The sequence below is a fragment of the Marinobacter sp. V34 genome (assembly GCF_055524115.1).
The window spans coordinates 54862-112532 of the sequence record NZ_JBUPZY010000012.1; the positions used below are offsets into that span (position 1 = coordinate 54862).

Annotated in this window: 41 protein-coding genes and 1 pseudogene (1 of these 42 running past the window's edge); 26 read left to right on the forward strand and 16 right to left on the reverse strand. The window is 58.7% G+C overall.

Annotated features, from left to right (window positions below; genetic code table 11):
* The 5 genes in view from AC0B60_RS17705 to AC0B60_RS17725 are tightly spaced (at most 34 nt apart) and all read left to right on the forward strand, a layout consistent with a single transcriptional unit that may run on beyond the window.
* A protein-coding gene (locus AC0B60_RS17705) for a GGDEF domain-containing protein (protein ID WP_465087229.1) crosses the window boundary here: on the forward strand, positions 1-599 show its 3' portion. 595 nt of this gene lie to the left of the window's left edge; the window shows 599 of its 1194 coding nt (coding positions 596-1194); the start codon falls outside the window, past its left edge; the stop codon is at positions 597-599.
* A gap of 34 nt (positions 600-633) precedes the next feature.
* On the forward strand, positions 634-1440 hold the full coding sequence (locus AC0B60_RS17710) for a crotonase/enoyl-CoA hydratase family protein (protein ID WP_465087230.1): 807 nt from the start codon (positions 634-636) through the stop codon (positions 1438-1440).
* On the forward strand, positions 1437-2057 hold the full coding sequence (locus AC0B60_RS17715; protein ID WP_465087231.1) for a metallophosphatase domain-containing protein: 621 nt from the start codon (positions 1437-1439) through the stop codon (positions 2055-2057). The genes AC0B60_RS17710 and AC0B60_RS17715 overlap by 4 nt, the downstream gene beginning before the upstream one ends.
* A gap of 9 nt (positions 2058-2066) precedes the next feature.
* Complete coding sequence (locus AC0B60_RS17720) at positions 2067-3773, forward strand: VRR-NUC domain-containing protein (RefSeq protein WP_465087232.1); 1707 nt, start codon at positions 2067-2069, stop codon at positions 3771-3773.
* Complete coding sequence (locus AC0B60_RS17725; protein ID WP_465087233.1) at positions 3770-6022, forward strand: ATP-dependent DNA helicase; 2253 nt, start codon at positions 3770-3772, stop codon at positions 6020-6022. Before AC0B60_RS17720 ends, AC0B60_RS17725 begins: the two co-directional genes overlap by 4 nt.
* Here the strand turns inward: AC0B60_RS17725 and AC0B60_RS17730 are convergent.
* Positions 6019-7215, reverse strand: coding sequence for an MFS transporter (locus tag AC0B60_RS17730; protein ID WP_465087234.1), 1197 nt, complete (start codon positions 7213-7215; stop codon positions 6019-6021). The two genes, AC0B60_RS17725 and AC0B60_RS17730, sit on opposite strands and share 4 nt — an antisense overlap.
* Before the next feature lie 188 nt (positions 7216-7403).
* Here AC0B60_RS17730 and AC0B60_RS17735 point away from each other — a divergent pair, with 188 nt between their 5' ends.
* The 4 genes from AC0B60_RS17735 to AC0B60_RS17750 all read left to right on the forward strand — a co-directional run bounded on the left by AC0B60_RS17735 (position 7404) and on the right by AC0B60_RS17750 (position 13474).
* Positions 7404-9878 (forward strand): ExeM/NucH family extracellular endonuclease, encoded by a 2475-nt coding sequence (locus tag AC0B60_RS17735; protein ID WP_465087235.1) that lies wholly within the window; start codon positions 7404-7406, stop codon positions 9876-9878.
* Between the two features lie 127 nt (positions 9879-10005).
* Positions 10006-11841 (forward strand): NAD nucleotidase, encoded by a 1836-nt coding sequence (gene nadN, locus AC0B60_RS17740; RefSeq protein WP_465087236.1) that lies wholly within the window; start codon positions 10006-10008, stop codon positions 11839-11841.
* 78 nt (positions 11842-11919) lie between these two features.
* Positions 11920-12924, forward strand: coding sequence for an LLM class flavin-dependent oxidoreductase (locus tag AC0B60_RS17745; RefSeq protein ID WP_465087237.1), 1005 nt, complete (start codon positions 11920-11922; stop codon positions 12922-12924).
* 19 nt (positions 12925-12943) lie between these two features.
* Positions 12944-13474, forward strand: coding sequence for an alpha/beta fold hydrolase (locus AC0B60_RS17750; protein WP_465087238.1), 531 nt, complete (start codon positions 12944-12946; stop codon positions 13472-13474).
* An 11-nt stretch (positions 13475-13485) separates the two neighbouring features.
* On the opposite strand, the gene AC0B60_RS17755 is transcribed toward AC0B60_RS17750, so the two are convergent.
* From AC0B60_RS17755 to recC, 4 genes are read right to left on the reverse strand one after another with little or no spacing between them, the layout of a single operon-like run.
* On the reverse strand, positions 13486-13944 hold the full coding sequence (locus tag AC0B60_RS17755; RefSeq protein ID WP_465087239.1) for an META domain-containing protein: 459 nt from the start codon (positions 13942-13944) through the stop codon (positions 13486-13488).
* Between the two features lie 35 nt (positions 13945-13979).
* Positions 13980-16151: an exodeoxyribonuclease V subunit alpha gene (gene recD, locus AC0B60_RS17760; protein ID WP_465087240.1), complete on the reverse strand. Its 2172-nt coding sequence runs from the start codon at positions 16149-16151 to the stop codon at positions 13980-13982.
* Complete coding sequence (gene recB, locus AC0B60_RS17765; protein WP_465087241.1) at positions 16148-19855, reverse strand: exodeoxyribonuclease V subunit beta; 3708 nt, start codon at positions 19853-19855, stop codon at positions 16148-16150. The genes recD and recB overlap by 4 nt, the downstream gene beginning before the upstream one ends.
* Positions 19852-23451, reverse strand: coding sequence for an exodeoxyribonuclease V subunit gamma (gene recC / locus AC0B60_RS17770; protein WP_465087242.1), 3600 nt, complete (start codon positions 23449-23451; stop codon positions 19852-19854). Before recC ends, recB begins: the two co-directional genes overlap by 4 nt.
* A 182-nt stretch (positions 23452-23633) precedes the next feature.
* On the opposite strand from recC, the gene AC0B60_RS17775 reads away from it, so the two are divergent.
* The 5 genes from AC0B60_RS17775 (at position 23634) to AC0B60_RS17795 (ending at position 28591) form a co-directional block, all read left to right on the forward strand.
* Complete coding sequence (locus AC0B60_RS17775) at positions 23634-24662, forward strand: TRAP transporter substrate-binding protein (protein ID WP_465087243.1); 1029 nt, start codon at positions 23634-23636, stop codon at positions 24660-24662.
* 108 nt (positions 24663-24770) lie between these two features.
* A complete protein-coding gene (locus AC0B60_RS17780) occupies positions 24771-25364 on the forward strand; it encodes a TRAP transporter small permease (RefSeq protein ID WP_036202413.1) in 594 nt (197 codons plus the stop codon).
* A 33-nt stretch (positions 25365-25397) separates the two neighbouring features.
* Positions 25398-26681 carry a TRAP transporter large permease gene (locus AC0B60_RS17785; RefSeq protein WP_036202410.1) on the forward strand — a complete coding sequence of 428 codons (1284 nt, stop codon included), beginning with the start codon at positions 25398-25400 and terminating at the stop codon, positions 26679-26681.
* 33 nt (positions 26682-26714) lie between these two features.
* The gene (locus AC0B60_RS17790; RefSeq protein WP_041333611.1) at positions 26715-27155 is read left to right on the forward strand and encodes a universal stress protein; all 441 of its coding nucleotides are present in this window, start codon (positions 26715-26717) and stop codon (positions 27153-27155) included.
* A gap of 23 nt (positions 27156-27178) precedes the next feature.
* The gene (locus AC0B60_RS17795; protein ID WP_465087244.1) at positions 27179-28591 is read left to right on the forward strand and encodes an alanine/glycine:cation symporter family protein; all 1413 of its coding nucleotides are present in this window, start codon (positions 27179-27181) and stop codon (positions 28589-28591) included.
* Between the two features lie 15 nt (positions 28592-28606).
* Here AC0B60_RS17795 and AC0B60_RS17800 read toward each other — a convergent pair whose 3' ends face one another.
* Positions 28607-30880, reverse strand: a complete 2274-nt coding sequence (locus AC0B60_RS17800) for a sensor domain-containing diguanylate cyclase (RefSeq protein ID WP_465087245.1) — start codon at positions 30878-30880, stop codon at positions 28607-28609.
* Positions 30881-31088: 208 nt separating this feature from the next.
* Between AC0B60_RS17800 and AC0B60_RS17805 the strand changes: the two genes are divergently transcribed.
* Entirely contained in the window at positions 31089-32045 is a 957-nt protein-coding gene (locus tag AC0B60_RS17805) for an HAD-IIA family hydrolase (RefSeq protein WP_465087246.1), read from the forward strand.
* A 30-nt stretch (positions 32046-32075) separates the two neighbouring features.
* Here AC0B60_RS17805 and AC0B60_RS17810 read toward each other — a convergent pair whose 3' ends face one another.
* From AC0B60_RS17810 to AC0B60_RS17835, 6 genes are all read right to left on the reverse strand, one after another.
* Entirely contained in the window at positions 32076-33119 is a 1044-nt protein-coding gene (locus AC0B60_RS17810; protein WP_465087247.1) for an extracellular solute-binding protein, read from the reverse strand.
* Complete coding sequence (gene potC, locus AC0B60_RS17815) at positions 33116-33886, reverse strand: spermidine/putrescine ABC transporter permease PotC (protein WP_465087248.1); 771 nt, start codon at positions 33884-33886, stop codon at positions 33116-33118. Before potC ends, AC0B60_RS17810 begins: the two co-directional genes overlap by 4 nt.
* The gene (gene potB / locus AC0B60_RS17820; protein WP_465087249.1) at positions 33883-34743 is read right to left on the reverse strand and encodes a spermidine/putrescine ABC transporter permease PotB; all 861 of its coding nucleotides are present in this window, start codon (positions 34741-34743) and stop codon (positions 33883-33885) included. Before potB ends, potC begins: the two co-directional genes overlap by 4 nt.
* Positions 34736-35866 (reverse strand): spermidine/putrescine ABC transporter ATP-binding protein PotA, encoded by a 1131-nt coding sequence (gene potA, locus AC0B60_RS17825; protein WP_465087250.1) that lies wholly within the window; start codon positions 35864-35866, stop codon positions 34736-34738. The genes potB and potA overlap by 8 nt, the downstream gene beginning before the upstream one ends.
* Complete coding sequence (locus tag AC0B60_RS17830) at positions 35863-36933, reverse strand: TRAP transporter substrate-binding protein (protein WP_465087251.1); 1071 nt, start codon at positions 36931-36933, stop codon at positions 35863-35865. Before AC0B60_RS17830 ends, potA begins: the two co-directional genes overlap by 4 nt.
* Before the next feature lie 102 nt (positions 36934-37035).
* Positions 37036-38712: a methyl-accepting chemotaxis protein gene (locus AC0B60_RS17835; RefSeq protein WP_465087252.1), complete on the reverse strand. Its 1677-nt coding sequence runs from the start codon at positions 38710-38712 to the stop codon at positions 37036-37038.
* Positions 38713-38980: 268 nt separating this feature from the next.
* Here AC0B60_RS17835 and AC0B60_RS17840 point away from each other — a divergent pair, with 268 nt between their 5' ends.
* Entirely contained in the window at positions 38981-40342 is a 1362-nt protein-coding gene (locus AC0B60_RS17840; RefSeq protein WP_465087253.1) for a CHAD domain-containing protein, read from the forward strand.
* A 7-nt stretch (positions 40343-40349) separates the two neighbouring features.
* Here the strand turns inward: AC0B60_RS17840 and rarD are convergent.
* Both rarD and AC0B60_RS17850 read right to left on the reverse strand, forming a co-directional pair.
* Positions 40350-41146: pseudogene (rarD, locus tag AC0B60_RS17845) on the reverse strand (EamA family transporter RarD).
* Positions 41143-41631, reverse strand: a complete 489-nt coding sequence (locus AC0B60_RS17850; RefSeq protein ID WP_465087254.1) for a YchJ family protein — start codon at positions 41629-41631, stop codon at positions 41143-41145. The pseudogene rarD and the gene AC0B60_RS17850 overlap by 4 nt, the downstream one beginning before the upstream one ends.
* Positions 41632-41740: 109 nt before the next feature.
* On the opposite strand from AC0B60_RS17850, the gene AC0B60_RS17855 reads away from it, so the two are divergent.
* A complete protein-coding gene (locus tag AC0B60_RS17855) occupies positions 41741-42472 on the forward strand; it encodes a sulfite exporter TauE/SafE family protein (protein WP_465087255.1) in 732 nt (243 codons plus the stop codon).
* 9 nt (positions 42473-42481) lie between these two features.
* Here the strand turns inward: AC0B60_RS17855 and AC0B60_RS17860 are convergent, their stop codons facing one another.
* Entirely contained in the window at positions 42482-43162 is a 681-nt protein-coding gene (locus AC0B60_RS17860; protein WP_465087256.1) for a Frag1/DRAM/Sfk1 family protein, read from the reverse strand.
* Between the two features lie 141 nt (positions 43163-43303).
* Here AC0B60_RS17860 and AC0B60_RS17865 point away from each other — a divergent pair, with 141 nt between their 5' ends.
* The 8 genes from AC0B60_RS17865 (at position 43304) to AC0B60_RS17900 (ending at position 56833) form a co-directional block, all read left to right on the forward strand.
* The gene (locus tag AC0B60_RS17865) at positions 43304-46069 is read left to right on the forward strand and encodes an endo alpha-1,4 polygalactosaminidase (RefSeq protein WP_465087257.1); all 2766 of its coding nucleotides are present in this window, start codon (positions 43304-43306) and stop codon (positions 46067-46069) included.
* 4 nt (positions 46070-46073) lie between these two features.
* Positions 46074-49541, forward strand: a complete 3468-nt coding sequence (locus AC0B60_RS17870) for a tetratricopeptide repeat protein (protein ID WP_465087258.1) — start codon at positions 46074-46076, stop codon at positions 49539-49541.
* Between the two features lie 11 nt (positions 49542-49552).
* Positions 49553-50077 (forward strand): hypothetical protein, encoded by a 525-nt coding sequence (locus AC0B60_RS17875; RefSeq protein WP_465087259.1) that lies wholly within the window; start codon positions 49553-49555, stop codon positions 50075-50077.
* A 25-nt stretch (positions 50078-50102) separates the two neighbouring features.
* On the forward strand, positions 50103-51452 hold the full coding sequence (locus tag AC0B60_RS17880) for a PelD GGDEF domain-containing protein (RefSeq protein WP_465087260.1): 1350 nt from the start codon (positions 50103-50105) through the stop codon (positions 51450-51452).
* The gene (locus AC0B60_RS17885) at positions 51442-52428 is read left to right on the forward strand and encodes a HEAT repeat domain-containing protein (RefSeq protein ID WP_465087261.1); all 987 of its coding nucleotides are present in this window, start codon (positions 51442-51444) and stop codon (positions 52426-52428) included. The genes AC0B60_RS17880 and AC0B60_RS17885 overlap by 11 nt, the downstream gene beginning before the upstream one ends.
* Entirely contained in the window at positions 52425-53945 is a 1521-nt protein-coding gene (gene pelF, locus AC0B60_RS17890) for a GT4 family glycosyltransferase PelF (RefSeq protein ID WP_465087262.1), read from the forward strand. The genes AC0B60_RS17885 and pelF overlap by 4 nt, the downstream gene beginning before the upstream one ends.
* Positions 53945-55321, forward strand: coding sequence for an exopolysaccharide Pel transporter PelG (gene pelG, locus AC0B60_RS17895; RefSeq protein WP_421911877.1), 1377 nt, complete (start codon positions 53945-53947; stop codon positions 55319-55321). The genes pelF and pelG overlap by 1 nt, the downstream gene beginning before the upstream one ends.
* A gap of 171 nt (positions 55322-55492) precedes the next feature.
* Positions 55493-56833 (forward strand): HD-GYP domain-containing protein, encoded by a 1341-nt coding sequence (locus tag AC0B60_RS17900; protein WP_465087263.1) that lies wholly within the window; start codon positions 55493-55495, stop codon positions 56831-56833.
* Here AC0B60_RS17900 and AC0B60_RS17905 read toward each other — a convergent pair.
* Positions 56798-57226 (reverse strand): hotdog fold thioesterase, encoded by a 429-nt coding sequence (locus AC0B60_RS17905; protein WP_465087264.1) that lies wholly within the window; start codon positions 57224-57226, stop codon positions 56798-56800. The genes AC0B60_RS17900 and AC0B60_RS17905 overlap by 36 nt on opposite strands.
* Positions 57227-57444: 218 nt before the next feature.
* On the opposite strand from AC0B60_RS17905, the gene AC0B60_RS17910 reads away from it, so the two are divergent.
* Positions 57445-57603: a hypothetical protein gene (locus tag AC0B60_RS17910; RefSeq protein WP_465087265.1), complete on the forward strand. Its 159-nt coding sequence runs from the start codon at positions 57445-57447 to the stop codon at positions 57601-57603.
* Positions 57604-57671: the final 68 nt, after the last annotated feature.

A 57671-nucleotide genomic window follows, 5' to 3' on the forward strand; every position in this document is an offset into this window, starting at 1 on the left:
ACCACATTCTGCTGGCTGCAGCCACAACCCTGGCACTGCCACTGCTGGCCTTTACGCAGTCTGAACAGCGCCTGCGAATCATGGCTGAGCAGGACGGCCTTACCGGGCTCAACAACCGCCGCTCTCTATTTCGGGAAGGCATCCGGGCTTTTGATAAGGCGGTACAGTCCCAGGGCCACCTGGCCGTACTGATGATGGACCTGGATCACTTCAAGCAAGTCAACGACCGCTGGGGACACGCGGCCGGGGATGATGCACTCCGCCTGGTAGCCCGCACACTGAGAAACGAATTAAGGGATGACGACATCGTTGGCCGGGTCGGAGGAGAAGAATTCGCGGTGGTTCTTCGTATCACCGGTGATGATGACGTAAATATCATCACCCACCGCCTGCTGGACGCCATTGCCAACAATGGCCAGGAAGTACAGGGTTTACCACTGTATATTTCGGCCAGCATTGGGGGTGTCGAGAAAGCAGACCGCCACAAAACCTTCGCAGATATGATGCTGGAAGCCGACTCGGCACTATACAATGCCAAGGACAAGGGACGGAACCGGGTGGAATTTGGACAGTTAACCCCGGAGACAACGAGTCCCTGAGACCGGCCAACAACAATAAACCTCAGGAGGCTATGTGACGCAACCACCGGTGTACACCGAGACCAGTGGAGCGGTACTGACCATCATTCTGGCCCGCCCCGAAAAGCGAAACGCCGTTGACCGCGAAACCGCCAACGCCCTGCGAGAAGCATTCACTGATTTCGAAGCCGATGACACCCTCAAGGCAGCCGTGCTCTGGGGCGAAGGAGGCAACTTCTGCGCGGGCGCCGATCTGGAAGCCGTCGGCGACCCGGAGCGTCGCAACGAGATAGAGGCCACCGGAACAGCTCCCGGTCCCATGGGCCCGTCCCGTATGGCCCTCTCCAAGCCTGTGATTGCCGCCGTATCCGGTTATGCGGTAGCGGGTGGCCTGGAGCTGGCCCTGATGTGTGACATGAGAGTGGTCGAAGCATCCGCCCTCTTCGGAGTCTTCTGCCGCCGGTGGGGGGTGCCGCTGATCGATGGCGGAACCGTGCGCCTGCCGCGCATTGTCGGCCATGGCAACGCGATGGATATGATTCTGACCGGTCGGCCGGTTAACGCCGAAGAAGCCAAGATCATGGGGCTTGCAAACCGGATTGTGCCCGACGGACAGGCACGGTCTGCTGCAGAAGCCCTCGCCGCCGACATCGCAGGGTTCCCACAGAAATGTCTTCGCGCCGACCGCCGCTCCGCTATTCACCAGTGGGATCTGGAACTGTCCGAAGCCTTGGCGGCGGAAGGCGCTGACGGCTATCCTGTGGTGTTCGCGGAAGCCATCAAGGGCGCCGATCAGTTTTCCTCTGGTGCCGGACGCCATGGTACTTTCCATAGTTCCGACGAACCCGGCGAGGCATTATGAGACTGGTCTGCATATCCGATACCCACAGCATGCACCGCCAGGTGGCGGTGCCCGATGGCGACGTGCTGATCCACGCCGGCGACTGCCTGGGAGTCGGCACCCTTGAGGAACTTGAGGACCTGGACAACTGGTTTTCCGAACAGCCCCACCGCCACAAGATCCTGATTGCTGGCAACCACGACTGGTGCCTGCAGGATGAGCCCGCCGACGCCGAAGCGCTAATCAGGAATGCCGTTTACCTCCGAGACAAAAGTATCGAAATCGAAGGACTGAAATTCTGGGGCAGCCCCTGGACACCGATCTTTTTCGACTGGGCATTCAACCTTGAGCGTGGCCCTGCCATTGCTGAACGCTGGGCACAGATTCCATCGGACACTGACGTACTTATCACCCATGGCCCGCCAGCCGGCATCCTGGACCAGGTGACCGACTCACTCGCTGTAGGCTGCAGTGATCTGGCCTGGGAGCTGGAACGATTGACACTCAAACTGCATGTTTTTGGACACATCCATGAAGATTATGGTCAGCAGACGTTGAATAACTGCCTGTATGTCAACGCCAGCACCTGCACAGGCCAGTACAAGCCTTTGAATTCACCGGTTGTTGTGGATATTTGACGCCCTGCCATGCTCCCCGCATCAGACCAGCACACCGACATTCCCGGCACTGCCGACCTGGACAATCCGCTGTACTATCTCGAAAACTTCGAGACCGTGGTTCGCTGGGTGCGGCACTACCACAGTGATTTACTGACCGCCGATGAAACCGCGCAGATAGATGGCCTGCTGAACCTGGATCAGCCGGCAAGGGCCCTATTGGTTCGAATGGTCATGCGAACGGGTGAACTGTTCCGGGTGGAAAAGTTCAACTACCCGGAGATCGGTGTGCCAATGAAAGACGCTGTAAGCACGCTATCCCACAACGGCTGGGCTGAAGACAATCCGTGCATCCCGCTTGCGGAGCTGTTTCGTCTTTTCACCCTCGCCGAGCTTCGTGCCGCCCTCGCGGACCGGATATCGGCTGCCGGCCTGCCAGTTGCAACCGCCAAGGGGCTCCTGAAAGACACTCTGATTCCACTGTACCCCGACCCCGCGCCGGTGGAACGCTGGCTACCGGAGACCCCCACACAGGTGGTCCGGCTGAGCCACATGGCCCTGTTCGACCGCCTGAGGCTGATGTTTTTCGGCAACCTGCGCCAGAGCTGGTCCGATTTCGTACTGGTGGAACTGGGTCACCAGCAGTATGAGAAGGTTCCGCTTTCCGCCGAGTCCCGGGCGTTCGACGAACGTGACGACGTGGATCGTTACCTGGTGATGCACCGCTGCCGTGAACGCCTGGACCAGGGCGAACCGCCAGAAACCGTATGGCAGGACATCCCCACGGCCAACGAGAATGCCTGGCTGGAAAGCCGGCGCGGCCGTTTGTTATTCGAGCTGGGCAAACTGGCGGAACGCGGCGGCAACACAGATCTGGCACTGGCAGCCTATCGTCAAAGCGGGCATCGCGAGGCTCGCCTGCGACAACTGCGACTGCTGGAGCGGCTTAAGCAGCACCGTGAGGCCTGGAACATTGCCCTGGCTGCCACCCGCAAACCCAGGTTCGGCGCCGAGGAACGGGGGCTTGAACGCCTTCTGAACCGGTTGGCGAAAAAATTGGGAGAGGATCTCCCCCGGCAAGGGGCCCGTCCGGAGCTGACGACGTTCACACTGAAACTGGACAATCCGGCCCCCCACTCCGTGGAGTGGGCTGCCATGCAACACCTGACCGAACCCGACACGCCCGCTGTCTATGTGGAAAACACCCTTATCAACGGCCTGTTCGGGCTGCTCTGCTGGCCCGCCCTGTTCGAACCTCTACCCGGCGCTTTCTTCCATCCGTTCCACACCGGGCCGGTCGACCTATACCGGGAGGATTTTGTGGAACGGCGGCAAGCGCTGTTTGACGACTGTTTCGATACGCTGGCTTCTGACGATTACAAAACCCGAATCCGCAATACCTGGCAGGAAAAACAGGGCATCGCCTCACCGTTCGTAATCTGGCCCGTACTCTCAGAGGAACTGCTTGAGCTGGCGTTGGCATGCATCCCGGCCCAACACCTGGAGCTGATGTTTCGGCGTCTATTAGGCAACGTGCGCGAACACCGAAGCGGCTTTCCTGACCTGATCCGCTTTCAACCCGGCCACACCAACCCAAACCGACGCTACGAAATGATCGAAGTCAAAGGCCCTGGCGACCGCCTGCAGGATCATCAGATCCGGTGGTTGGAGTTCTGCGTTGACCACGGCATTCCCGTGTCCGTCTGCTACGTGCGCTGGCAGAAGGTGGCCGAATGAGTGAATTCAACGTCGCGGTACGAACGCTGTGCGAATTCGCAGCCCGCCAAGGCGATCTGGACCTGCGCTACACCCCGGCGCCCACTTCGGAAGAAGGCATTGCCGGCCACGGCGCGGTGCAGGCCCGTCGCGGCCCAAGGTATCAAAGCGAAGTGGCCCTGGCCGGCCAATGCGGCAAACTGATGGTCAGCGGGCGGGCCGATGGCTACGACCCCATCGCGGGTCGACTGGAGGAAATCAAGACCCACCGGGGCGACCTGTCCCGCGTACGGGAAGCCCAGCGCAACCTCCACCGTGCACAGCTGCGGGCCTACGGAGCGTTACTGTGCCGACAGGAAAATCGAAGCGAGATCGATCTTTCCCTGATCTACTACGACGTCGGCAAGGACAAGGAAACCCCCATCACCGAAACCGCCCTCGCGGAGACACTTTGGCAGGAATTGGAAACCCTCTGTGAACGTTACAGCGACTGGGCAGAGCAGGAGGCCAATCACCGGCATGAGCGGGATCAGGCTCTGACAAACCTGGCCTTTCCCTTCCCGGATTTCCGTCCACAACAGCGCGCCCTGGCGGAAACCGTCTACAAGAACAGTCTCCGCCAACAAACGTTGTTGCTGGAAGCCCCCACAGGCCTCGGTAAAACGCTCGGCACCCTTTTCCCAGCCCTGATGGCGATGCCAACGGCCCGACAGGACCGCCTGTTCTACCTCACCAGCCGCAACACTGCCCGGCATCTGGCCGTCGATGCCATTCACCTGTTACGTGAGAAACAACCCGGCCCGTTACCACTGCGAACCCTGGAACTGGTTGCCAAGGATCATGCCTGCGAGCATCCGGACAAGGCATGCCACGGTGACGCCTGCCCGTTGGCCAAGGGTTTCTTCGATCGGCTGCCGGCCGCGCGCAAAGATGCCGCCAATCACACCGGCGCCCTGACCCAGACGGTACTGGCAGACATCGCCCACCAACACGGACTCTGCCCTTATTTTCTGGCCCAGGAAATGGCCCGCTGGTGCGATGTGGTGGTGGCCGATGTAAACCGGATGTTTGACCAGTCCGCCCTGCTCCATGCCCTGGTCCGGCAGAACGATTGGAAAGCCAGCCTGCTGATCGACGAGGCCCACAATCTGGTGGACCGAGCCCGAGGCATGTACTCGGTGGAACTGAGCCAGGCCCGCCTGCTGAGGGTCCGAAAGCAGGCGCCCAAGGCTCTGAAGTCAAAACTGGATGGTGTCTCTCGAGCCTGGCAATCGGTGATACGCGACCATTCCCCCGACATCAGCCGCGAACCGGTGATACTGGACAATCTTCCGGGCTCACTGACCGGCGCCCTGAACCGTCTGGTCTCTGCCATTACCGATTACCTGGCAGACCATCCGCCAGACCTTGCCCTGCAAGAGCTGATGTTCGAAAGCCTGGGTTTTACCAAGCTGGCGGAGGTGTTCGGCGACCATTCCCTGTGCGAGTTCGTCAGGCCGGCACGAGGCAAGGCCAGGCTTACCATCCAGAACCTGATCCCGGCGGATTTCCTGGCCCCGCGCTTCGAGGCCGCAGACAGCACGCTGCTGTTCTCCGCGACCCTGTCCCCCGGCATCTACTACCGGGACCTGCTCGGCATGCCGGAGGACACCTGTTTCCGCTCCCTGCCCGGCCCCTTTACCAGCGACCAGCTAGAGGTTCACTTCACCCCGGACATCAGCACCCGGCAGCCGGACCGGGAACGGTCGCTAACGCCCATTGCGGAACTGATCCACCGGCAATACCAGCAGCGGCCCGGCAACTACCTGGCGTTCTTCAGCAGCTTTTCCTACCTCAACCGGATACGGGAGACTCTCCAACAACAGGCGCCCGACCTGCCGCTTCGAGCCCAACGCCCTGGCATGTCTGCCGATGAGCGCACGGCATTTCTTGACGATTTCAACGAGGACAATGCCGGCGTCGCCCTGGCTGTACTTGGCGGCGTTTTCAGTGAAGGCATCGACCTGCCCGGCGACCGCCTCATCGGCGCTTTCGTGGCGACGCTCGGCCTGCCGCCCTTCGACCATTGGCATGAAATCCTGCGCCAGCGACTCGAGCAACGCTTCGGTGCCGGCCATGCCTACACCTACCTGATTCCTGGCCTGCAGAAAGTCGCTCAGGCCGCCGGCCGGGTGATCCGCACACCGGAGGACACCGGCGTGATCTGGCTGATCGACGACCGCTTCCTGCAACCGCAGATCCGCAACCTGCTGCCAGCCTGGTGGGCCTAGGTCGGCTCCACAGCAGTCTTCCTCTGGCACATCATCAAGCCAATGGCCAGCAGGCAAAAGGCGGCGCCGGCGTAAAACGTAAGCGCGGGGCCAGCCCAGGTCCATAACAGTCCAGCAACCGCACTGGCCAGAAACAGGGCAACACCGCCAACCAGATTGAAAAAGCCAAATGCTGTGCCGCGCAGCGCTTTCGGTGCCGTGTGAGCAACCATCGTCGCGAGCAGTCCCTGTGTCATCCCCATGTGCAGCCCCCAGATAACGGAGCCGACAAGCGTCCACAGCCAGTGGTTACCCAGCGCCAGCACCAGATCCGCTACGAGCAATACCACCAGCCCCATGATCAGTAGCTGGCGATGGTCCATACGGTCAGAAAGCTTGCCAAACGGGTAAGCCGACACAGAATAGGCAATGTTCATGACCACCAGAATGACGGGCAGCCAGGCGACACCCAATCCCATGTCTTCGGCACGCAACAACAGGAAAGCTTCGCTGAACCGCGCCAGGGTAAACACGGCACCAATTGCCACCACCGCCCAGTAGGCACGACTCAACTGCTTCAGGCTTGCACGGCTTATGGGATTGGCACGCCGTTCGGAGATGGGCTTTTCCGGTTCGCGAATACCAACCACCAACAACATCACTGCCAACGCCGCGGGTAACACTGCCACCCAGAACACTGCCTGATAGTCGTTTTGCCAAAGCAGCATCAGGCCGATCGCCAGCAGGGGGCCGAGAAACGACCCCACGGTGTCCAGGGATTGACGCAGGCCATAGGCCGCCCCACGTACTTCAGGGGGTGCGAGGTCGGCCACCAAGGCGTCTCGAGGCGCACCCCTGATTCCCTTTCCCACACGATCGGTAAGCCGGGCCGCCAGAATCCATCCCAGCCCTGGTGCGAGGGCAAATACTGGCTTGGTCAGTGCGCCCAGACCGTACCCTATAACAGCCAACCCCTTGCGCTTACCAAGGTAGTCACTCAGCACGCCCGAGAACACTTTGATGATAGGCGCTGTCGCTTCCGCCGCGCCTTCGATCAGCCCCACCATCAGAGCACTGGCGCCAAGAACGGAAACCAGATAGATCGGCAACAGGCTGTGAATGATCTCCGATGAAATATCCATCAGCAGGCTGACAAACCCGAGGATCCAGATACCCGTGGGTAGCTGGCGTTTGGCTAGCGCGGATGTGGTCACACGTGTTCCTTAATGATGCAGGAGGCCTTTTCGAAAGCGGATCATTGTTCCTCAAATGCAAATGGATATCGATATCATTAATGACTGATTCACAAAACCAACATCCCCTCGTCACAGTCCTTTCCCAGACTGGAACAGGCGGCGCCGATCGCCCCCGACAACTTCAATGACCAATCAGGGAAAGAACCATGACGATAAAACAGTGTGTGCTGGTGACTGCCATTGCCAGCGCCCTCACCGCCCCCGCCTATGCCGGGCTGGTGATCAGTGAATACGTGGAAGGCTCCAGCAACAACAAAGCCATTGAACTGCTCAACACCGGCACCAGCGATGTTGATCTCACCGCCTGGGAGCTCCAGGTGTTCTACAACGGCAGCAACGCCGCGGGCCTGACCGTCAACCTTGAAGGAACGGTTGCCCCCAGTGGCACCTTCGTTTTTGCCCACAGTCAGTCCGACCCCGCCATCCTCGCGGTTGCCGACCAGACAACGGGAGCCGGCCTCTTCAATGGTGACGACGCCGTGCTGTTGCTGAACGGGGGCGTGGTTGCCGATAGCATCGGGCAGGTCGGCGTTGATCCCGGCAGCTATTGGGGCGACACCGTCCGCACCCAGAACCAGACCCTGCGTCGCCGTGACGGCACCAGCGCGGACAACAACCCCGACGATGCATACGACCCAGCCGCCGTCTTCGACAGTTTTGCCGTGGACAGTTTCGATGATCTTGGAAACGGGTTTGACGATGGCGAAGAGCCAGGTGACCCCGAGTTGCCAGACATGGCCTGTGGTAATCCCGCAAGCCTGATCTCCGACATCCAGGGCACCGGTGACGTCAGCCCGCTTGCCGGTGAAAGCCTTGTTGTAGAGGCCGTCGTAACCGCTGCATTCAACGGCGATGACGGTCTGGGTGGCTTTTACGTTGAAGCTGCTGAGAACCAGCGCGATAGCAACCCCAGCACATCAGAAGGTCTGTTTGTCTATGCGCCGGGCGAGAGCGTCACGGTCGGCCGGCGTCTGCGGATCGCCGGCGAAGTCACCGAATTCGGCAACCTGACCGAACTCACCAATGTGACGAACCTTGCCGACTGTGGCACGGCAACACTTCCGGACCCCATCAACATCACACTGCCCTGGGCCGCCGCGGGTGCCCCGGAAGCCTTTGAGTCCATGCGCGTCCGCTTCGACGAGCCGCTGACCGTCAACGACAACTACGACCTCGGCCGCTTTGGCAGCCTGACCCTGGGCAGTGGCCGGCACTTTATTCCAACCAGTGTCGCAGAGCCCGGGGAGGACGCCGCGATCGTGGAAGAGCTCAATGCCCTGGACCGGCTGATCCTGGATGACGGCAGCAATCGCCAGAACCCGGCAGTGGTGCCCTATCCATCACCACAATTGAGCGCAACCGCCACCGTTCGCGCCGGTGATGCCGTGAACGACCTGATCGGGGTGCTCGACTACCGGTTCTCCGAGTGGCGCCTGCAGCCGCTGTCAGCTCCCAGCCTCGCCCAGAGCAACCCGCGCACATCCAGCCCCGAACTGGAAGACAGCGGCAACCTCGTGGTCGCCTCCTTCAATGTACTGAACTATTTCAATGGCGACGGCATGGGCGGTGGCTTCCCCACCGCACGTGGCGCCGATGATGCTGAAGAGCTGGGCCGCCAGACAGCCAAGCTGATCAGTGCCATCAACGCGTTGAACGCCGACATCGTGGGCGTGATGGAAATTGAAAACGACGGCTACGGCGAAAACAGCGCGATTGCTCAGCTGGCTGACAGCCTCGGCAGCAACTGGTCCCATGTTGACCCAGGCCTGCCACAACTGGGCGGCGACGCCATCGCGGTGGGCTTTCTCTACAACGCCGATCGGGTGAAAACCGTTGGTGACGCAGCGACACTCGCCACCACGCCGTTCGACGATCTGAACCGCCAGCCGCTGGCCCAGACCTTCCGCGCGATCGACAGCGACGATGCGGTGACCATTGCCGTTAACCACTTCAAGTCCAAGGGCTGTGGCAGCGCCGACGGTGCCAACGCTGATCAGGGTGACGGACAGGGGTGCTGGAACCCGGCTCGCACCCAAGCTGCGAACGCGCTGGCAACCTGGCTGGCCTCAGACTCCACCGGTACTGGCGAGAAAGACGTACTGATCATCGGTGACCTGAATGCCTACGCCAAGGAAGACCCGATCCGCGCACTGACCAACAACGGCTATACCGACCTGGTCGCCCAGGCGGATGGGGAAAGCGCGTATTCCTACGTGTTCTTCGGCCAGGCCGGTTACCTTGATCACAGCCTTGCCAACACCTCACTGGCACCGAAAGTGACCGACACCACTGTGTGGCACATCAACGCGGACGAGCCCCGCGCCCTCGACTACAACACCGACTTCAAGTCGCCGGAACAGCAGGCCAGCTTCTATGCGCCAGACAGCTACCGCGCCTCTGACCATGACCCGGTGATCATCGCCCTTGAGATGGACACCATGTCGTTGGGCGACCGGGCAGACCTGAACGGCGATGGTCGCATCAATGGCCGCGACGTTGCCCGGTTCATCCTGGCACACTTGTTCGGCAGGGCCTCCATTGAGCACTATGACGTCAATATGGACGGGCAGGTTAACTTTCAGGACTTGAAGGCCATTCTGGAAGCAGTTCGCATGCGCTGACAACAAGCGGCATCCGTTAACGCCCGCCTCCAAGCGGGCGTTTCTTATTTCGGCAACAAAAGCATCACATCACTGACATGCGGTAAGCGGAACATGCGGGGGATAAATCAAACACAGGAGCAAGGAAATGATCCGCAAGTCAGCCTGGGTATTACTCCCTCTCATCGCACTGGTCGGTTGTGACAGCGACGATGACGACAACAGCAGCAACGATAACACCGCCAGCCCGCTGAGCCTGAACGTTCTCCACATCAACGATCACCACTCACACCTTGAAAGCGGCTCGCAGTCCCTGACCATCGCCGGGCAGGAAACCGAGTTCTCCTCCGGGGGCTTCCCCCGTGTCGCCGCCAAGATTGCCGAGCGTGAGATGGCTCTGGACAATGTGCTGAAACTGCACGCCGGCGATGCCATCACCGGCACTTTGTATTTCACCTCCTACGAAGGTGAAGCCGATGCCGAGCTGATGAACCTGGTGTGTTTCGACGCCTTTGCGCTGGGCAACCACGAGTTCGACCGTGGCGATGAAGGCCTGAAAAAGTTCCTGGATTTCCTCGCCAGCGGCAGTTGCCAGACGCCGGTTCTGGCAGCCAACGTAGTGCCCCAGGTTGGCACTCCCCTGGCCCCGACCGCTGTTGACGATTACATCAAACCCTATGTGATGAAGGAGGTCGCCGGCCAGAAAGTGGGTATCGTCGGCATCGACATCGCCAACAAGACCCGGAACAGCTCCAGCCCGCTGGATACCACCCAGTTTCTGGACGAAACCGAGAGCGCCCAGGAAGCCATTAACGAATTGGAGGCCGATGGCGTCAACAAGATCATCCTGCTAACCCACTACCAGTACGAAAATGATCTGGTACTGGCCGGAGCCCTGTCCGGTGTGGACGTGATCATTGGCGGCGATTCCCACTCCCTGCTGGGTGACTTCGACGACTTCGGCCTGACGTCCTCCGGAGCCTATCCCACCGAGTTGACCAACGCCAACGGTGACAAGGTTTGTGTCGCGCAGGCCTGGCAGTATTCCCAGATGGTGGGTGAACTCAATGTTCAATGGAATGCAGACGGCGTGGTGGAATCCTGTGTCGGTGTGCCTCACCTGCTATTGGGCGACGACATTGTCCGTGAAGACGGCGGTGGTAACGAATACACACCCGAAGGTGCGGAATTACAGGCGATTATGGACGCCGTTGAAGCCGCCCCGCAGTTGAGCATCGTCACCGAAGACGCCACCGTGGCAAACGCCCTGGCCAACTACACCCAGCAACTGGACACCTTCCGCAATGAGGTGGTGGGTACCGCAACCGAAGACCTCTGCCTGGATCGCATTCCCGGCCAGGGCACCAGCAGCCTGCCCAGCTGCGCAGGCACGACAGGAGCGCGTGGAGGTGACATCCCCAATGTGGTGGCCCAGGCCTTCCTGTTCCAGAGCAAGAATGCCGATGTGTCGATCCAGAACGCTGGCGGCGTACGCACGGACATTGAGGCCGGCGACATCACCATCGGCGACGGCTATACCCTGTTGCCGTTTGCCAATACCCTGGTCGACCTGACCATGACAGGCGCCGAAATCCGCCAGGTGCTGAACGAAGCTGTCGCCTTTGCCCATGCGCCCGATGGCTCCACCGGTGCCTACCCTTACGCCGCCGGCCTGCGCTGGACCGTGGACATGAACCGCGCCGAGGGTGACCAACTGTACAACATCGAAGTAAAAGGCCGCGACGAGACCCAATGGCGCGCCCTCACCGATGGTGAAACCCTGAACGTGGTCACCAACAGTTTCACCGGTGGCGGACGGGACGGCTATGTGACCTTCGGCACCGTCACCGACGACGGCCGCTCGGAGGACACCTTCCTCGACTACGCCCAGTCCTTCGTGGACTACGTCAGCGAGCAGGGCACCATCAGCAAACCCGCGATGGATGACTACTCGACCCAGTCCTACACGCCACCGGCACCGTAACGGCAACCATCCCCCGGCCCGCTTCACAGCGGGCCGGTTTTTGTTATGCTGCCGGATAGTTCAAACCCGGAGCATTCAATGTCGCAGAATTCCAGCGCCCAATTCCCTGCCTATTCCCTTCTTGAGCTGGCCTCCGTTCGCGAAGGCGATTCCGTGGGGCAGACCCTGGCCAACAGCGTGGCCTACGCCCGCCATGCGGAAAGCCTGGGCTTTAACCGCTTCTGGCTGGCCGAGCATCACAACATGGAAGGCATCAGCAGTTCCGCAACGGCCGTACTGGTCGGGCACATTGCCGGTGCTACCAGCTCTCTCCGGGTAGGGTCCGGGGGTATCATGCTGCCCAACCATCCGCCGCTGGTGATCGCCGAGCAGTTCGGCACCCTGGAAAGCCTCTATCCCGGCCGGATTGACCTTGGCCTGGGCCGAGCTCCGGGCACCGACCCCATAACCAGCCGGGCGCTGCGCCGGGACGGCCTCGGGGCAGAACAGTTCCCCGAGGATGTCGCGCGTCTGCAGTCTTTACTGGGGCCACTCCAGCCGGGCCAGCCGGTCAAGGCGATTCCCGGCGCCGGCACCAATGTGCCCATCTGGCTGCTGGGCTCCAGCCTTTACAGCGCACAGCTTGCCGCGATGCGGGGACTACCCTACGCCTTTGCCGGCCACTTCGCGCCCCGGCTTTACCGCGAGGCGATCCAGACTTACCGGGACAACTTCCAGCCTTCGGACCAACTGGATAAACCCTATGTGATTCTGGCCGTTCCGGCCGTGCCTGCGGACACCGACGAGGAGGCCCAGTTCCTGGCTACCACCAGTTACCAGCGCATTCTTTCCCTGTTCCGGGGCCAACCACTGTGGATGCGGCCCCCGGTCAAGTCCATGGAAGGTTTATGGAACAGCGGTGAGCAGGCAGGCGTGAAGGACTTCCTGTCGCTGCAGTTGCTGGGCAGTGAGGACACTCTCCGGGAGCAGCTGGAGCGGCTATTGCAGACTGTGGACGTGGACGAACTGATGTTTACCGTGGATCTGTACGACCCCGAGAAACGGCGGCACGCGCTGGATATCCTGGCCGCCACCCGACACTGACCCCTTACCGGAGACAACCATGGCCACGCCCGAATTTCATGTTTTCCTGTCCCACGGCCTGGAAAGTGGCCCTGGAGGCACCAAAGTACAGGCGCTGAAAGCAGAAGCGGAAACCTTTTCCGGTGTCACCGCGATTGCCGTGGATCATCGCAGCACGAAAGATCCCGCCGAACGCCTCACACAGATGAGAGAAGCCATCTCCGAGGCGGGTGCCGAGCCGGAAAGAACCATCCTGGCCGGGTCCAGCATGGGAGGCTGGGTGTGTGCCCGCACCAGTGCAGAAACACCGGTACTGGGGTGTTTCCTTCTGGCGCCGGCTCTGGCGATGTCGGCCTATCCGCAATCCAGCCCCCGGATTCAGGCCCGGCACACCCAGATCATTCACGGCTGGGACGACGATGTGGTGCTGCCGATGCCGGTGATTGAGCTGGCACGGGAGCAGAAGTTGCCGTTGCTGGTACTTCCGGACGGACACCGCCTGGAAAACAGCCTGGCGCGGCTGGTGATCGAATTCAGGGGCTTCATGACCGACTGCCTGTCTGACGACTGACGACCGGCGCCTTATTTCATCCGTGAGGCTTCGAACACTGCCAACTCTTCGCCGGCTTCACCCAACAACCGAAGCTCGATGCCTTCGAGATTGACACCAACGGTCTTCGCCAGGGCCGCGAACAACAACTGTTCCGTCTGATTATCCGGGCAGGCCCTGCGAGTGCTGCTCATGGAATCAAACAGCAGGTTCTCACCCGTGACCTGATAGTTACCCATGTATTGATTGCAGCCACTGAAGCCACATACCCGGCCGTCGTCCAGAAACAGAATGTGGGGTTTCTGGTCGGCGTTGGTTTCCGACACCGGTTCACCCGCGATGCTCAACAGCTGCCAATAGGTGTTGGTCAACGGCATCGCCACGATGTCATCGGCTGAACGGCTGGTGGCAGGTGACCCGACGCAACCGGCCAGGAAAAGCAGAGCAAACAGAATTGCCACATGCCCGGGTACTGACACGACTCCTCTCATGTGCTTTCTCCCTATAAGGGTTAACAATAGACGCTTCAAGCCAACAACCCAGCCAGCCCTGACGCCCTGATCACGCTACGCCCCACTGCCTCTTTCAGCACACCGTCCTGGCATACCGCCAGGCTGAGCCAGTGGCGTGCCCGGGTGATGCCGGTGTATACCAGCTCCCGGGTCAACACCGGGGTCAGGCGGTCCGGAATCACCAGGCAGGCGTGGGTGAATTCCGAGCCCTGGGACTTGTGCACGGTCATGGCGTAGACCGTTTCCATCGATTGCAAACGGCTGGGCGATATCCATCGGACACCTCCGCTACCGTCACTGGACGGAAAAGCGACCCTCAGGGTCTCAACCGGCTCACCCGCGTCGTTACGATCCCAGGGCACGCTCAGGGTAATACCGATATCGCCATTCATCAGGCCCAGATTATAGTCGTTTCCGGTGATCAGTACCGGACGACCGGCGTACCAACCGTCGGTGCGCTCGATCAACCCGGCACTATGTAAACGCCCGGCAATGTCATGGTTCAGTCCTTCCACTCCAAACGGCCCCTGACGCAACGCGCAAAGCACCTTGAAGCGATTGAACGCCGTGAGCACTTCGGTTGCCCAGGCGTCCCATGATTCACGCCCATCCGCCTCAACGTCTGCGCTGGGTTTGCGGTCACGAATCAGCTTTAAATAGTGGCCATAGCCAACCGGAGGATCAACCGGCGCAGTGCCAACCACGCGCTGCATGCCCTGGTTGTGGAAGCGTTCCGGGCTGCCGGTCAGGGCGTGATTTGCCAACCACCCCATGTCGTTCTCACCAGTCAGCCAGGCCACGTCCTCAAAGCCCTGGTTACGGCATTGGTTGATCAATTCCCTGCTGAGCTGGCCCGCATTGGTGGCCGACGCCAGCACGCCGATACCGCTATGTTCGTCAAACCGATAGCTCTTTCGCAGCATGGCAACCGCCTGGTCCAGGGCCAGGCCTTCGGAGTCCAGCAGCTCTGATGGCAATTGACATCCGGTCACCGCTTGCAGCCATTGCGCCGTTTGCGGCAGGTAGTGTGCGCCTTCGGCGCGCTGGCAGAGCTCCCCCAACACCGCACCAGCGTCCACCGACGCCAGTTGATCCTTGTCCCCCAGCATAATCAGCCTGGCCTTGTCGGGCAGGGCTGCAAAGACCGACGCCATCAGGTCCACATCCACCATGGACGCTTCATCAATCACCAGGATATCTAATGGCAACGGATTGTCCTCGTTGTGACGAAAACTCCGTGAACCCGGGCGACTGCCCAACAGCCGGTGTAATGTAGTGACCTGGGTTGGAATGGCGGATTTATCCGGTGCACCCGGCAGGCTTTCCAGCGGCAGACGGTCAACGGCACCCCCGATGGACTCACTGAGCCTTGCGGCCGCTTTTCCGGTTGGCGCCGACAGGCGGATGCGCAGGTAAGGGTTGGCACCAGCGGTCTCAGCCGATTCACAGGCCATCGACTGCAAAGCCGCCAGCAGGTTGACTACCGTGGTGGTTTTACCGGTGCCGGGACCGCCGGTAATGACACTGAAGCGGTTCCGTGCTGCCAGGGCACAGGCCACTTTTTGATAATCCGGCGGGCCATCGGAATCGTTTTCCGTGCCGAACAGGGTATCCAGTGCCGTTTTCAACGGCGCGGTATCCGTCAACGCCACACGGTTGTCGAGACGTTCCCGAATACCGGCGGCAATAGCCTGCTCATAGCGCCAGAATCGACGCAGGTACAGCCGCGAGCCATCCAATACCAGCGGTGCTGCCTGCTCGCCGTTGCTGACAGCGCAGCTTTGCCCCAGCATCCCAATCAGTTGGTCAGCGCCGACACTGGCAAACAGATCCGACGGCCTAGGGCTGTTTTCAGGTAGAGAACCGACGCCTTCCGGCGGCAGCACCAGCGTTGGTTCCGTGGCACGACAGAGATGACGCACATCCAGGCACACGTGCCCCCGCCCCACCTGGTGTGACACCATCGCTGACAGCAGCGCAAGCATGGCCACCGGCTGCTCTCCCTGTTCACGGACCATCGTGCAAACAAACGTCGCGAAGGCATGATCGAGGGCACGAATCCAGTCGCGCTCTACCCACTCGTCCAGCAGGGCCAGAGCGTCGGCAGCGGTTTGGGGCAACCGTGGTGCCGGTTCGGGCTCAACGGCGTCGAACAGGTCCGCAATGGTTCCGCTTTCTCCGGTCATGCTGCTTTCTCCCCCTGGCCGCTGAACAGCCGGTCCAGTTCCTCAATCAGGGCCTTGTCCGGTCGTTCGGTAAAAGCGCCGGCGCCCGGTGCATCGCAGCCACGCAGGAACAGGTAGACGGCACCTCCCATGTGGCTGTCGTAATCGTAGTCCGGCAGGCGCGCTTTCAACAGACGGTGCAGAGCCAGCAGGTAGATGACGTACTGCAGGTCATAGCGCTTCTCAAGGATTTTCGCTTTCATCACGTCGGGGACATAGGCCTGATCGTCCTCCCCCAGGAAGTTCGACTTGTAATCCAGCACGTAGTAGCGGCCTTCGTGTTCAAAGACCAAGTCGATAAACCCTTTCAGCATGCCGTTAAAGGTGGCTTGGTGGGCCTCGGGACGCGGATCACCACTCAGCGTATGCCGGCGGACCAGCCTGTCCATAGTAAGGGTGTTCACTTCGTGGCTTTCAAACCAGAACTCCAGTTCCGGCCGGAAGGTCCCAAGACCTGCCAGGGCGCATGTCCCGCTGCTGCCCGGAAGGGGGATGTCCATGGTGATCAGGGTGTGGATCCAGGTTTTCAGGGTGTCAGCCCAGTCACTCCAGTTGCGTAACTGGCAACGGCGCTCCAGCAGCTCGTGAAGATCATCCGGCGTATTAACCACCTTGTGAAACCCCTCTCTCGCGCACCACTCCAGAATATTATGCAGGAAGGTGCCGGGGCCGGAGCCTTTCGGGAAAGCATGCTGGTTGACCGGTTGCGGCCCTTGCCAGTCGGGAATCATTGCGGCCAGGGTGTCGGCCACAACGGGCTCGTCCTCGTCGCGCAAATTTTCCTGCTCCGCATCCTCACTGGCCGGTGCGAAGTCATTCCCGTAGCCACCGCGGGCGCCATAGGTGATCGCGGAATAGCTTGCGATCCACCAGTTTTCCCGGGCTTCCCGCACCGGCTCCAGAGCGTTGCCAAGCTCCGGTTCCTCGTCGCCCGCGTAAACGTCGCCTCCGGGCTCAGGCATCGGCGTCACATCGATTGCAGGTTCGTCGGTGGCCACGGACTGCAGGAAGGGCATCAGGTCCGTGTCTTCATCGCTGGCAGAGCGGCCAATCAGGTGCCCCAGGCCGCTCTGCCGCCAACCTTTAATGCCGCTGGCACCAACCCAGGTGGCGTGACGGGACCGGGTCAGGGCAACGTAGAGTTTGCGAATATCCTCACCCAGTCGTTCGCGGTCAGCCCTGGCCAGGGTATCTTCATCCGGCTCCAGGGAAATCTGCAGCCGGCCTTCGTCGTCGTGGTACTTGATAAACGCCTGGTTCGGCTTCTCCTCGCGGAATTCGGTGGCAAACGGCAGGAACACCAACGGGTACTCCAGGCCTTTGGACTTGTGGACTGTGACCACCTTGACCAGCCCGGCATCGCTTTCCAGGCGCATGGTACGGTGTTCGTCCTCATCGTCAGAATCCTGCAACATCTCGGTGTAGTGATGAATGAGCGCGTGTTCACCGTCCAGCTGCTGGCTGTCCTGCTGAAGCAGTTCGGCGACGTGGAGGATGTCGGTCAGGCCGCGTTCGCCGTCGGGCCCGGACAGCAGCTTCGCCGGCACGTCATAGTCCATGAGCAGGCGCCGCAGCATCGGTAGTACGCCTTGTTGCTGCCAGAGTTCACGGTAACCCTGGAAGCGATTGATCTCGCGGTCCAGCGCATTTTCGTCACTGAACAGGCGGTCCAGTTCCTGATAAGCCAGGCCCATGGTGGGCGTGGCGAGTGCCGCGCGAATCAGCGATAGCTGGCCGGGTTCGGCACAGGCCTGCAACCACTGCAGCATCTCCACCGACTGCACCGACTGAAGCACGGAATTACGGTCTGACAGGTACACACTGCGAACGCCCCGAGCGCCCAATGATTGCCGGACAGCATTCGCCTCGTCACGCTTGTTGACCAGCACAGCCATGTGCTCTGGTCGCACCGGCTCAAACGGCGTGCCCTCGGCGCCAAAACCCGCCTCGCTGCTCTGCCCCAGATTCAACAGGCGGGCAATCTCCGCCGCACAAGCCTCGGCCATGGCCTCCCTGCCGGCTTCCTTGGCAATAGGGCGCTCATCGGCCAGGGTCCAGAACGTCAGCGGTGGTCGCGGCTGCCCGTTAACAAGCCATTGTCGGTCGGTACCTTTGGCCGCCACCGGGCTGAAGGGCAATGGGTTGTCATCTCCGGCACGAAACAGGAACGCCCCTTCGGGCAGGGACGCATCGGCCTGGGAAAATACCCGGTTGACGCCGTCTACCATGGCAACAGCGGAGCGGTAGTTGGTGCCCAGTGTGTAGGTTCGGCTGCTGACCGCCCGACGGGCATCCAGATAGGTGTAGATGTCGGCGCCACGGAAACCGTAGATCGCCTGTTTCGGGTCACCGATCATCAACAGGCTGGTGTCCTGGTCGTTGCTGGCCACCCGGTAAATACGGTCGAAGATCCGGTACTGCACCGGGTCGGTATCCTGGAATTCATCGATCATCGCCACCGGAAACTGGCGACGAATGGTACCTGCCAGGCGTTCGCCCTGGGGGCCGCCCAAGGCGGCATCCAGTCGTGTGAGCAGGTCGTCAAAGCCCATACTGGCCAGGCGCTGTTTTTCGCTGTCCAGGCGACGGGCGATCCAGCAGGCGGCGTGGTTGAGGATGTCCGCTTTTGCCACCGGCATGGTTTTCAATGCCGGTTTGAGTTCGGTGATGGCGTCCATGGCAGGATGATGCGGCGGCTCATCCTCGCCGGTCCATTTTTCAGCAAATGCTTCCGCCTCCAGGGTGTCAAAGCCCTTGGTGCGTTTACTCGACAGGAACTCATGAGGTTCAGCCGCATCGGTAGTGGCCCACTCCCGCAGGTGTTCCACGGCTTTTTGAAGGGAGTTTTTGGTGGTGCCATGCAGCGGTTTGGGCTTTCGCTTCGTGGTTTCCGCCAACAGTTCTTCCAATTCGTCACACCACGCCGGCCAGGGGGCTTTCAGAGCCTGCAGCTTCACCTCCCGCAGGCGCTTCGCTTCCTCCGCAGCGGCCAGTGGGTCACGTTCCGGTACTGGCAGGGCATCCACGTGTGGCAACAGGTTGCGCACGGACTGGCGCAGGCTTTCCGGGGTTTTCCAGGTGTCCAGCACCTCGCCCATCAACTCCGGTGGCATGGGGTAGATAAAGGTGCGCCAGTAATCCCTCACTACGTCATCCAGCAGGTCCGTCTGGCTGGTCTCCAGGGTCTGACGGAACAGGCTGCCGCTGTCGAAGGCATGTTCGCTGAGCATGCGATTACACCACCCATGGATAGTGGAGACGGCGGCCTCATCCATCCATTCCGCGGCCAACAGTAGTTTGCGGCGGCAGGCTGGCCAGTCGGCCGCTGGGCAAGCGTTGCGCAGATTCACCAGCGGGTCTTTTGACGTCGCCGTGGTGTCCTGTGTTTCCGGTTTGGCCGCGAACAGCGCCGCCGCTTCGGTCAGGCGGGCACGAATCCGGTCCCGGAGTTCCTTGGTAGCAGCTTCGGTGAAGGTCACCACCAACAGATTGGGTGGCATGATGCCCTCACCGAGGGGCTCTTCCACGGAGCGATGGCCCAGTACCAGGCGCACGTACAACAACGCCAGGGTAAAGGTCTTGCCGGTACCGGCACTGGCCTCGATCAGTTGGCTGCCACGCAATGGCAGTGTGAGGGGATCGAGTTTGCGGATTTTTTCTGTCATTTCGCTCGCTCCCGTCCCACACCGGCGGGCTTGGCCCGGCCGGCCTGTTCCGCGTGCCAGAGTGGCTCATACAATGCTGATACCAACAATGGGAATTCGTCATCGGCCAACAGTTGCTCTACCTCCGGATAGGCACGGCGCAGGTAACCACTGTCGCGCTCCAGGGCCTTGCCGTAGGCTTCCGTCGCCTTCAGCAGCGCTTTGTCCTCACTGCCCTCGCCCCTGGCGGGATACAAGCCCCGCAGGTAGCCGAAGGCCGCACCTGGCTCTGCCGGCAGCGGCCGTGTCTGGCCCTCAATCCAATGGTCCAGGATGTTGGCCAGGTATTCCCTGGCGCGGGCGGTTTCCAGGGGCAACAGATTGACGACCCGTTTTTCTTCTTTGGCGATCACCAGGGTGTGGAACGCGTCATAGCGAACATTACCTGCCAGGTGCGCCACCCAATGCTCCAGAAGGGACGGGAACCGCAACTGGCGAGAGTTCGTCGCTCCTTCCAACAGATTGCTACTGGCAATCACCACCCGGCAAAGGTCACCGTCAGGGCGGGTACGCAGGTTGCTCAGCCGATCGTTGACGGTTACCGCCGCGCCAGCACGCTCATGTCGGTACTCAAAGCCTGAGATGTCTTCCCGCGGCTCTGGCCAGAGTGTTAGCGCTTCCTGGTAGCGCCGGTACAGGTCTGGCATGCGGCTTTCCAGCTGCTGGGCCAGGGCGGTTTCCGTCAGCCCCATGCCCAATTCGCCCCGCCGGGCCATGCCGGCTAAGGCAGCCTCCAGCCGCTGATGCAGTTCGTCCTCGGTGCCTGATTTCATCACCGCATGGCGAATCAGTTCGTCCTCCAGGCGCCAGTGGTGTAAGCCGTCCATGGCGAATGCCTCATTATCGGTGTCCAGGCTCTCCACGTCGGTAAACCGGACCTGCAATCGGCGCTGGTGAAAGGTGTCCACCGGCCGCTTGAGGAAGGCGCCAATATCAGCAATCGTCAGTGGCTCCGCCGGTGGCAGAAATGGCAGTTCGCTTCCCACCTCATCGGCTTCCCGTGCGTGGTGCGCACTGAGCCATTCGCTGTCATAGGTGAACAGGCGACGAGTCGCCAGCACGTCGTTCACGTCCGCTGAGTCATCTTGCCCGGTTCCGCGATTCCCGGCGGGAAAATATTCACGGCTGAACGGCTGTAGCGGGTGTTTGATCGTCAGGGCCGAAGCGGCTCTACAACCCGATGCCACCACCTGCCACACCGCATCCAGATGGTCGCACAGCTGGCTGACCAGTACCGAGGGGGGCCGATCCGAGTCATCGCGGATGCTTCGCCCCACCCAACTGATGTAAAGCTGCTCCCGCGCGGAGAGCAATGCCTCCAGAAACAGGTAGCGGTCGTCCTCCCGGCGGGAACGGTCGCCCGGCCGGTAATCCACGGCCATCAGATCAAAATCCACTGGAGGGCGTGAACGCGGGTAGTCGCCATCGTTCATACCCAGCAGGCAGACCCGCCGGAAGGGTATGGCGCGCATAGGCATCAGCGTGGCGAAATTGACTTTGCCGGCCAGGAAGCGCTGATTGAGACCGCCTTCTTCCAACCCTTCCAGCAGAATGTCCCGCACAATGTTCAGGGGTAGTTCCACGTCTTCCATACCCGCACTGTTGCAGTCCTCGAGCCATTGCTCCGCCTGTCGGCGTAGCCGGTTCACCAGCAGTAGATCGTCATCAGACAATTCCGTGAAGAAGCGTTCCAGGATGGACTGCAGGCGGTCGATCCAGCCCATAGGCGTCGCAGTAGATCTTAGCTGGTGCCAGAGTTCTTCCAGTCGATCAATAAATCGGTAAAGATTGCCCGCCACACCCGCCTGCAGGCCGCCGATTTCCTCGAACGGTTCGATGCCCTGCCAGGCAGCATCACGGCCGGTGCCGTAACCCAGCAACATTCGCCGCAAACCAGCTTGCCAGGTGTTGCGATCAAGGCCCTCGGGCAGATCGAGCGTGCTTCGATGATCACTGTGCAGGCCCCAGCGAATGTTGGCGCCTTCCACCCATTGGCGTACCAGGGGCAGGTCACCCTCGGCGATGCCGAAGCGGTTCCGCACCGCCGGCACCTCCAGCAGGCTGATGATTTCGCTGATGCCAAAACGGCTTTCCGGCAGTGCCATCAAGGTGTCCAGCGCAATCAGCACCGGCTGGCGATGACGCTGACCCTGGTCGGAAATGGTAAACGGGATGTAGCGGCGGGACGACGACGGGTAACGGCCAAACACCGCCTGGATGTGAGGCGCGTAGGTATCGACGTCTGGCACCATGACAATCACGTCGCGGGGCCTAAGTTCCGGATTGCTGTTGAACGCCGCCAGCAACTGGTCGTGAAGAATTTCCACTTCCCGTTGCGGGCTGTGGGCATTGTGAAACACCACGGAATCGTCCTGGAACGGATCGAGGGTCCGTGCCTGCCCCAGCATCTCTGCCTGGGAGGTGAGCGAGCGAACGTCGTTCTGGATCTGGTGCAACAGCGCTGGCTTTTCGAGGTCTCCATGGGGCGTGAAAATATCGATTCGGCCCTCCGGAGTTGCAACGCGGCCCTGATACGCCTCGGGGTTGTCGAATTCGTCCAGCAGGCGAATGTAGTCCCGCCCCTGTTTGCCCCAGGCCGCCAGTAGCGGGTTGGCGTGCTGGTGGAGGGAATCAGGGTCGGTCAGTGCGGCCAGCTCCGGATGAGTTTTTCCCCGCTTGCGATCCGCCGTCAGCAGGTCACGGTCGCTGATGATGTCGGCCCAGTAAAACTCACTGGGGTTGTGGACACAGAGCACCACCTGGCTAACCCGACTGAGAATGGACAATGCTTCCAGCGCCTGCTTCGGCAAGGACGACACGCCGAAGACCACGATGCGACGGGGCAGGTTTCGGGGGCGGTCTGCGGCTGTCAGCGTCTGCCCTTGCTCCATGAATCGGGTATGGATGCGTGAACGGCTGGTGCCCGCGAGTTCGCCGACATCGGCCACCAGCCTGCGCCACAGTACCGCCTGCCAGCGCAGCTCGTCGCCCAGCTCACGGACTTCGCCGCGCGCCATCTTCAGGCGGTCATGGCCGGCCTCCCAGTCAGCCAGCCAGTCAGCGCGGAAAACCTGGTACTGGTCGAACAGATCCGCAATCTTGCCGGCGAGCTGATAGCGGCGGGTTTCAGTATCGGTTCCGGCCATGAATCGTCGCAAAGGTGCAAACACGTCGTCGTCCGCGATCAACTCCGGCAGTAGTCGGAACAGGCGCCAGACCAGGCGGGATTTGTCAAAGGGGGATTGTTCCGGAACGCCCTCCGAGGTCAGTACCGCGCGATAGGCCTGCCAGATAAACCGGGCGGGAAACAGAAAATCCATGCCAGCCGCAATACCCAGGCCGCCGACCCCAACATCGGCGCCGTCCTCGGACGCATCTTCAGCCAGTGCCAGCTTCAGCCATTGTGCAATACCATTGCTCTGTACCAGAAAGGTTTCACTTTCCAGCGGTGGCAGAGGGCTCTGTCGACAGATCCAGACCACAGCCCGCCGCAGGTCTTCCAGATGATTCGCATGGATGGCGTGAAAGCCGGGCTCAATGGATGGCGTTGCTGGCATACCTGCCCTGTGATTTGTTTCCGGTAAGAAACAAAAGCCTACCACAACTTGCATCCGCTTCCGGAACGCGTCGCTTCTGGCACCAGGTAAATTTGTCAATTTCTTGCGAAATCGGGATTGTTTTGCCAGTCTAAATAAATGTAACAGATCATTTCAGCAAAAAAATAAGCGGAGACAACGCGATGAGCACCATGAGCAAGTTCAAGAAACTGGCAGGATTTTCTGCGTTTGCCTTTGCCGCAATGACAGCGGCAAATTCGGTGAACGCTGCCAACTGGCGCTATGCACACGAAGAATATGAAGGTGATGTCCAGGACGTATTCGCTTACGATTTCAAGGAATACATCGAAGACAACTCCGACCACACCCTGCAGGTTTATCGCTTTGGTGAACTGGGTGAATCCGACGACATCATGGAGCAGACCCAGGCTGGCATCCTTAATTTCGTAAACCAGTCCCCCGGTTTCACCGGCTCTCTGATTCCGGAAGCTCAGATTTTCTTCATTCCTTACCTGATGCCGACCGACATGGACACGGTGATCAAGTTCTTCCGTGAAAGTGAGGCGATCAACGAGGACTTCCCTGAGCTGTATGCCCAGAACGGCCTGGAGCTTCTGCAGATGTACCCGGAAGGCGAAATGGTCGTGACGGTGGACGAGCCCGTCAGCAAGCCGGAAGACTTCAACAACAAGAAAATCCGAGTCATGACCAACCCGCTGCTGTCGGAAACCTACTCAGCATTTGGTGCCACCCCCACACCACTGCCCTGGGGTGAAGTGTATGGCGCCCTGCAGACCAACATGATCCAAGGCCAGGAAAACCCGATTTTCTGGATCGAATCCGGTGGTCTTTACGAAGTTTCCCCGAATCTGGTCTTCACCAGTCACGGCTGGTTCACCACTGCCATGATGGCCAACAAGAACTTCTACGACGGCCTGTCCGACGAAGACAAGAAGCTTGTTGAGGACGCTGCCGACCACGCGTTTGAAAAGATCATTGTTCACATCGACGGTCTTGCTGAAGAAGCCCTTGAGAAGATCAAGAAAGCCAGCGACGAGGTCACCGTCACTCGCCTGAACGACAAGCAGATCGAAGCTTTCAAGGCCCGCGCACCGCAGGTTGAGAAGAAGTTCATCGAAATGACAGGTGAAGGTGGTAAAGAACTGCTAAACCAGTTCAAGGAAGACCTCAAAGAGGTTCAGAGCAACTGAACCTGAAGGAACCATTCCCGCCGGCCCTGCCCGGCGGGAATCTGTTTTAACCCCGCCCCGCCGGGGACCTCCTGCCGGCTGGGATCGATATGTTCTGGAGCAACCCCCATGTCCGAGAACTCCCCGGATCTAGAAGACGATACCGGCACCTATGAGTCCGGCCTGCCCGGGTTTCTGGGAACCATTGATGAAGTTATTGCCAAAACTGAGGCCGTGATGCTCGCGGTTGGCGTCATCCTTATGGCCGTCAATACATGCATCAACGTTATCGCACGCTTTGTCTTTGGAGAAGGCCTGTTTTTCTCCGGCGAGATTAACCGGATTCTTATTATCCTGATCACGTTTGCCGGCATCGGCTACGCGGCCCGCCATGGCCGCCATATCCGCATGTCTGCGGTTTATGATGCGATCCCGCCAAAAGGGCGCAAAGTACTGATGATTTTCATCGCCCTGTTTACCTCTTTGGTAATGTTCTTCCTCTGCTACCACTCCTATGGATACGTCGAGACCCTTTACAGCCGTGGGCGAATTCTCCCTGCGTTGGGCTTTGAGATCTGGTGGATTTACGTTTGGGCGCCAGTGGGCTTTGCGATTACCGGCATTCAGTATTTCCTCACAGCAATCAAGAATCTCACCAGTAAAGATGTTTATCTCTCCACTGGTGTGATCGACGGCTACTCTGATAGTGAGTCGGAAGTCTGAACCTGCAGCTGCTTTAACAAAGGATAGAAACTCATGGCGACTATAATGATGGTAATCATGATCGGGCTGCTGCTCCTGGGCTTCCCGATGATGGTTCCGCTGATTACCGGTGCGGTGGTCGGTTTTGTAATGATGTTTGATGGCTTCGGCCAGATGGGCACGTTCGTCCAGCAAATGATGGGAGGTATCCGTCCAGCCTCTTTGATTGCTGTGCCCATGTTCATTCTGGCGGCTGATATCATGACTCGCGGGCAGTCCGCCGACCGCCTGATCCATATGGTCATGGCCTTTATCGGACACATCAAAGGCGGGCTGGCGATCAGTACGGCCACCTCGTGTACCCTCTTTGGTGCGGTATCCGGCTCCACCCAGGCGACGGTTGTGGCTGTTGGTTCTCCCTTGCGTCCCAAACTGCTTAAAGCGGGCTATTCCGACTCGTTCTCACTGGCGCTGATCATCAACTCCAGTGACATTGCCTTTTTGATCCCCCCCAGTATCGGCTTCATTATCTACGGGGTTATTTCCGGAACCTCCATTGCCGAGCTGTTCATTGCAGGCATTGGTCCGGGCGTCATGATTCTAATGATGTTTTCAATCTACTGCCTGATCTATGCATACATTAACAAGGTCCCCACCGAGGAAAGGGCCGGCTGGAGAGAACGGGGGGTCGCCGTCCGTGAAGCACTATGGCCTCTTTTCTTCCCGGTCATCATTGTTGGTGGTATCTACGGCGGTATTTTCAGCCCTACGGAGGCCGCCGCTGTGTGCGTGCTGTACGCCTTCTTACTCGAGTTCGCGGTGTTCCGCTCGCTGAAGTTGCCGGACATCTATCGGATTGCCAAATCCACCGGCCTGATTACTGCTGTGGTTTTCATACTGGTTGCCGTGGGCAACGGCTTTTCCTGGATTATCTCCTTTGCACAGATTCCACAAACAATACTGGAAGCAGTTGGCGTCAATGAAGCCGGCCCGGTAGGTGTCCTGATTGCGATCTGTATCGCCTTCTTTGTTGCCTGCATGTTTGTTGACCCGATCGTGGTGATACTGGTGCTGACGCCGATCTTTGCACCGGCGATCGAAGCCACCGGTCTGGACCCAGTGCTCGTCGGGGTTCTGATTACACTGCAGGTCGCCATAGGCTCTGCAACGCCACCCTTTGGTTGTGACATATTCACTGCCATCGCCATATTCAAGCGCCCATACTGGGAAGTAATCCGTGGTACGCCACCGTTCGTCTTTATGCTGGTGGCAGCAGCCGGGCTGATCATCGCCTTCCCGCAAATTGCGCTGTTCCTTCGTGACGTTGCGTTCCGCTGAGGGATGTAGAGACCGGACTTCAGGGAGAGTGAAATGTTCAAGAAAATTCTGGTGGCCGTTGACGGTTCCAAGTCATCCTTCAAGGCCATGGACAAGGCCATTGAGCTACAGAAACTCATGGACACCGAGATCTATCTGATCTGTGTTTACAAGCATCACAGCCTGTTTGAGGCATCTCTATCGATTGGCCGGCCCGATAGCATGGATATCCCTGACAAGGTGCTATCGGAATACGCCAAGGAGATCGTCAACCATGCCAAGGAAAAGGCCAAAGAAAAGGGGGCGGTAAAGGTTCGGGGCTTTGTTAAAGCCGGCCGTCCTTCCAGCGTGATCGTCAAGTTTGCCAAGGACAAGGAGGTAGACCTGATTGTGGTCGGTACCCGGGGCACTCACAGCGATAAAGAGGGCATGCTGCTTGGCAGCGTGTCCCACCGCGTCGCTTCCAAGGCGAAATGTCCAGTGCTGGTAGTTTAACGACAACTGTTTAAGGAAGAACTATGACCACTATCGTAGATTCGCTGAACTCCATTCTGTGGGGCTACGTTCTGGTCTACGGCCTGCTGGGCGTTGGTGTCTTTTTCACCATCCGTCTGGGTTTTCTGCAATTCCTCAACTTTGGGGAAATGATCCGCGCCATTCGTGGCTCCCGTGACAGCGATGTCCACGGTATATCGCCGTTCCAGGCCCTGTGCACCAGCCTTGCCTCTCGCGTGGGCACCGGTAACCTCGCCGGTGTGGCGGTGGCCCTGTACCTTGGCGGTGCCGGCGCCATCTTCTGGATGTGGATGGTCGCCCTCGTCGGTATGGCAACCGGCTATGCGGAGAGCACATTGGCACAGCTCTACAAGGTACGTGATGGCAAGGGACAGTACCGGGGTGGGCCGGCGGTCTACATAACCAAGGGCTTGAAGGCTCCCTGGGCGGGCAGTGTTTTTGCCGTCTGCCTGATCCTGTCCTTCGGACTGGTCTTCAACGCTGTTCAGGCAAATTCCATTGCCGATGCCATGCAAGGTGCCTTTGGGGTGCCCAAGATTTGGGTTGGCATTGTAATCGCCGTTCTCGCAGGCATTGTCATCTTTGGTGGCCTGCGCTCCATCGTCCGGTTCGCAGAACTGGTGGTGCCACTGATGGCGGGTCTCTACGTGCTTATTGCGTTGGTGATTATGGCCATTCACATCACCGAAGTGCCAGGCGTGCTGATGACCATCGTAAAGAGCGCCTTCGGATTGGAAGAAGCCGCCGGCGGCGCGGCGGGTTCCATTACCGCCGCCATGCTCAACGGCATAAAGCGCGGGCTTTTCTCAAATGAGGCCGGTATGGGCTCGGCGCCCAATATTGCGGCAACCGCCACACCAGCACCCCACCACCCGTCATCCCAGGGATTGGTGCAGGCGTTCGGCGTGTTTGTCGACACCATCATTATCTGCACCGCAACAGCAGTGATGATTTTGCTCTCCGGCGTCATGGAACCAGGCTCCGGCATTACCGGAACCCAGCTTACCCAGGATGCCATGCAAAGCCACATTGGCGAGTCTGGCGCCTATTTCATCGCCATTGCCATTCTGTTCTTTGCATTCACGTCCATTGTCGCCAACTACACCTACGCAGAGAATGCCCTGATTCACCTTGGCGGTGACAGTACCATCGCCATTACACTGCTTCGCTCTGCCGTCCTGGGGATGGTTGTCTGGGGTAGTTACGAGGCGGTGGTGACTGTTTTCAACGCCGCTGACGCATCCATGGGTCTGATGGCAACCATCAACCTGATTGCCATTGTCATGCTTTCAGGGACGGTGGTGAAGCTGACAAAAGACTATCTTGCCCAGCGCAAACAGGGCGAGGTACCCCACTTCAAATCAAAAGACTACCCTGAGCTGCACGAAAAGATCGACGGCAACATCTGGCACTAGTACCCGTTCCGGCGCCTATGAAATCTCTACCCGGTCCCTGCCCGCCTCCTTGGCGCGGTAAAGGGCCCGGTCGGCAAGTCCCAGCAAGCTGTCTGGTGAGTCGCTGCATTCGGGCCAGCTGGACACCCCCACTGATATGGTTACGTGGCCCAACTCAAAGCCACCATGTTCCACCGGCATGGCACGGACAGCGTGGGCCAGTTCTCGCGCCTTATCGTAAGCGGCTTTTGCGGTGGAGCCGGCCATGATGATGACAAACTCCTCGCCTCCAAAACGACAGACCACATCGCTGTCGCGGAAATGCCGCGCCAGCACATCTGCCACGGTTTTCAGGGCGGAATCGCCGGCTTCGTGGCCATGAGTGTCGTTGAAGCGCTTGAAATGATCGATATCTACCATCAGTAGTGACAGCGGCTGGTCACCGCGCAAGGCCACCGCCGACTCGTGCTCCAGAAGCTGATCAAAATAACGGCGATTCTTCAGGCCGGTGAGCGCATCCTCGTATGAGTATTTCTGCAGTTCCTCCCGCAAGCTGATGCTTGAGAGCGCGATACCGATTTTCTGCACCCCCTGACTTAACGTCTGGAACAAACGGGCCACGCCGTAATCCGTGCCGTCAGCCGCAAACTCGTCTGGCACTTCCACAAACAACAGCGCCATTGTCACCGCCCCCTCGGTTGCCGACTGCAGATTGATCCACAAACACAATGACTCATCCTCGTCCTTCTGCCACCCGGACCAGGACTGATCCAGGTCCTGAACATGGCGGGCCGGTATCTGGCTATGGGGCGGCGGGCCCTCAGGAGTTCCGATGCGCAATGGTGATTCCGGTTCCCCGGCATACCCCCAGCGAGTCAACAGTTCATAGGCGCTGCCGTTTTCCACACGCTGATATAGCCTTCCCCGCAGAGGGCTGCACAGGTCAGGAAGTCGCCGCGCCAGGATATGGAACGTCTGGTTGAGGCTGATGCAATCCTGCAGTTCCCCGTTGATGTCGTTCAGAACACGGGTTTTTTCATTCTCGAACGTGAGCAGCCTCACCCTGGCCTGCTCACGGCGAGCCAACGCTTCCGCTTTTTGGGTTCGCTCTGTTACCTGCTGCTCCAGCGACAGGTTCAACCGATGGAGCGCCTGTTGGGTCCGTGCGTAGTGCCAGAGGGAAATCATCACTACGGCCAGCGAGAAGACCAGCGTGCCCCAACTGACCGGTACCCGCCCCCAGGGCAGGACGCCGTGGGCAACGGCCATATCCACCACCAATAGGCTGCAGAACACGCCGTAAGCGGCGAGGATGATCTGCTGTTCAATCTTCAGTTGTCTGAACCGCTTTACGACAACGACCGTGACGGTTGCAAGGGACGCTAACAGCAGCGCATCAAACGGCGGGTACGTTGATGACAGGTCAACCACACCCATCAATGCCAGCCCTATCGCCACCACCGCGTAGACAAGGTGAAGTTTCCAGACCAGATTAATTAACCAGGGCCTGCGATCACTGAACCACTGTTCCAGCAACAGTGCCATGGCCACCGGCAGCATGTAGTAGGAACCGGCGGCCAGATAGTCCCACATCATCGGCAGGTTCCAGATCAACTGACTGGCCTGGCTGTCGGACAGAAGCAGAACAGCGGACGACAAAGAGAACAGGGCAATGCTGCCAAAACTCTTCTTTTCCGTTTGCAACAGGGCAAAAATCATCGCTAGCAGGGCAATCAGGGCTGAAAAGCCGGAAATGACCAGGGCTTCGAGGGAGTTTTTCACGATAAACAGGGTCAGGGCCGGCCGCTCCATAATGGAGACTTCACCCCAGAGGCCAATGTCGGTGTAATCAGAGAAAATACGAAAATAGATCGGCTTGCCCTCAAATCCCTCGGGCAGCGGAATCGCGTGCCAGGGCCAACCTTCGAAACGCCCCCGGCCCTGATCATCAAACGTGCCGTATTGGTATATGTTCTCGCCGTCGAACCAGACCTGGGCAATCAGGTCGACACTGTAGACATACAGAACCGGCTCCTGCCACTCGCCCTCCGGAAGGGTGATGCGATACCACACATGTTCTTGTCCGTTGCGATCAGGCGGGTTGGATGGAAAGCTGATAGCATTCCATTGCCAGGGGGCCTGCCCCAGAGTCCACTCCGGCACCCCCTCCTCGGTCAATGGAGAATCGCCCCACCGATATTCCCATCCCTCGTCCAGGTCCACTGCCGCATACGCCGCCGAAGGCACCAAAAAGCTCAAAGCGATCAGGAGCATCAGCCTTACAGCATTAAAGGGGTACAGCATCTGCATACAGTGGGCTTGCCCTGTCGCCAAATAGTACAGTGCTACAATTATACAACATCTATGAGGTTAAACTCGCTCAGGCACGCCATAAAAACAAGTACTACCGGCTCCGTATACAACGATTTCATCGCCTTTCGGATCATCCTTTGCACAAAACCATCCAGTTGGTCGGAATGGGTTTCCGCTAAGGTGCGCCAAACGGTATTCTAGGCGGATGATCGATAATCACCCGATATCCTACGAAGGCATTACCCCAACCCCTGACTGGGCTTTCCAACAATACCAACGAATCCGGTGCTGGCTGCCGGACGGCTTACCGACGGACCAACGACCAGATCCGCAACTGCTGGACAACCTGCTGCCACTGGCCAATCAGTTCCAGGTTTTCGTATTCGATGCCTTCGGCGTGCTGAACGCCGGCCCTCGGGCTTTTCCGGTTGCCATTCAACGGTTTCGTGAGTTGCAGCAAATGGGCAAGCAAGTCCAGATTCTTTCCAACGCAGCTACCGCCCCCCACGCCAAACTGGTGGAGAAATATCAGCGCCTGGGGTTCGACATCACGCCGGAACAGTTGATCTCCAGCCGCTGGTTACTGGAGCGGTCTCTGTCAGACCGAGGACGCGAAGGCCTATGGGGTGTGATTGCCCCGGAGAATTCCGAGCCGGAGACATTGCCGCTAAACTGGCAACCGGTGCGGCCATCCGTCACAGAGCAACTGAAACGGAAACTGGACAGTTATGACGGCCTGATCATGCTCAGCAGCGAGGATTGGAACGAGGAGATGCAGACGGCACTGGAGGCCACGCTGACAAAGCGGCCGAGGCCACTGGAAATCGCCAACCCAGACCTGGTGGCGCCCCGCGGCGACTGCCTGACGCTGGAACCCGGGTTCTTCGCCCACCGGGCGCGGGAGGCAAGTGGTGTCCTGCCGCAGTTCTACGGCAAGCCCTATGCACCTGCTTTCCAAGCCGTGCTTGAGCGCTTCGCAGGCGTGCCGCCGGAACAGATACTCATGGTGGGCGACACCCTTCATACGGATATCCTCGGCGGGCAGAACGCCGGCATGAAAACCCTGCTGGTGACGGCCGATGGCTCCCTGCAGGGTATGGATATACCAGACTGCATTGCGCAGTCCGGCATTGCGCCTGACTTTATCGCCCCGGAGATCTGATTTCCGGGGCGAATCGGGCCGGTTGCACGTTTACTGCCCGGACTTCAGCATTTCCCAGTATTTGGTATAGACCTGCATGGCGTCGTCACCCACGTCCTTCTGGAACTCGGCGTTGGTCAGATCTTCCGGTGTCGGATAGCTGGTACGGTCGTTGGCCACCTCGTCGCTCAACAGTTCACGGGCCGAGAGGTTGGGTGTGGCATAGCCAATGTCCTCGCTGATCAGTGCGGAGATTTCCGGCCGCATGACAAAACTGATGAACTGATGGGCTGCGTCTGCGTTTTCGGCATTCTTGGGGATCACAAAGCTGTCCAGCCAGACGATGATACCTTCTTCCGGATAGACGTATTCGAGGGACGGCATATCTTCCTCGCCCATCACGGCTTCACCGTTCCAGATCATGCCAATATCGGTTTCACCTTCGAGATAGGGCATTCGCGGTGCGTCTGAGTTGAAAGTACGGACTGAGGGCATCAGTTCTGTCAGCTTTTCATAAGCTGACTCAATCTCCTTCGGATCGGTGCTGTTTCCGGAGTAACCAAGAACCCTGAGACCGATGTGGAACACCTCGCGCATGTCATTGGTGAGCATGACGCGTCCTTCGTATTTCTCGTCCCACAGATCCGACCAGGCCGTCACCTCTTCGCCCTCAACGTCACTGGCGTCGTAAGCCAGCCCTGTGGTGCCCCACAGATAGGGAACGCTGTACTGGTTGTCGGGGTCGATATCCAGGTTTATCAACTCGGGGTCAAGCTTTTCGAAGCCTTCGAGTTTCTCATGGTCGATCTTCTCAAGCAGGCCTTCTTTCCGCATCTTGTTGACGTAATAGGTGGACGGCAGCGCCAAGTCATACTGACCGCCTTCATCGAGCAGCTTCAGGCGTGCGTACATGGCCTCATTGCTGTCGTAGGTGGTATAGACCACCTGGATCCCGGTCTCATTCTCGAAGCGGTCCAATACCTCCTGGGGCATGTATTCAGACCAATTGTATAGGTTGAGTACCTGTGGTTCTTCCTGAGAACCGCATCCGGTCAGGGTTGCAGCTATCAGGCCCGCCAACGCCAGTTTTTTCATCGTTTGCTCCTTGTCAGTATCCATTGGGACAACATCAACATCGTCAGGGAAAACACCAGCAGCAGGGTGCCCAGGGCATTCACTTCCGGTTTCAGGCCCACACGCACCATAGAGTAGATGCGCAGTGGCAGAATTTCATAGCTGGGGCCACTCACGAAGGTGCTCACCACCACATCGTCCAGTGACAGAGTGAATCCCAACAACCACCCGGCCAGCAACGCTGGCATGATCACCGGAATCAGTACCGTGCGGGTCATGGTGAAATCACTGGCGCCCAAATCCCGTGCCGCTTCAGGCAGGCTTTCATCAAACCCACTCAATCGCGCCATAACGGTGATGACAACAAATGGCAGGCAAAAGGTGACGTGGGCCAACAGCAGAGAGATAAATCCCAGTTGCAGCCCTATTAACAGGAACAGCGCCAGCAACGAGATGGCCAGGACAATCTCCGGTGACATCATCACCACAAACAGCATGCCCCGCAGCACACGCTTGCCACGAAAGCGATACCGATGAAGGGCCAACGCTGTCAGCGCACCAATCATGGTCGATATCGTGGCTGCCGTCAGTGCCAGCCAGAGGGAATTCCACATGGCCTGGACCATGGCGTGGTTATCGAACAGCGACTCATACCATTGCAGGCTGAGCCCGCCCCAGCGGTACCCGGTGCGGGAGTTGTTAAACGAGAACACCACCAGCACCAGGATGGGCAGGTAGAGCACCACATAAACCAGGGTGAGATAGGTTTTCGGTAGCCAGCGATTCATGCCCTGGCCTCCTCTCCGAGTCGCCGCTGGCTGAGCCGGTGCGCAAACAGCAGGACGGCCATGGCGACCGTCAGAAGCACACTGGCAGCGGCGCCGAAGGGCCAGTCGCGCGCATCCAGGAACTGGTTCTTGATGACATTACCGACCAGCAGGGTGCGGGAGCCACCCAGTATGTCCGCCACGAAAAACAGGCCCATGGCCGGCAGCAGCACCAGCATCACGCCAGCCAGCACTCCCGGCAAGGTCAGGGGTATCGTCACGTGCAGAAACGTTGAAAGCTTACCCGCCCCCAGGTCGTGCGATGCCATCAGCAGTTCTTTCCTCAGGTCGTCAAACACGGAGTACAGCGGCAGGATCATGAACGGCAACAGCAGATACACCAGCCCGATGACTACAGCGCCTTCGGTGTAGAGCATTCTCAGCGGCTCGTCGATCAGCCCCAACTCCATGAGTGCATTGTTGATCAGGCCGTTGGTGGCCAGCAGCAGTTTCAGGGCATAGGTGCGCACCAGGGAGTTGGTCCAGAAAGGCACGATCAACAGGAAGATCAGCAGGGTCTGGCGCTGTTTACCCAGGCCAGACAGTGCCCAGGCAAAAGGATATCCAATCAGCAGGCAGAAGACGGTCGTCATGCCGGCCATGTAGAGGGAGTTCAGAAACACCCCCAGGTACAGCGGGTCGAACAACTGCCGGTAACTGTCCAGGTTCAGCGGCAGCGAGAGGAAGGTACCGGGGTCTCGTGTCATCACGCTGGCACCCACCACCAACAGGTTCGGGGTGAGCACAAGAAGCAACAACCAGCCCCAGACCAGAATCAGTACCGCGGTTTTGAAGGGCTGCTGTAACACCCTATGCATTCGTACTCAGCTCTTCTTCTATTTCGTTATTCACGGGCTCCAGTTCAACCGGTAATAACCATTCCCAGCCGTCGACCCAACTGACCCGGACCGGCTCACCCAACTTGTAGTCAAAGGTAGGGTCATCTTCATCAAAAAACTCACTGGCCAGCACTTCAGTACCGTCCTCGAGGTGAATCACCGAGTCCAGCGTGCTGCCTTTATAGTTACGTTCTACGATTCTTCCGGCCAGGCCCTTTTCGTCTTCAGGAGCCAGCACACGAATATCTTCCGGGCGCAGTAGCACATTTACCTGCTCACCCTCGCGCAGCGTAAACCCCGGCTTCTGAAGGGTACGGTTCAGGCCCAGGATATTCAGTGTAATGCCACCATTTTCAACCGAGGTCAGATATCCCGGGAAAAGATTGGTCTCCCCAACGAAGCGCGCTGTAAAGAGATTGGCGGGCCGCTCATAGATTTCCCGAGGCGTACCCAGTTGTTGAATAGCGCCGTCCTTCAGGACCACCACCCGGTCCGACATCGACAGGGCTTCTTCCTGATCATGAGTGACGAATACAAATGTTATGCCCAGCTCTCGCTGCAGTCGCTTCAACTCCACCTGCATGGTCCGACGCAACTTGTAGTCAAGCGCAGACAGGGGTTCATCCAGTAACAAGAGTTGCGGACGCTTGACTACAGCTCGGGCAATGGCCACCCGCTGCTGTTGGCCACCCGAAAGCTGATGCGGCTTACGGCGAGCAAAGTCCTGCAACTGCACCATCGCAAGAACATCGTCCACGCGCTGACGAATTTCGTCCCTGGGCCGTTTTTCCATCTTCAGGCCATAGGCGACGTTGTCGTACACCGACATATGGGGAAACAACGCGTAGTTCTGGAACACGGTATTCAGCGGACGGTGCTCGGGGGCAGCATGGGTTATGTCATGGCCAGACAGGCTAACTACCCCGATGTCTGGCTGTTCGAAACCCGCCATCAGGCGCAGCAGGGTGGTTTTTCCGCACCCCGACGGCCCCAGAAAGGTGATGAACTCGCCGTCCAAGATATCCAGATCCAGCGAGTTCAGCACAGTCCTGCCGTCGAACGCCTTGGAGACACTCTTCAGGGAGAGTAGCGCCTCTTTCATTCACCCGAGACGCTGTTGAGGTAGGCCTTGTCGGAAATGTTCGTCCACTGCCGGACCTGTTTCAGGTATTCCTGCTGTGAGGTGATAATTTCCCGGGCCAACTCGTCCTTCTCAGACTCTTCCGCCAGCAATTTTTCGGTAGCCTCGCGCAGCGCCTCAATCACTTCCGGCGGGAAAGTCTTGTGGGTCACATTCGGATAGTCTTCTTTCATGCGGTCCCAGGCTACACCACTTTCGTGGGTGCTCTGGATATACATGTCGTAGGCTGCTGTACGCATGGAAACCCGCAGGATTTCCTGCAACTCTTCGGGCAGCTCATCCCAGGTTTTCTGGTTGATCAGGAACTGCACTTCCGCACCCGGCTCCTGCCAACCCGAGTAGTAGTATTTTGCGATCTGGTGGAACCCCATCTGGAAATCCAGTGCCGGGCCTACCCACTCCAGCGCGTCAATCGTGCCCCTTTCCAATGCGCTGTATAGCTCACCAGGGGGAATATTGGTCACCGCCACACCCACCTCGGACATTACCTCGCCGGCAAATCCGGGCGTACGCATTTTCAGGCCTTGAAGGTCCTCAACGCTCTCGATTTCCTCGCGGAACCAACCACCCATCTGGTTGCCGGTGTTACCGCCGGGGAACGACAGCAGCCCATGGGGCCGATATACCTTTTCCATCAACTCCATGCCTTCGCCGTGGTAAAACCAGGCGTATTGCTCCGGCGCGATCATCCCGAAGGGCACGGTGGTGAAGTACATGGCGTTGGGAATTGAGCCTTTGTAGTAATAGGACGCTGTATGCCCCATGTCGTACTGGCCCGCCTTCACCATATCGAAGATACCAAACGGCGCCTTGTGCTTGTTGGAGGAATCAATCCGGAACTGCAGACGGCCACCGGACATTTTCTCAGCCATGGCGGCCATATTTCGGGGTGTTTCGCCCAGAATCGGAGAGTTGGGCCCCCAGGTTTCCGCCAGGCGGATGGTGTAGGTTTCCTGGGCCACCAGCGAGGTACTTACCAGTGCCAGCGAGAGGGCCAGGACAGTCATGAAGTGTTTATGAATAGTCATAGCGAGGTCAGCTTCCGTTTTTGTAGTGGTCGGATCAGATCGCCCACATCATAGCTTGCTGGCCGGCTAACGCCAATCGTCGGCCGACCAGAAGCAACGGTTCTATACCTTGAACTGGCCTACCAGCTCACGCAGACTTTCGCCCAGCCGCGCCAGCTCGTGGCTCGCTTCGTTGGTCTGATTTACGCCTGTATCGCTACGCTGCGCCGCGTCCACAATGCGCACCACGTTCTGGTTAATTTCCTCGGCCACCTGGCTTTGCTGCTCCGCCGCTGTGGCAATCTGGGTCACCTGATCATGAATATGGCCCACAGATTTCTCAATGGTGCGCAGGGCATCGGTGGCGTGGTTGATGCGTTCAACGGTTTCACTGGAACGCTTGCGAGACGCATCCATTCGCTCCACAGCCGCACGGGACTCGGTCACGAAGCCGTCAATCATACCGCGAATCTGGTCAGCGGATTCCGCACTGCGCTTGGCCAGTTGGCGGACTTCATCGGCAACCACCGAGAAACCACGGCCATGCTCACCGGCCCGGGCGGCTTCAATGGCCGCGTTGAGGGCCAGCAGATTGGTCTGGTCAGTGACGGCGTGGATAACATCCAACACTTGGGTAATCTCGTCGGTTTTCTCAGCCAGATTACTGATACGGCCAGAGCTGGATTCAATCTCTTCCGACAACTGATTGACGGACGCTTGTGCGTTGGCAATGGTCTCGCCGCCATCCCGTGCAAGCCTGTCGGCGTCGGAGGCCGCGCTTTCCACCGAGTTGGCATTGCCGGAGATCTGCTGGATGGTAGCCGCCATTTCGTTGATAGCGGACGCAATCTGATCCGTTTCAGAACCCTGCTCCTGCACCGAGGCACGGGTTTCATTGGCGACGCGGCTGAGTTCTTCCGCTGCGGAGGCCACCTGGTCAGTGGTAGCGCCGACATCTCGGATGGTGTCCTGGATTTTCACCACGAAGGCATTGAAACGGCGCCCAAGCTCCGCGAGTTCGTCGCTTCCTTCCTCCGGCAAGCGGTGTCGGAGGTCGCCCTCACCCTCGGAGATGTCCTGCATCATGGCAATCACGGTGTTCAACGGTTTTGTCACCGTACGGCCCACAAACACGCCGATAAGAAGTGCGATTATCACGACGACCAAGGTAACCAAAACGATAAAACCAAGGGTTTCAGCAATCTCGGCTTCAATATCCGCGCGTGCAGCAGAAACAACCCGTTCAATGTCGGTGACATAAACGCCAGTGCCAATCATCCAATCCCAACCCGGGATAATGGTGGAATAAGACACCTTTGGTTCCACCTCGCCAGACTCCGGATTGGGCCAGTCGTAACCGAAAAAGCCCCCCTCTTCGGCTGCATCAAACAGCGACCGAACCAGTTTCTGTACGTCTGGGTTCGTTGTGGGGCCCTCGCGGGAAGGGTCGGGAGCGTAGGCCAAATTTTCCAGGTCGCGAGCGTACGCGAAAACATAGTTTCCGCCCTCGAACCTGATTGAACGTAGACGCTTCCGTGCCTCTTCCTTCGCTTCGCTCTCCGAAAAATCCGGATTGTTCTTGGCATTCAAAACCAGAGAGCGCGCCGTGTCCACAAGGTTCTTTACACCTTCCTTTCTTGCCTCCAGCAAACTCGCTTCCAGGCGTTCAAGCTCGGCCTCACCACTGCTCTTGATTTGGGCGACCGTAATCCAGGCAAGGGTTGTCGCCGTAATTACCACCGGGACCAGAACGCCCAGCAGAAGACGGGACCGTATGCGTAACCGGCTCAGCAATGTCATTAAGGACTTCTCCGTATGGGATCAAATATTCAGGTCAATTATCCACAACCGGGCACCCAGGGTGTGTTCCAGTTTGTAATATCGATGTGTTCGGACTCGGGGTATAAAGCTGCGACACTGACACAACTCATTCATGCATTTGCTTTTATTGTTTACCGTGTTAACGGCCGGTAGCTGATGGACTTGAACCAGCGTTAGACTAAAGGTCTAGTTCCAAACGTCCGATTCATCAAGCCTGGCCCAATGAAAGCCAGCGTCAGGGGCATGGATGAAAAATCTCTATCTGATTCGCCACGCCAAATCCAGCAGGGCCGATGACGGCCTTTTTGATCACCAGCGCCCCCTCAACAACCGGGGCCTGGAACAGCTGGACCCCATGGGCAAGGCAATCCGTGCAGACGGGGCGTTCGATGGAACGGTGTACTACAGCAATGCAGCCCGCGCCCGACAGACCCTGGAAGGCCTGATCCCGAGCAACCATCACCACGCCGTCCATCCGGCACCTGTTCTCTATACGTTTAACCATGAGGTCGTGCTCGACTGGTTGCGCGACCGGGACGAAGACAGCATTACCCTTGTTGGCCACAACCCAGCGCTGGAGGAACTGGCGGGCTTTCTGTTAAAGCACGCTCCAGATGTTTTCCCCACTTGCAGTTACATGCACATTGCGCTGCCAATAGAGCACTGGCGCGAAATCGGCAGAAACAAGGGCCGGCTTGAAAGGTTCCTGACGCCAAAAGACGTCAGCTACGAGCAGTTTCATCGCAAACGGAAGAAAATCCGCATCGATGAGCACTCGCCCCTTGCAGGACATATCCCTGAGTCGCTGTTACATCAGTATCAACGCATCAGGGATCTGGAACCGGGCGTATTGCAGGGGTACGACGACGAATTTCTGCACCAGTATCGCATTGCCATCCGCCGCAGCCGGGCCATCGCCGAAGCGGCTATCGAAATCAGTGGTGACGGCGATTTACGCAAGGCCGTCAAGGCATTGAAGCGACATGGCCAAGCCACCAGCCGGCTCAGGGACCTCCACGTATTACTGAGCAACCTGGCGCAATGGCCGTTGGAGGGAGATACTCATGTAGCCCTGGTGAGCTCCGGCGCCCGCAGCCATTTCGCCAACCTGGCGGAGGTTGAACACCAGAAACTGACCAAACAACTGAACGGCAGGCAATACCGCAAAGACATGGATGAGTGGTATCAGCTTCTCACATCCGGCCACCTTCCGAAGGCAATCCGGGAACTGGCCACCGAAGACATCCGGAAAGCCCTGAAAAAGCACACCCACAAGCACAACAATCTGGCGCGGCAACTGAACGAACAGTCCCCGGACGATCACTTCCACACCCTGCGCAAACGGCTGAAACGCATACGCTACCTGGCCGAATTGGACAAACCGGCGTTTCGCGACATGCTCAGGCAATTAAAGCATCGTCAACAACGGTTCGGTGACTTCCAGGACCTGCACGTGCAGATTGATATGCTCCTGGACTTTCGCAACAGCATTGCCACGGAGCCTGACATGCTGTCGCCGGTGGCGGGCCTGAACACGCTGATCTCAAGTCTTTTCGAGGAGAAAAGTCGCGTACGGGATAACCTACTGTTCCTTGGTAACATTGGCTGACACTTCACTACTTGGGGGTTTGGTTCATCCCTCGCCCCACCCAGGCCGACCAGGAATAAAGCCCCAGCGCCACCCAGATCATCACGAAACTAACCAGCTTCTCACCGCTCATTGGTTCATCAAACACAAACAGCGCGATGAAGAACTGCAGCGTGGGGTTGATGTACTTCAGAAAGCCCACCGTCGCCAAGCGTAGCCGGCGGGCTGCACCCGCAAAAAACAACAGGGGGATGGCCGTGACGATACCGCTGGACATCAGAAGCAGCGCAATGGTGATGTTGTCAGTGAAGTGAGATTCTCCAACGGAACCCAGCAACCCGAGAGCCAGCAGTCCCACGGGTAACAGAAGCAGCGTCTCCACAAACAGGCCGGAAAGGCCATCCAGCTCCACCTGCTTTCGAAGCAGGCCGTAGGTGCCGAAACTGAACGCAAGCACCAGGGTAATCCAGGGCACCACACCCAACAGAAAAAGCTGATAAAGAATGGCGATGGTCGCCAATGCAACCGCCACGATTTGTAGTCGGGAAATGCTCTCCAGCAGCACGAGCATTCCCAGGCCTACATTCACCAGGGGTGTAAGGAAATACCCCAGGCTCGCCTGGAGCACATGACGGGTTTCCAACGCCCCAGGAAGCTCACTACAATGGCCAGGAACACACAGGACCAGACAATCCGGTGAACCAGCACTTCGTAGGACGGCACACCCTCGAAAAGGGCGAAATAAATCGGGAAGCAGCCCCACAAGGTATAGGCGGCAAGGCCGAAGCCCACTCCCTTAGCTGCATCGGGCGAGGTAGGTTTCACAGACAACAGGCCTTGTATTTTTTGCCACTTCCGCAGGGGCAGGATTCGTTCCGGCCGGGCTTGAGGGTGCCCTCGCGGGTTTCACCCGACACGTAATACCAGCACTCATCGTCGCGAATGAAATGGGAGTTTTCTTCCAGATACCCCCAGCCGTCGCTTGCCCGGTAAAGGGCGCGAAAGTGCACCGCGCCCTGGTGTGCGCCTTCATCGGACGACAGTACCTGCAGCGATACCCACCTTGGCGCATCGGTCAGCTCAAGATTTTGGGGCCGGGTGCTGATGTGCCATGTGGCTTTCAGATAATCTGTCAGGTTCAGCACAAACGCGCTGTAGCGAGATCGCATAAGGGCTTCCGGTGAGGATGCCGGTTTGCCCTCATGGCATGGCTTACAGCAAGCGCTGTACGATTGGCCGCTGCCACAGGGGCAATCGTACAGGGTAATCTCTGCAGCCATCGGGTCGTCCTCATCGCCAGTTGTTGCCATTCACGGACCCGGCGGACCCAGGACACGTAAATGGTTCATTTTAACAGTTTTAGTTGCCCTGTGGCTGTGCTATCAACAAGCATCAATTTACCTGATCGAGTAGCCTATTGTGACTGACCTCTCCCTGTTGCAAATACTCCTTGCCAACCTGGCTCTGTTGGCCGGTGCCTGTCTGCAAGGGGTGGCAGGTTATGGTATCGGTACGCTGGCGGCACCATTGCTGTTCCTGATCAGCCCCATGCTGATACCGGCGCCGCTGGTTTTGAACGCCGTGATTCTGACAATTCTCATGCTACTGCGGAACCGGGGCGCCTTGCAGGTCCGCGAAGTGCGTTTTGCCATTGGCGGTGGCGTTGGCGGCATGATCCTGGCTGGAATTACTCTGATGCTGATTTCACCCACAGGATTCGAGCTGGCATTCGGCGTTCTGATCCTGATTGGCGTATTACTGAGCGCCGGCGGCTTGCGCCCCGCCCTGAACGCTCGCAATAGCATCCTGGCCGGTGCCGCCTCGACTTACATGGGAACCATTACCGCCGTCGGCGGCCCACCCATTGCACTGATCTACCAAAACGAAAAGGGTCCGCTGGTGCGGGCCAATATGTCGGCCTTTTTCCTGGTGGCGAGCTTTTTCAGTATTGCCGCCCTGGTGGTCTCCGGCTACCTGGGGCAGCGGGAACTACAGTTGTTTGCGGTCACCTTCCCGGGGGTTCTCATCGGCTTCTGGCTTTCTGGCAAGCTGGTCAATCGCATGCCTTTTGACGGGCTGCGGCCGGTCATTCTCGGCATCGCCGCCATTGCCGGTGTGGCGGCACTGGTTCGCGGACTGATGTCGCTTTGAGTCACCGGATCACTCCGCCCACAGTCTCGCCCGAAAATGACTCTGTTTCCACAATACCGCGATCCATATCGCATGAAGGTTGATCAGAAACGCCAAACTCCATTCGAAGGCGTCGTCTATCTGACTGTATACCTCCGGCACAACGGCGGTGAGAATCACCGATAGAATACCCACGGCCAGTATCAGCTCACAAAGCCGCAACAATCGCCTGCCGTGGGCGTGCCATCGCGGGTGCCCCTTCAGTGCCGAGCTGATCAGCAACTGCGCAATGAACGTCAGCGAGAAATACAGCACGACACCAATCCGGCGAATCAGGTTGAAACCGTCTCCTTCGTGACCGAGCGCCAAGGTGTATGCCGCCAGCGACGTACAGCCGACAAAGCCCAGCCAAGGAACCCAGGGCCGACCGCGGCTGGTGGCACCCAGTTGCAGCAACCAACGACCGTTGAGAATCCAGAACAGAATGCCAAGAATCGCCGCCGGCAACATGGTGCCCTTGAAAATGAAATAGCTGGTACCGTATCGGCCGGTGCGGCTGATGCTCGTGCAACTGTCCCAGTACGGAATGCACCAGGAAATATGTCCCTCCAGCACCGACACCGCGAAAGTCGTGTGAATGGTAACCAGCGGCGTCAGCACGGCGGCCATGGCCAGCCACCACAGGGGGATGCCGTTCTTCACGGAGGTCATAACGCTATTCTCACATTACAAAATGTTCGGAAAATCGAGTGCTTGCAGTCTGTCATCTATACTAGATTAGCAACGTATTACTCATTCGCGATGACTCTGTGCGCATCATTCAGTCGCTGCTTTACCTGATTCCGGCCCCACATGATAAGACGACACCCTCTGCTTCAGCTTCTTGCAGTCGCCCTACTGTTACTCTTCGGTTCGGCCAATGCCGTGGGTCAACCGCCCAACATCGCATTCTATTATGGTAACGAAGCGCCAATAGGCAGTTTGATGGCCTACGATTGGGTGGTGCTGCAACAGGACCAGGCCAGCGACGCGCGTGTCGACTTACTGGCCAAGGCCGACACCGCTCCCATTGCCTACGTCAGCGTGGGAGAAATGGCACGCAGCCATCGCCTGTTCGGAAATCTGCAGAAGGACTGGCTAATCGGCAAGAACCCGGCCTGGTCAAGCGCTGTGTTGGATCTGCGCAACCCCGAAGTCCGCGCCTTCCTGCTGGACAACCTCATTGATCCGGCGTTCAAACGCGGCTTTCAAGGGGTGTTTCTCGATACCCTGGACAGCTTTACGCTTGCCGCCAATGGCGAAGCGCAAATGCAAGCCTTCGCAGAAGCCCAGACAACACTGATTTCAGACATCCGCGCCAGGCACCCGAACGGCAAGATCATCCTCAACCGCGGCTTCCACCTGCCGGACAGCGTTATCGGCCAGGTCGACGGGCTTGCCCTGGAGTCCTGGCGTAATGGCTACAACGCCAAGGACAAACGTTACTACAAAGTCTCTGAAACAGACCGGCAGTGGCTGGACAAACAGCTACAACGCTGGCGTGAGGCGCGACCTGACATGCCCATGATTGCCATCGATTACGTCGCGGACGCTTCCCAGGCCGAGGAACTAGCAGGCCAGCTGCGTCGCGACGGTTTTGTGCCCTGGGTAGCTAACCCGGCCCTTGATCGCCTCAGCCCGTCCCAACCAGCGCAGGTGAAACGCCATGTCCTGGTGATTCATGACTTGCCGGAATTCAATATGGACCGAAGCGCTGCCCATCGTTTTGGTGGCATTGTCCTGGAGCGTTCCGGATTCATCCCACAGTACCATTCCGCGCTAGAGACACTGCCAACGGAGCCCACCGAAGACCGGTACGCAGGTATCCTGGTGTGGTGGGAAACCGGGGATCGCCACAGCGGCCTTTGTTCATGGCTTGCCCAGCAACAGGACAAGGGCATACCGGTTGTGCTGATGGGGCTGATTCCCGGTAACCCGGCGTGCAGCGACGTAATGGCGGCCAACAGTACCGCGGTGCCCGCTGCGCCTCTGAACCATGAGCGTACACACCCGTCGGTGACCAATTACGAAGGTGGGCGGCTGCCCTCCCTGACCACACAAGCCATGCCGCAAGTAGAAGGACACACGCCCTGGCTGACCATCACCGACGCGCAGGGCCAGCGGTTCTCGGCCATCTACACTCATAACAGGGGCGGCGTGGCGTCGGCGCCCTACCTGTTCGAAACCGGGCCCGACGACGAAGCCTACTGGCTGTTCAATCCCTTCGAGTTTATCCAGCAGGCCTTCGGTACACCTGACATGCCGGTGATTGACACCACCACTGAAAATGGCCGCCGCATACTCACGGCCCACATTGACGGCGATGGCTTCGTTTCGCGGGGGGAGTTTCCCGGCAGCCCGCTGAGCGCCCAGGTTATCCAGGATGAGATTCTGTCGCGGTATGAGCTGCCCCACACCGTTTCGGTCATTGAAGCGGAAGTTTCCCCCAAGGGCTTATACCCAGGCGCGAGTGAAGAGGCGGAGCGCATTGCCAGGGCCATATTCAGAATAAATTCAGTGGAAGTTGCATCTCATACCTACAGTCATCCGTTCTTCTGGCAATCGATCGAGGGTGGCCCCGCCCCGAGGCTTGAAAACACACTGTATGGCTATTTCATGAACATCCCGGATTACCAGGCTTCGCTTGAACGCGAAATCGAAGGTTCTGTCCGTTACATTAATCAACGCCTGGCCCCGGCGGCCAAGCCCGTGTCGGTCTTCCTATGGACAGGCGACGCCCGGCCCGGCGCCAACGCCCTGAAACGGGTTCGGGAAGCGGGCCTGGTCAACGTTAATGGCGGCAACACCAAGCCATTGCCCTATGCGTCCGAATTGGCGGCAACCTGGCCCGACGCCCGGCCAGTGGGCGATGAGCTACAAGTGTACGCTCCGGTAATGAACGAAAACGTTTACACTAACGATTGGACAGGCCCTTATTATGGTTTTCGTAATGTGACGAACACCTTCCGAATTCTCGAGGACAAGGGCCGGCTGAAGCCCATGGGCATTTACTACCACTTCTATTCGGGCACCAAACCCGAGGCCTTGGGAGCCCTGCACGAGATCTACCAATACGCCCTTGATCAACCCGTCACGCCGCTCTATCTCAGCGATTACGCCAAGCGCGTACAAACACTCTATTACTCGGCGTTGCTCCGGGACGACGGCGGCTGGCGCTGGCGCGGCATTGGCCAGCCCCATACCGTTACCGTTACACGGGGCCTATTTCCCGACCTGGAAAAAAGCACAGGCGTCGCTGGTTTCCACGATGTCGCCGGCCAGCGCTACGTACATCTGACCGGTGATTCGCCCCATCTGTTCCTGACCGACACTGCCCCGAAAGGTCCGTGGCTGGCCCATGCCAATGGCGTACTTACCCAATGGCAGCGCGAGCAGGTAGCCGGAAAATGGCGGATAACACTCGGACTGCAAAGCCACCGGAACGTGGAATTCAGCCTTGCGGGAACCAACCGGTGCACCACCAGCGATGGTTCAGCGCGGATGAGCCAGGCGGACGGACAAGTGCGGATTGCTCTCACCGGCCGGCAAACGGAATCCCTGATGCTGGAGTGCCAATAGCGTTATGCGTCGGAACAGGGAGTCCTTTTTCAGCTTGCCGGCGCTGGTCCTTATGGGGGCGCTTATCGCGCTGGCGTTGTATCTGCTGTTTCCCCGGCAGGCGGTGTTCGAGAACCCGGACTACCTGGAAACGCCAGACGCCCTCTCCATCGCCTATCTGGACGTGCTGCTGCGTTCAGATTCAGACAACGTTCCCTTACGCCTCAGCCTGGCGCGGGCCCTGGGCACAACCGGCCAACTGGAACGCGCAGACCAGATATTGGCACCCTTGATGTCGCAACAGCCTGTGCCGGAGGAGGCCTTTACGTACTACCTGGAACTACAGGCACAACGTCTGTTTGCGATCCCCGAAGGCCCGCAGCGGGAGGCCCGGAAAGACCAACTCTTTGCCGACGCCCAGGCACTGGTCCGCCAACCCTATGAGCCGGAACGCATTCTGGAGCTGTTAAGGCCCGCTGCCAGTTGGCTGAGCCAGCCCCGTTATCTGGCACTGCTGCAAGGCATTGAGGCGCAGATGACCAGTCCCAATCAGCGGCTTCAACTGGCCCGTGAAATCGCTCGGCTGGAGGAAGCACAGTCCCGGCCCGGTACAGCTGCAGCCACCTTGCGCCCTTATATTGGCACCGTCCGCCCCGAGGCCCGCGGTGGGTTCATCGACAATATCATTCGCCTGGAGCTCGCCAGCGGCAACCCGAAAGCCGCGCTGGCACTCTTCAAGCAAAAACTCACAGACAACGGGATGTCGGAACCCGCGCTGGCCGAAGGTATCCGACTGGCAAGACTGGCTGGGTCAGCGTCGGATGAAACCACCTGGATTCAGCAACGGGCGGACCGACATCCCGGCAACACGGAGTACCAGCGAGAATTGCTGGCCGCCCAACTCGCCGTCGGAAACCCGATAGCGGCGCTCAATACCGTACGGAGACTACAGAAAACACCAGGCAGGCTCACTCGCGAAGATCGGAGAACCATTGCTGAAGTGTTCGAGTGGAACGGCCTGCCGCAGGAAGCTCTGCCTGTCTGGGTGTCGCTCTATCAGCAAACCGGTTCCACACAGGCCTTCCAACGATCCGTGGATCTGGCTCGCGGACTTTTCCAGTGGGACACATTGCGGACGCTGTTAACCGAGGGAGCCAGGCAGGAGCGTTTGCAACCGGATGGCTATATCACCCTTGCCGAGGCGTTGGTGGGTGCCGGGCGTTTCGATGATGCAAGGGAATGGTTAATGGAAGGCCGATCACGGTTTCCCCAGTCCGACAGGCTAAGGGAACGACTGCTGACGCTGCTCGTTAACCTGCGTGATTTCCCCGCAGCCATTGAACTGCTGGAAAACGAGCCACGGTTATCCGACGCCGACCGCATACAACTGGCCTCTCTTTACTGGCGCACACGGCAACCTGAACAGGCGCTGGCGCTGTTGGATTTCGAGCCGCAAGACCCGCAACTGGCCGAGACGGTTCAAATCATGCGGATGGACCTGGCGAGCAACCTGGGCAGAACCGACCTCCTACAGCGGGACTATGAAAGTATCCTGGCCAAAAGCGACGGCGAGCTTACGCCGAATTTGGAGGAGCGCCTGCTCAACCTGGCAGCCCTTTTTGAGGACTACCCAAGAGCCTTGTCATTGAGTGAACATCTTTTCCTCGAAACGGGGGAACCCCGGTTCCTGGCCGCTATCGCTGAGTACCAGTTGGCTCTCGGGCAATGGCAGGAACTGGAGCAAACCCTCGAACGCTGGCGAGCGAAAGTGCCCGCTGCCCGCAAAAACCCGCGTTACTGGTCACTTCGGGCATTGATTCACCAACGCAACGACGAGGTCCTGGCAGCGAACGATGCCTACCGCGCTGCCTGGGAGCTAGCGCCCGACGACGAAAACCTGATGATCAGTTGGGCCTGGCTGCAACTGGCCAATGCGGAACGGTTCGCCGACACCCTCAAAGCCCTGCTGGCCCGAATTGGTAATACACCATCTCCCGCCGCCTACCCGGTCCTGGCCTACGGTTACAGTGCCCTGGGCCAGCCGAGACAGGCTCTGAACTGGTTTCGTCAGGGTATGGAAACCCGCAGTGATGACATCGATTGGCTTCTGGCCACGGCAAGACTGTTGGAGCAGACAGGCGCACCCGGCGCCGCAACTAACCTGCGCCAAAAGGCGGCGGCGCAATTGCGGGAATCGCCGTCCGACCGGGCCAATCGATTTGCAGTGTACAGTGAAGAAGGGTTGCTCAGACTGGCTTGGCAGACATTGGCGACCTTTCCCCGCAGCGGCGAAGGCGACGACCCTGACCAGACGGGTTTCCGCGAAACTCTGGCGTATTTCGCGTCTAACCAGGGTGACACGCTGGTCGCCGAAGCCCTGCTACCAGCACCGGAAGGTAAAAACGAAGCGGTGCGCCGACGCATTGGGCAAACGCTTCGGTCTGCGCCGGAAAACCGTGAACAACAGGCCGACCGCTATGTCCGTCAGCTTGATCGGCTAAACAGCCCGATGACGGCAGAACAGCAACGGGTAACGACGCAGGACACAGCGAACCTACATCAGACCTTCAACCGCGCTGTTCAATTGGGTAGCCGTTGGCAGAACCTGGGTAATTTTACCGTGCAGCGCAGCGGGATAACCGGCCAGTTCAGCGAAGACGAGTTTCGTTGGCAACTGTCTGCCAACACCCTCAAGGCGGACGGTTCCGGGCGCCTGATAAGCACCCCCGGGCGCAAAACAGAGACCTCTTTCGAGGTGGACAGGCGCTCAGGCAATAGCACCTGGTCGCTATCGGCCAGCCGGTTGCCACGCTACCAGCAGGACGATCTGGCCATCAGCGCCGCCTTCAACCAGCAATGGTCTGACCGCATTGCCCTCGGCGCCGGTTATCATTTTCAGGAACGCACCCCCGATAGCGCCGAAGCCTGGTGGCTGACCCGCCGCGACCGCGCCTACGTCAGCGCGGGCTATACACCCTTTTCGCGGCTCAACCTCAACGCCCAACTTGAGCAACTGACGGTCGACAGCCTGGAAAACGATCAACTGGCGGACGGCTACGGGCTGGATCTGAATGCTACCTACACCATTTTCAGCAATGACCCCGCCTGGATCCTCAGCGCGGGCTACCGCAACCAGCAGCTATCACTGGCCGAAACCCTGCCCGCATCCACCCTTGCAGCACTGGATCAGCCACTGGAAACTGCCAGCCTGCTGACCGAGGAATACGAACGTATCGGCGTCGGCACACGCTGGTTCCATGGCTCACCGCATGCATTGTCTCGCTCGACGCCCTCCCCCCGCGCATTTCTCGGTTTGGACGCCGGTTATGTATTATCCACTTCGACAGCGGAAGTCGGTGTGGAAGTGGGTCTGGGCTGGCGAGTGCTGGGGGATGATGAACTGGCCCTGTCCGGACGCTGGTCGTCGGAAGGGCTGGACGGCAACGGCCGAACCGAATTCAATCTCACATACACGATTTACCCTGGTCGCTGAAGGAGACCGTTATGAAAACACTACGCCATAGCCTCTGGCTCACCCTGCTACTTCTGGCGGGCTGTTCGGTTATTCAGAGCCAGGAAGGCTCGCCGATTCCAAAGGACGGACAGTTTGCAGTGCTGCCACTGATTAACCTGTCACAGACTCCCCAGGCCGGAGACCAGGCCGCCAGTGTGCTGTCAGCAATCCTGAGAGCCAAGGGCAGCGAGAACGTTACTCTCTACCTGCCGGACGATCGCAACCCCCTGCTGTACGAAAGCAGCGAACGGCAGCAAACGGCCCTGGCCTCTGCCCGTGACAATGATGCTGAATACCTGTTCACTGGCACCGTTGAAGAGTGGCGCTACAAAAGTGGGCTGGATGGCGAGCCCGCCGTGGGCATTACCCTGGAGATACGCAGCGCAGACAACAATCGCGTCGTTTGGTCCGGCACTTCGGCCCGTACAGGGTGGGGCCGCGAAAGCCTCAGCGTGGCAGCCCACAAGGTTCTGGACGAGCTGGCCAACGCCATGCCGCTGACCGAAAGCCAATAACACCGCCTGAGCAACAGGGTTCACTATGGACGAAGCAGAGCAGATAACGGGCGAGAAGGTACGGGTGCCCATTGCCCTGAAGTGGCTGGAAACCCTGCTGATTACCGCGTTTTTCCTGGCGTTTAGCGTTTGGCACCGGCCGGATGATCCGTTCTATCTGACGGGGAACTTTCCCTGGCCAGTGCTGGGACCGCTGCTGGTGGGCCTGAGGTACGGCTTTTTCATGGCGCTGATTTCAGCCCTGATCATCATCGCAGCCCTGGGTTTTCACCTGCGGTTCGAAATTACCGGTGGCGCACGGGATTTTCCCTACGTGTGGACCACTGGGGTGCTCGGCATCAGCCTGTTGGCGGGTGAGTTTCGGGACTACTGGGGCCGCCAGCAGCAAAAGCTGGAAGCGAGCAATGACTACCGAGGCTCCCGCCTGGAAGAGTTCACTCGCAACTACTATCTGCTCAAAGTCTCCCATGACCGACTGGAGCAACAACTGGCCGGCAGTTCCAGCAGCCTGAGAGAAGCGCTTCGACGCCTGTACGCACAGATTGGCGACGCCGGTCAGGCCGGCCTGAATCAGGAGACGGCCTCATCGATGCTCCAGCTGCTGGTGCGTTACGGGCAACTGCAGATTGCCGGCATCTATGCCATCAATAAAGGCGTCCCCGAACTGGAACCACTGGCAACAGTCGGTCGCTTTCGCAAAGTGGATCAGAAAGATCCTCTCCTTCTGCACACACTGGCGGAACGAAAACTGGTTTCCGTTCAGACTGAGTTCCGCCAGCGTATGGGCGACCTCGACACCGATCTGCTGGCAGCCATTCCCCTGATCGATTCCGAGGATCGCTTTATCGGCGTGTGCGTTATCGAAGCCATGCCCTTTTTCAGCTTCGAGGCGCGCTCATTGCGACTCCTGGCGATCCTGGCCGGCCACATGGCAGACATCGTCCAAGAGCAGGCAGAAGTAGATGCCGGTGGTTCCTCCGAATGGCGCTCCTTCCAACGCCATCTGGCCCGAGTGGGCCGCGATGCAGAACTTTTCAACCTCCCCGCAGCATTGGTGGGCTTGCCGCTAGCCAACAACCGCAACGGCCAGTTAATCGCCGACCATATTCAGAAAGTCCGCCGCGGCCTCGATGTGGTTGCCGAGCATAAGACTGGCAACCAACGCTACCTTGTTGTTTTGATGCCGCTCACCGATGAACTCGGCCTGGCCGGCTATCTACAAAGGCTGGACGACGGACTGAGGGAACAGCTGGGGTTACATGCCAGTGATCTGGTGACACCGCAAACCCTGCAAATCCGGAATTGGGCCCAGGCCGATGAGTGGGTGCAGGCCTTCCTGTTCGACAATCAGGGAGTAACCAGCCATGGTCAATAGCTGGTTTGCATTGCTCGCACTGGCGCTGGAAACCGGCGGCGTCACCGGTCTGCTCTCACCCTCAGCGGGCAATCTTGAGCTGGCCGCTTACCTGGTCGCCCACGCCATTGCCTGTGCGCTGCTCACCCTGATCCTGCTACCGCTGATGCCGTCGCGTTATCGCGGGCAACCCATTATCACCGGTGTCTTTCTGTTCACGCTGCAGTTTGCCATCCCTTTCATTGGCAGCGTAGGTCTGGTGCTGGGCATGTTGCTGGCACTGTATCTGCCACGTTCAAGTCGCGACATACCCTGGCAGGAAGTGGACATCCCCGAACTGCCGTTCCAGCCGATCGATATGGATTTGCAGGTGGTATATAGCCAGGGCGGCCTTCGCCAGGTGCTGCGCGAGGCCAGTAGCACCGACAAACGCCTGGAAGCGCTGATGGCCACTCGCCAGATGAACGACCGGGACGCCATTGAAATTCTGCGTGAAGCCCTGAAAGATCCGTCTGACGATGTTCGGTTGCTGGCCTATTCCATGCTGGAGCAAAAGGAAAAGACCCTGGCCCAGCGGGCGGGCACTCTCCAGCAGTCACTGCAGGGCGCCGACGACCTGACCAGTGTTTCCCTTCAACGGAGGCTGGCACAGGTTTGGTGGGAGATGGCCTATCTGGGCCTGGCTCAGGGTGGCCTAAGACAATATTACCTGGACAGTTCAGGAAAACTGCTACGACGACTGGTGGCCCGCCGCTCCCAACACAACGACTGGCGTCTGCTTGGCCGTGTGGAGCTGGCCCTGGGTAACATCGACAACGCGGAAGAGGCCTTCCATTCGGCGCTTGCCGGCGGCTCGTCACCGGAATTGATCATGCCCTACCTCGGGGAAGTCGCGTACCTGCGCCGGGACTTTGATCAGGTGCGCCAACATCTATCAGCCTATCCCCCGGAGCGTTTCCACCCCGCCAACCGACCAGTTATAGAGTCATGGCTATGACATCACATCAGACCAGCGTAACCCCAAAAGCTGACATCGCCCTGTTGCTGGAAGGCACCTATCCGTTCATCCGCGGTGGGGTCTCCTCCTGGGTGCACCAGGTCATTACCGGTCTTCCGGAATACACCTTCGCCCTGATCTTTCTGGGCGGCGACCGCGCGCATTACGGCAAACAACAGTATGTTCTCCCAGACAATGTCACTCATCTGGAATGCCACTACCTGATGGACACTGAAGCCGCTGGAAAACCCCGGCCAAGGCGGGGCAACAAGGCCGCATTTGAAGCTCAAAAATGCCTGCACGAACAGTTCAAGTCCGAAAAGCCCGTACCGCCAGATATCCTCCAAAAGGTGTTTGCCGACCTGGGTCAGAAGCAGGGAATCAGCCGTGACGACTTCCTCTACAGTGAGGAAAGCTGGGAAATGATTGACGAAAACTACCGCAAATACTGCACCGAGCCGTCTTTTGTCGACTATTTCTGGTCCATCCGTATTATGCACGCGCCATTGTTCCAGCTCGCAGAGGTGGCCCGTAAGATGCCGGCCGTGCGCATGCTGCATTCCATTTCCACTGGTTATGCAGGCTTGCTCGGCGCCATCGCCAGCGAGCAGCGGGGCATCCCCTTTGCGCTCAGTGAACATGGCATCTACACCAAGGAGCGTAAGATTGACCTTTCCCAGGCCCAGTGGATTCACGACCCCACAGACCAGGTCAGCGGTACGCTGAACGAGCAGTTGGGGTATATTCGCAGACTCTGGATCCGCTTTTTCGAGGCCCTGGGGCGCCTGGCCTACCAGCAGGCAGACCCGATTGTGTCGCTGTACCAGGGCAACCAGCAAAGGCAGTTTCAGGACGGCGCACCGCCCGAACGTACCTGCATTATCCCCAATGGCATTGAACCCACCCGCTTCGATGACGCCAGGAAAGCCCGCCCCGACCGCATTCCGAAAGTCCTGGGATTGGTCGGGCGGGTTGTCCCCATTAAGGATATAAAAACCTTTATCCGTGCCATGCGCTCGGTCAGCGACACCATTCCCGACGTGGAGGGCTGGATCGTCGGCCCGGAAGACGAGGACGAAGCCTACGTGCGTGAGTGCAAGGAACTGGTGGATAGCCTGGGCCTCAACCATCGAGTGAAATTCCTGGGATTCCAGAACGTCAACGACATTCTTCCCCAGCTTGGGCTGATGGTGCTGACGTCCATTTCCGAAGCATTGCCACTGGTAATCCTGGAGGCCCACGCCGCCGGCCTGCCCTGCCTGGCCACCGATGTGGGCGCCTGCCGCGAGTTGCTGGAAGGCGCCAGCGACGAAGACCGGAAACTGGGTGCCAGCGGTGCCGTGGTGCCCATCGCCGACCCTGAAGCGACCGCGCGGGAGGCTGTGCGGCTGCTGTCCAACCCGGAGCAATGGCAACGGGCCCAAAAAGCGGGACTGGAACGGGTACAGAAGTTCTACACCCTGGAAAGCATGTTCGGGGCCTACCGTTCCATTTACGACAGGGGGCTGCACGGCTAATGGCAGGCATCGGTTTCGAGATTCGCCGCATCCTCAAGCGCGACAGCTTCCTGAACCTGTTCGAGGCCTATGGCCTGGCCGGTATCATCAGTTCCGGCCCCTGGGTACTGTCAGTGCTCGGCGTCATGCTGATCGGGGTGATCAGTTTCACACTGGCGGTATCTGATACCGAGGTGGTTCAGTTCCTGGTATCGGTGACCTACCTGATGGCCGTCTCCCTGACCCTGTCGGGCCTGTTCCAGCACGTCTTCACCCGCTGGGTGGCAGACCGGCTTTACGCCAAGCGCAATGACCTGATCCTGCCCAACCTGATGGGGCTTATCTGGGTCACCACGGTGCTGTCCCTGGGGCTGGGGTTGATGGCCATGGTGCTGTTCTTCAACGACACTTCGGTACTGTACCGCCTGCTGATGCTGGCCAATTTTGTGGTGCTGTGTAACCTGTGGCCGGTGACCATCTTCCTGTCCAGCATGAAGTCCTATCGTCGCATTGTGGTGGTGTTCGCACTGGGTTACGCCACTGCCGTGGTCAGCTCCATGGTGTTGTCGCAATTTGGTCTCGAGGGGTTGCTGGCTGGCCTTCTTCTGGGGCACAGCCTGCTGTTCTTCAGCTTCTTCTACACCATTATCCGGCAATATCCGGGTGACCACTTCATCCGCTTTGATTTTACCCGGCGGCGGCAGATCTTTCCGGCGCTGATCCTCACCGGTCTGCTGTTCAATGCGGCGGTGTGGGCCGACAAATTTATCTTCTGGTTTCATCCGGATACCTCTCAGCCCATCATCGCCAGCCTGCGTGCCTCGGTGATCTACGACCTGCCCATCTTCCTGGCTTACCTTTCGATCATCCCCGGTATGGCGGTGTTTCTGGTTCGTATGGAAACTGACTTTGCGGAAGCTTACGAACGTTTCTACAACGCCGTACGGGAGGGCGACACTCTGGAGCGGATCAATCGCTTCCGGGACCAGATGGTCATCGTGGCCCGCAACGGCATTTACGAGATCTTCAAGGTGCAGGGGCTCACGGTCATAGTGATTTTTCTCTGGAGCGAGGAAATCCTGGCGGCCATCGGAATATCCCCTCTGTACCTGCCGCTATTCCACATTGACCTGGTTGCCGTTGGCATCCAGTTACTGTTGCTGGCGATCCAGAACGTGCTGTTCTACCTCGACGCACGAGGCATAAACGTCACTCTTTGTGCACTGTTTTTCTTCGGCAATATTGCGTTTACGTTTATCACTATCGAACTGGGAGCGTCTTTCTACGGCTATGGCTTTGCTGCCGCCGCCCTGCTCGCAGCGCTGACCGGCCTGTGGCTGCTGTCGCGCAAGTTCGACAAGCTGGAGTACGAAACCTTCATGTTGCAGGGACGGTAGCGCATGCTAGGCTGAAATGACCGGCACGTTTTCTTTTGGTTACAGCATTTGACACTATTTTAGGATTCAAGCGATACACGGGCGTAGCGTTCACTCATACTTTGGTTGGGGCGCACAAACCCAGAGTTTGATCGGGCGATCGCGCCAATCCTGGCTTCGAGAAAACCGACTATGCCAATGGGCCGAGAAGACATCGTAGAGACTGAAATCCCTGTATCCCAGCTGGCTATAGGGATGCATGTGGTTCGTCTGGACCGGCCGTGGGAGGATACCGATTTCCTGCTGCAGGGCTTCATTCTTCAGACTGAGGAAGATGTGCTCGCCGTGCAGCAACAGTGCGAAACAGTCATCGTGGAAGGGCGTGTACAAGTCGCTCCTACTACCGAGAGACAGCAGTTGCCGGTGAGCAAACGTAAAACGTCTGTTAAGGCAGGCCCGTCCGACATCTCTCAATCGTCTTCCTCCATCCCCAAACGAAAAGTCACCTACGTCAACAAAGTAGACGCCCGCCGGGAGATGGCAACGGCACGAATGAACTATGCCGATGCCAAAGCCACGGCAAAAAACATCATGTCCAGCCTTCGCCTCGGGCGCACCCTGGAAATGAACCAGATCCACCAGGTGGTGGATGATTGCGTCGACAGCGTGCTGCGTAACGACAATGCCCTTTTGCTGCTTACCAAGATCAAGAACAAAGACGAATACACAGCTGAGCACTGCATCAACGTATCGATTCTGTCCGCAGCGTTTGCCAAGCACCTGGGACTGCTTGAGGGGGAAATCCGCACTGTCGCGCTGGGAGGCCTGCTTCACGATGTCGGCAAGATGCGCATCGATGACGAAATTCTGAACAAGCCTGGCGCCCTCACGCCCGAAGAGTTCGCCGTGATGAAAAACCACACCACATTTGGTCGCGATGTGCTTGCGGCGCTGCCGCGTCTGGCACACTCAGCCGTCGATGTTGCTTATTCCCATCACGAACGAATGGACGGAAAAGGCTACCCACGAGGACTGGCGGGGCACCAGATTCCATTGTTCGCGAAAATCGTGGGGCTGGTCGACACCTACGACGCCATCACCAGCTCCCGGGTTTACGACAAAGGCCGCGCGTCTATGGAAGCTCTGCAGATCATCCACCGCAACAAGGGAGCCCAGTTCGACGCGGAACTGGCGGTGGAATTCATCCGCATGGTCGGCGTCTACCCGCCCGGTTCCATCGTCGAAATGACCAACGGTGAGGTAGGCATTGTCGTGGCCACCCATCCCACCAGTAAGCTCAAACCGCGAGTACTACTGGTGCGGGACGCGAACAAGCAGCCGCTGGGCACGTTCCGCGAGGCAAACCTGTTAAAAGAAACACCGGACGAAGCCGGACAACCCTACAAGATTGCCCGGGAAGTGCCGGACGAGAGCTACGGCATCGTAATGAAGGACTTCATCGAACAGGGCATTCTCAATCGTAAAGCACCGGAAGTATCAGCCCCGGTCGATGACAGCCATAGTGAGTCTTGAGACACAGGTCAACTTGCCTTCCTCGTTTTCCAGCTTAATTTCCCATACCTGCGTTGTGCCGCCGATATGAACCGGGCGCGCGGTTCCGTAGACCCAGCCCTTGGTAACGGAGCGGATGTGGTTGGCGTTGATGTCCAGCCCTACGGCAATCTGGTTCTCCTTACGCAAGCAATAATTGGCCGCCATGCTGCCCAGAGTCTCCGCTAACACCACCGATGACCCACCGTGGAGAATGCCAAACGGCTGCACCGTGCGTTCATCGACCGGAATCCGGCCAATCACGTAGTCATCGCCAATTTCCACATACTCAATACCCATGGTCTCGACAGCGGTGTTTTTACTGGCTTCGGCCATTTGTTCCAGGGTGGGGATACTGCGGGTCCAGATTGCCATCGACTGCTACCTCCTAGTGTTGTGGGCCCTGTAAGCTGAGGTGCCCCAAAGCTCTTTAGTGTATACAGATAGGTAGCGAACGACCATAGGATGGGCATGCTATTAAGGTGTTCCACCAAACAAGACCAACCACACCTCAATTTGTATTGATAATCGTTTGCATTTGTGATTTTTGCTGCTAGTCTTTCAGTGAGTCTTGGCAAACAGGAGAAGGCGTGATGAGCCGCACAGCAACTCAATTGGCCGGTAACGCCAGCAGCATCTTTCAGGCGTGGCTGGATCTGAAACAGCAAGCCGGTCACAGCACGCGAAACCGCACCAATCAGGGACAAACAGCGTCCGGAAGTACCCGGAACAAATCACAGATGTCCCGCTGAGCATCCCGGTGGCTTACTGACGCCCAATCGCCGGGTACTCGGAACCCCCTATTCTCTCTGTTAGATAC

Coding starts and splice junctions, on each gene's coding strand:
- AC0B60_RS17910 (WP_465087265.1), top strand. CDS start 57,445: ATGAGCCGCACAGCAACTCAATTGGCCGGTAACGCCAGCAGCATCTTT.
- AC0B60_RS17780 (WP_036202413.1), top strand. CDS start 24,771: ATGTCCGAGAACTCCCCGGATCTAGAAGACGATACCGGCACCTATGAG.
- AC0B60_RS17865 (WP_465087257.1), top strand. CDS start 43,304: ATGATAAGACGACACCCTCTGCTTCAGCTTCTTGCAGTCGCCCTACTG.
- AC0B60_RS17720 (WP_465087232.1), top strand. CDS start 2,067: ATGCTCCCCGCATCAGACCAGCACACCGACATTCCCGGCACTGCCGAC.
- nadN (WP_465087236.1), top strand. CDS start 10,006: ATGATCCGCAAGTCAGCCTGGGTATTACTCCCTCTCATCGCACTGGTC.
- AC0B60_RS17810 (WP_465087247.1), bottom strand. CDS start 33,119: ATGAAAAAACTGGCGTTGGCGGGCCTGATAGCTGCAACCCTGACCGGA.
- pelF (WP_465087262.1), top strand. CDS start 52,425: ATGACATCACATCAGACCAGCGTAACCCCAAAAGCTGACATCGCCCTG.
- AC0B60_RS17790 (WP_041333611.1), top strand. CDS start 26,715: ATGTTCAAGAAAATTCTGGTGGCCGTTGACGGTTCCAAGTCATCCTTC.
- AC0B60_RS17715 (WP_465087231.1), top strand. CDS start 1,437: ATGAGACTGGTCTGCATATCCGATACCCACAGCATGCACCGCCAGGTG.
- AC0B60_RS17900 (WP_465087263.1), top strand. CDS start 55,493: ATGCCAATGGGCCGAGAAGACATCGTAGAGACTGAAATCCCTGTATCC.
- AC0B60_RS17800 (WP_465087245.1), bottom strand. CDS start 30,880: ATGCAGATGCTGTACCCCTTTAATGCTGTAAGGCTGATGCTCCTGATC.
- AC0B60_RS17755 (WP_465087239.1), bottom strand. CDS start 13,944: ATGAGAGGAGTCGTGTCAGTACCCGGGCATGTGGCAATTCTGTTTGCT.
- AC0B60_RS17905 (WP_465087264.1), bottom strand. CDS start 57,226: ATGGCAATCTGGACCCGCAGTATCCCCACCCTGGAACAAATGGCCGAA.
- AC0B60_RS17860 (WP_465087256.1), bottom strand. CDS start 43,162: ATGACCTCCGTGAAGAACGGCATCCCCCTGTGGTGGCTGGCCATGGCC.
- potC (WP_465087248.1), bottom strand. CDS start 33,886: ATGAATCGCTGGCTACCGAAAACCTATCTCACCCTGGTTTATGTGGTG.
- AC0B60_RS17775 (WP_465087243.1), top strand. CDS start 23,634: ATGAGCACCATGAGCAAGTTCAAGAAACTGGCAGGATTTTCTGCGTTT.
- AC0B60_RS17725 (WP_465087233.1), top strand. CDS start 3,770: ATGAGTGAATTCAACGTCGCGGTACGAACGCTGTGCGAATTCGCAGCC.
- AC0B60_RS17745 (WP_465087237.1), top strand. CDS start 11,920: ATGTCGCAGAATTCCAGCGCCCAATTCCCTGCCTATTCCCTTCTTGAG.
- potB (WP_465087249.1), bottom strand. CDS start 34,743: ATGCATAGGGTGTTACAGCAGCCCTTCAAAACCGCGGTACTGATTCTG.
- AC0B60_RS17735 (WP_465087235.1), top strand. CDS start 7,404: ATGACGATAAAACAGTGTGTGCTGGTGACTGCCATTGCCAGCGCCCTC.
- recD (WP_465087240.1), bottom strand. CDS start 16,151: ATGACCGGAGAAAGCGGAACCATTGCGGACCTGTTCGACGCCGTTGAG.
- AC0B60_RS17830 (WP_465087251.1), bottom strand. CDS start 36,933: ATGACTATTCATAAACACTTCATGACTGTCCTGGCCCTCTCGCTGGCA.
- AC0B60_RS17840 (WP_465087253.1), top strand. CDS start 38,981: ATGAAAAATCTCTATCTGATTCGCCACGCCAAATCCAGCAGGGCCGAT.
- recC (WP_465087242.1), bottom strand. CDS start 23,451: ATGCCAGCAACGCCATCCATTGAGCCCGGCTTTCACGCCATCCATGCG.
- AC0B60_RS17750 (WP_465087238.1), top strand. CDS start 12,944: ATGGCCACGCCCGAATTTCATGTTTTCCTGTCCCACGGCCTGGAAAGT.
- AC0B60_RS17880 (WP_465087260.1), top strand. CDS start 50,103: ATGGACGAAGCAGAGCAGATAACGGGCGAGAAGGTACGGGTGCCCATT.
- AC0B60_RS17835 (WP_465087252.1), bottom strand. CDS start 38,712: ATGACATTGCTGAGCCGGTTACGCATACGGTCCCGTCTTCTGCTGGGC.
- AC0B60_RS17795 (WP_465087244.1), top strand. CDS start 27,179: ATGACCACTATCGTAGATTCGCTGAACTCCATTCTGTGGGGCTACGTT.
- AC0B60_RS17885 (WP_465087261.1), top strand. CDS start 51,442: ATGGTCAATAGCTGGTTTGCATTGCTCGCACTGGCGCTGGAAACCGGC.
- AC0B60_RS17805 (WP_465087246.1), top strand. CDS start 31,089: ATGATCGATAATCACCCGATATCCTACGAAGGCATTACCCCAACCCCT.
- AC0B60_RS17785 (WP_036202410.1), top strand. CDS start 25,398: ATGGCGACTATAATGATGGTAATCATGATCGGGCTGCTGCTCCTGGGC.
- recB (WP_465087241.1), bottom strand. CDS start 19,855: ATGACAGAAAAAATCCGCAAACTCGATCCCCTCACACTGCCATTGCGT.
- AC0B60_RS17850 (WP_465087254.1), bottom strand. CDS start 41,631: ATGGCAACAACTGGCGATGAGGACGACCCGATGGCTGCAGAGATTACC.
- AC0B60_RS17870 (WP_465087258.1), top strand. CDS start 46,074: ATGCGTCGGAACAGGGAGTCCTTTTTCAGCTTGCCGGCGCTGGTCCTT.
- pelG (WP_421911877.1), top strand. CDS start 53,945: ATGGCAGGCATCGGTTTCGAGATTCGCCGCATCCTCAAGCGCGACAGC.
- potA (WP_465087250.1), bottom strand. CDS start 35,866: ATGAAAGAGGCGCTACTCTCCCTGAAGAGTGTCTCCAAGGCGTTCGAC.
- AC0B60_RS17875 (WP_465087259.1), top strand. CDS start 49,553: ATGAAAACACTACGCCATAGCCTCTGGCTCACCCTGCTACTTCTGGCG.